This is a genomic window from Ructibacterium gallinarum, assembly GCF_014982785.1.
GTDB lineage: Bacteria > Bacillota > Clostridia > Monoglobales > Monoglobaceae > Ructibacterium > Ructibacterium gallinarum.
This window is the reverse complement of sequence record NZ_JADCKB010000026.1, coordinates 1-40,810: the sequence shown is the minus strand read 5'-3', so window position 1 is coordinate 40,810 and position 40,810 is coordinate 1. Positions and strand designations below refer to the sequence as shown.

Sequence of the window (40,810 nt, the reverse complement as noted above, 5' to 3'; positions counted from 1 at the left end):
TAATCATTATATCAACTGGTATAACACAAAACGAATCAAACAGTCATTGGGATATATGAGTCCGGTAGAGTACAGACATAGTCTTGGATTAGCTATATAAACAGTCCAAGATTATGTCCGCATACCCATTTGTTTTGAAAAATCTGTATTAAGAAATGCTACAAGAAACTCCGGCAAGACTCTATCTGTTACGCGAACCCGGATAACAAATCCGGCAAGAACCATCATTTCGTCGCGATTGTATACACAACTTTTTCCAACCAATTCTTTGCTGTTTGTTCGGTTAAAAAGCACATCTCCACGACGCACAGTGCATTTGTCCAATTCATTATCTGGAATATCTATACGCTTGATATCAGACAAATCAAGTTCGCCGTCATAAGTAATATTGTTCATGCGTAAGTATGGATATTTTCCGTTGTCTACAGCTGGGCGGCTGGAGCCATATCGAACATCGGCAACTATATCTCTTATTATACCTGTTTCCCAACATTTTGAATTTTCAGGATATATGCCAAACATTTCCACAAACCTTGCTTGTACAAGCTCGTCCAGTTTTTCAAGTTGCTTTTTGTGTTTGTCGATTAAAGCGGTTACTTTGTCTAAAGTATCGGCTATTTTTAATTGTTCAGCAATATTGGGAACTAAAATGTCAATTTTTTCAATTCTTGTTTTTCTAACAGACGGAACTGTTGTTGATTCGCTATATTTTTGTAAGTCCAAATTACACATCCAATAATAAAAATAGCCTATGTTCAAGTAATTTGTTTTAGGTTTTATTCCCATTACATTATTATCAATGAGGCAATCACATATAGTTATTCCTCTTCTATTAAGGCGCAAAGCTTCACCTATTTTTGCAAATACTACTGTATCCGAAGGAACTATGACTCCCTTAATCTTTTCAGCTACAATTAAATCAATATAATTATCACAAAAAGTCAAAAATTTATATCCTAACATTACATTCTTAGATATATCTCCAACCTTATAAAACGGAAATTTACCTTTAATTTTTCCTTGATATTCACTCGGGAATCCCGTACCTGAGTAGAAAACACAAACATCACCTAATTTCATATATTCACTCACCAAGCATTCCCTCCAATTCTAAAAGGTCTTTTGCAATTTCTGCTTGTAGGTCTTTTATTTCCGCCAAAATCTCACTTGTTGGGGGATATTCCACAGGCACATATTCAATCTTTTTATATTTATTGATGGAAAGGTCATAGTCATTGTCTGCAATTTCCTGTTTTGGCACAAAGAAAGATTTTTCCGTTCTTTCTCTATCTGTTTCTTTATGGAGGTTATGAAAACGCTCTATAATATCGGGAATATCATTTTCGGCAATGGGACTTCTTTTGTCGTCAAGAGAAAAACCGTCGGCTTTCATATCATAAAACCAAACGGTATCCGTTCCACCGTGGCCTGTTTTTGTAAAAATCAAAACCGCGGTGGATACGCCTGCGTATGGCTTAAACACACCTGACGGCATGGAAATCACCGCCTCAAGTCTGTTGTTTTCTATGATTTCTTTTCTTATATCCTTATGCGCCTTTGACGAGCCGAAAAGCACGCCGTCAGGGACAATGCAGGCACATCTTCCGCCAATTTTCAGCATACGAAGAAACAGGGCAAGAAACAAAAGCTCTGTTTTCTTTGTTTTACACATTTTCAGCAAATCCGCTGAAACGATATCATAATCCAAACTGCCTTTAAACGGTGGATTTGCAAGTATAAGAGAATACTTATCTCTGTCTGCATTCTGGTCTGATAAACTGTCACGGTATTCAATAAAAGGGCTGTCAATGCCATGTGTCATCATATTCATAGCACCGATACGGAACATGGTTCTGTCCATATCATAGCCGTAAAACATGGAATTCATATAGTGATCTTTTTTCTCTTTATTAAAAAATATTTCTTCCTTATAGTTTTCTTTCAGGTATTCTCCCGCCGCAACCAAAAATCCGCTCGTTCCGCAGGCGGGGTCACAGATTACATCATCAGGTTTAGGGGCTAATATTTCCACCATCATTTTTATAATATGCCTTGGTGTTCTGAACTGGCCGTTTAAACCGGATGACGCAATTTTGTTCAAAAGGTATTCATATACATCGCCCCGGACATCTATGCCGTTTGTATTTTTCATCATGTCATAAATTCCATCAAGGCTTGTCACTACCTTATCAAGAACCAAAGGAGTGGGTATTTTAAAAATGGCATCGTCCATATATTTTGTATAGGCGCTGTCTTTATCAGCATGCAAGTTCTTGATAAACGGAAACACCCATTCTTGTATCGTAGAATACATTTTCCCTGCGGGAAAATCACGAAATACCGACCATTTCAGCTGATTGCCGTCAACAGTACGGCCGCCTATTGTAACCGCATCTGCAAAAATGCTTTGGTGCGGAATCCCCAGCATTGCGCTTTCCTTTGCACGGATATTATCTGTGTCATCAAGATCATGGATAAACATGAGATATGTAATCTGCTCAATGACATCAAGAGGATTTACCAAGCCCCCGGATGCAAATATATCCCATAAACTATCTATTTTGTTTTTTAGTTCCCCTGTAACCATAATTGATTCGTCCTCCCTGTTCCAAAGATAAGATGTATATCTTCTGTCGCTGATTTTGATGACACGATGTTGCTTTCATACGTCTGCCAAAGTCCATTGCGCTGTTGCGGGTTTTTCCATATTTTCAGGCGCTTATCCCGCAGAAAGAAAATAAGCGGCCGCAAAGGAAGTGTTTTTCAAAATCTGTGGCTGTGGCAACCTTTCTTTTTTATACTGACCGCCCCAATTGACCGCACTGTATTTATACAAATCTTTACAAAATTACACTGTATTATACCATATTTTTCTAATTTCGTCAAGGCGACCTTGAGGTTTACGAATTTTAAATTAATTTAAAAATTTTGTACCCGTTATATTAAATAAATATTTACGTAGATGTTATGGTAAAAAAATAAAATGTTATAATAGTATCGCTTTTATTGAAATGTTCTTTTTTTGTTGTATAATATTTTTTTATTTCATTTTCTCTCTTGACACGTGTAAAATATATCAGTATTATATTTTGAAAATTGATATTTTACAAGGGAGGAAACATAATGAATTTTAAAAGAAAAGGAATTATGATTGATTGTTCAAGAAATGCTGTGCGCAGTGTCAATGCAATAAAAAAATTTATTGACCTTATGAAGCAACTCGAGTTTAATACACTGATGCTATATACTGAGGATACATATGAAATTGACACACAACCGTATTTTGGATATTTGCGGGGACGTTATAGTAAAGCTGAGTTAAAAGAAATTGATACATATTGCATTTTGAACGGTATTGAGCTTATCCCGTGTATACAAACACTTGCACATCTTAACGGAATTGTAAATTGGAAAATATATGAGGAAATTACCGATTGTAATGATATTTTACTTGTTGATGATGACAGAACATACAGCTTGATTGATGATATGTTACGTAATATTTCAGAAACTTTCTCTTCAAAAAATATACATATAGGTATGGATGAGGCGTGGATGCTTGGGCTTGGCAAATATCTCAAACGGAATGGTTATACAAAACCTACAGTTATCATGCAAAAGCATCTTGAGAGAGTTGCATTCATTGCAAAAAAATACGGTTTTAAACCTATGATGTGGAGTGATATGTTTTTCAGAATTGTTTCTGATGGATACCGAGTTCAAAGCCCTGATGAAATAGATGAAAATATATGTAATATACTCCCTAAAAATGTGACTCCTGTTTTTTGGAACTATTATTCATTAGAAAAGTCTTTTTATGATGTTATGATGCAGGCACATAAAAATTTTAAAAAAAATTTTTGGTTTGCCGGAGGACTTTGGACGTGGACGGGGTTTGTACCGCATAATTTGTATTCCATAGAAACAAGTAAAGTGGCTATTGAAAGTTGTATAGATCATGAAGTGGAAAATATTTTTTTTACAATGTGGGGAGATAATGGCGTCGAGTCCTCTCTCTTTTCTATTCTTCCATCGATGTATTATGTATCGCAGCTATTAAAAGGCATAAGTGATGATAAAAAAATTAAGCAAGGATTTCGTTCGTTTTGTGGTATTGAATACGACGATTTCATTCAAATTGATATTCCTGAAATTAATTATATATTGGAAAATAAAATAAAAAATGTTAATCCCGAAAAATATATGTTGTACACAGATTATTTTCTTGGTATTTTTGATAGTATTACTGATAGCAGCCGTAACCAAATATATAAAGAAACAGCGAAAAAAATTGAAAAATTGACGAGTGATAAAAATTACGGCTATATGTTCAAAAATATTCAGGCATTATTAAAAGTACTTGCTATTAAAAATGATTTAGGTATACGAACTCGTTGTGCTTATCAGGCAAAGGACAAAATCGAATTAAAAAGTCTTATCATGGATTATGAGAATATTGAAGCAGAACTTCATAATTTTTATGAGGCCTTTAAAACATTGTGGTATAAAGAAAATAAGCCATACGGGTTTGAAATTCATGAAAATCGAATAGGCGGGCTGATGTTGCGCACAAAATCTTGCCGAAAGCGTCTGGAAGATTATGTAAACGGTGTCATAGTTAAAATAGATGAGCTTGAAGAAATTATACTTGATCCAGAATGTGACCCAGATGGTCAAAAACGTGAAATAAGTCGAAATGAATGGAATAAATATTTTGTAAATATTATGTAGGAGTGAGGAAAAGTGTATAATAAATTTGATGAACTTTGGAAATTCGTATGGGAGAATTTTTTTTATGAAAAAACAAACTTAATATATGATTTTAGAATACACACAGGTAAAAATGGATGCATTGATGATTTACCAACACCGTATGAGATTAGAAAATCATTTCCAAATCCATCAGGGCTTGGTACTGGAATGGAAGATTCAGTGCTAAACGGCGGTTCCTTGTTGGAAGCTGTAATAGCACGTTACAATGTTACGGGAGAAGCCCATCTACGAAATAAATTTGAAGCTCTTGTAAAAGGCCTTTTGCTGTGTGCTTCTGTCTCAAATGAATCAGGATACGTAGCGCGTAGCGTTTCTCCGGTTGATTGCAAAAGTTATTATATTAACTCCTCCCGTGATCAATATACACACTGGATATATGGTTTATACAAAGCTTATTTTTCAAAGCTATGTAGTAATAATTTGAAAGTGTGTATAAAAAAGAAAATAGTTGAAGTTGTAACAAAGTTTGAGCGGGATGTGATACCGGAAAACCATTACAGTATTGTCAGAGCTGATGGCACTATTGCAGAAACTACTCAAATGTGGGGTGAAGAAATACTTCCACACGAAGCCTTGCGATTGCCGATGTTTTATTTGGCGGCATATGCGATAACCAATGAATCTAAATGGTATGCTCTCTATAAACGATATATTTATAACGGAATAAAAATATCGAATAGAATTCAAGCGGGAGCTTGCGCCACATACGCCTACTTACAAATGCAGTATTCTCTCAGGTTGATTTACGAAGTGGAAAAAGATGAAAAAATAAAAAATGATATACAACAGTTGATGTATAAAACTGTAGATTGCATAAAAGAGGTTGCTCCCAGATATGCGAAAAATTTATTAAGCGAGGAATACCAGAGACAATTATCTACACAATATACACCTTGGCGTAAAAGAAGATTTGTATATATGTTCGGAGAAGAAAAAAATGGATATTATTGGTTTAATCCAGTAGATGATGAATGCAATAAAAACGCTTTTTATCCAGTTCGCGAGATAGGAGAATGTTTAATTGTGATGGCATTGTGCCCGGATAAAGACCCTGACCACATTCAAATTTCTGCTCTTCAGCAAATAGCTAAGGTATTGGATTGCAAAAATCACTATACAAGTGCACCTTTGCTTATTGTTGATGCTTACTGGTCATTGCGAGATAGTGGAATAAAATTATGAATTTTTGGCTTAGACTGTATAATTAATTCTTGAAAAAAGAAGGCATTACTGCAAATTATACAGTCTAAGCTATTCTAAGATTCATTAGAAAAATTTGTGTCAATGATAGGAAATTCAATATATACCGCTGTCTCTTTTTTATTGGATATGATATTTGTAATCCCATAATCGTTCCCAAAAAATATTTTTATTCGATTGTTTATATTGGCCAAACCAATGTGGTTTTGTGAAATGATATCATCATCTGAAAGCCGTTTTCTTAATGTTTCTAACTCTGAAGGTGTCATCGGTTGAAAGTTGTTTGATACACAGATTTGTATTTTTTTATTTACATTATGAGCGGAAATCGTTATTTTACCATCACCGTTATCGATAGGAGCTTTGCCGTGCTTAAATACATTTTCAATTATAGGCTGCAGAATAAACTTTAGTGTTGGATAGTGACTGATATTTTTGTCAATATTATATATAATAGTTGTATTCAAATTCTTACTGATCTTAATTATTTCAATATAGGTTTTTGTGTATTCAATTTCTTGCGATATAGAAACAAGATAGTTTTTTGTATCAAAAACGGATGCAAGAATCGTACATAGCTTAGAAATTATTTCAGCAGGACGCTCGTCTTCACATTCATTGATTAGCAGCAAAGTGATTGTGTTTAATGTGTTAAAAATAAAATGTGGGTTAATTTGGCATTGTAGCATCAAAGTTTGATACAATTTTAATGATGAAATTTTATCTATCAATTCCTTTTCAATGTTTTCATTTCGACTTCTGACTTTAGATATGTATTGTGATATGTATCGCAGTTCATCGCTTTGAGAAGTACAATCTGAAAACGTGGCTTGGAATTCTGCAACTATATTTGATATTGCTGCATAGTAGTGCATTGATATGTAATAAGATAAAAGCATTGCTATTGCTGCTGATGAGATAATGCATATTATCATAAGCCAAACAGGAAATGAAGCGGCCGGTGTTTTGGCTGTATAATTGATCATAAGTATGATATTGGGCAGCAGAGTATTTTTACATTGAAACCATAGATTTTTATCTTTATAAACATTGCCAACGGAGGCAGTGGCCTTCGTAAACATTTGCATCAGAGTATCATTTGCACCGGCAAGAAATGTTTCGGTTTCTTTATTATAAAGGCCGAGAGAAACATCTGACGAAAATTTATTTATATAATTGATTAATTCGTCTCCGTTAAATTCAACGCATAAGGTTCCAATATTTGTTTTTCCGGAAAATATATTATAACAAATGACAAAGCCCTGTTTTGTTACGTGATAGTTAAATCGTTTCGATAGGTTTTCGGCATTTATCCATTTATTTTCTTCTGTGTATTTTAAAAAGTTTGAACCAGTGTCAGAATAGACATAGTTTATTTTGTTATTATACAGCGAAACCCGATGGATATATGATTTACTGAATGATAATTGCAGCAGTGATTTTATATTTGAAAAATATAAATTATATTCATTAAGCTGTTCGTTTGAATTTATATTTAAATAATAAAGAACATTTTCATCAACACAAAAATATAAAAATTTATCATAAATATCTTCTAAAATATTATCAAGTGACAGAGAACTGCTGTTTAATTCTTTGTTGTAATTTTCTTCAATAATATAATCCGTGTGATTTGACATAAAAAAATAAATACACATATTAAGAATAACAAAAGGAATCAAAACAATAATGAATGTTCGAATCCAGTATTTATAAAAAATACTTTTTCTTCCAAACTCATTCAAAATTTTATAGGCAAATTTTTTTGAATATTTCACTAACTATTCACCTCATTATGTGTTGATTGCGATATTCAGCAGGTGTTATTCCATATTTTTCGGTAAATAATTTATAATAATACCGATTACTGCTAAAACCAACGAATTCATATATACTTGAGATTTTGTTTTTACAGTCTAGAAGATAAGGAATGCTGTGTTCCAATCTAATATTATTTAGCATATGAGTAAATGTAATTCCTGTTTCAATTTTAAATATTTTGCAGAAGTAGGACTTGCTTACAAAAGTTTTTTTTAGAACATAGTCAAGATCAAAATCGGGATTTGCATATTCTTGATCTATCATAGCAAGTGTTTTATTAATAAGTTGTTTGCGTCTTTCATCAGCAGTAACCGGAAAATAGGATTTTATTATTTCTTCAAATTGCATTACTTTGTTTTTTTCAATATATTCAATTTCTAATTTGAGTATGGAAAAACATAAGTTCTTAATTTCATCAAGATAAGTATCCATTTTAACAGAGTTGCTGATCAAAACACATTCTATGGTTTCTTGCTGCATACTTACGATGATTATATAAATATCTGTTGAGATTTTAGTCATAATATTAGAAATAGCACTATAAAGACGTGAATTTCCATATTTCCATATATGTTCCATATATGCTGAGTAGTTATTTATATGAATTTTAAAACTCATAGAAAAGCTTTTCAAAAGATCGCTGCTTAGTTCACTTGATTCTATGATTTTATCAACATCATTGAGGGACATAATCATTCCGTTGCGAATATCAGATATAAGTTTTTGCAGAAAAAAATGTTTTTTTGTATAATCAATAAAATTCCTATCATAACTTTCTAACGTTTGTGTACTTTTATTATCGTGCTTTGATATAATTCCCTTAATACATTCTTCAAGCTTGGTGCGGGTTATAGGTTTTGTAATATAGTCTGTCACTCCGTATTTTATCGCTTGCTGTGCATAGTGGAAATCCGTATATGCACTCATGAGGACAAATGTGGTATGCGGATAATTTTCATAACAGTATTTAGCAAAATCAATGCCTGACATTTTTTCCATTTGTATATCGCAGAAAATAATATCTGGTTTCATCTTATCAATCACAGTCATGGCTTCTTCGGCACTTTTAAAGCAAGCGGTTATTTCAATGCCATATTGATCCCAAAGCTTAATCTTTTTTAATAAATCTAAAGCAAATATTTCATCGTCTATAAGGATGGCTTTGTAGATTTTATCCATTATTTAAACACTCCAAGTATCTTTTTTCTGGCTATATTATAGCATATAGATCCAAAAAAATCAAATTCCGGTAAAATTTTATTTTTACTAACAAAGCAAGTAAAATCAAGGGAAAACGGACATATCAAGGTTTATTAGACAATTTATGAATAATATATTTCCATACAAAAGTAAAATCTGACATTGAAAATCTTTTCTTTAGGTATTACAATTTTAATGCAAAAACATATGAATGGGAGAGAAGGAAATGAAAACACAAAAAAAATTTACGGCTGATGATATCAGGCTTACATCGATGTGTGCAGTGCCGATACTGATAGTTTTCGTGTTTTGTTATTTGCCAATGATTGGAATTATTATGGCGTTTAAAAATTTTAAGTATAACAAGGGTATTTTTGGAAGCGATTGGGTTGGATTGGATAATTTTAAAACGTTTATTTTATCAAATGATTTTATGGTGCTATTAAAAAATACTCTTGTCAACAATGCTTTGATGATTGCTTTTTCTACGGCTGCTGCGGTTGCCTTAGCAGTATTGTTGTTTAATTTAAAGAGCAGAAGCAAAACCAAGTTCTTTCAAACAGTGTTTATTACGCCGCATTTTATTTCGTGGGTTGTTGTGGGGTACATAGTATATAGTTTTTTGAATCCTTCATATGGTATTGTGAATTCATTGCTCAAAATGATGGAATTGCCTGAGGTTGAGTGGTATAGTATTCCTTGGCTGTGGATTCCAATTTTAGTGATTACTGAGACATGGAAGACAATAGGAATGAACAGTGTGATTTATTATGCTACGCTTATGAGTATTGATGAATCACTTTTTGAAGCCGCAAGGATGGATGGTGCTGGAAAATGGATGATTACAAAAAAAATTATTCTTCCGGAACTTGCTTCTATAGTTACTATCATGACAATTATGGCAATCGGTAAAATTTTTAGAGCAGATTTTGGATTGTTTTATTTTGTTCCGAGAAATGTTGGTGCTCTATATCCTGTGACGGATGTCTTTGATACATATATATTTAGACAGATGCGAATAGATAATAATTTAAATATTTCCGCTGCTGCAGGGTTGCTGCAGTCGGTGGTCGGATTTATATGCGTAATGGTTACTAACCATGTTGTAAACAGGGTTGACAGTGATAAAGCTCTATTTTAGGAGGGAATGACAGTGCAAAATATACGGCCAGGATCAAAAAGAACAAAGCGCCAAATGGGGTTGACAATTTTTTTGGGAATCCTTTGTATTTTCTTCTTATTACCATTTATTATTTTGCTAAGTGTATCTTTTTCAAGTGAAAAAGATATATTATTGCACGGATATAGTGTTTTGCCACAGCATTTTTCAACAGAGTCATATGAGTATCTATTTAAAAATGCCACTGGAATTATACAGGCATATAAAGTTACCATAATCACTTCATTTGTAACCATGATTGGTGCGGTACTGCTTGATGCGCTTATTGCGTATCCATTATCCTTAAAAAGAATGACAGGAAAAAAATGGATATCGTTGTATTTATATTTTACAATGCTTTTTTCTGGTGGATTAGTACCTACTTACATTTTAATTGCAAAATATTTGAATTTATGCGATACATATTTAGTCTATATTTTACCTGCCTTAATCAGTCCGTGGTATATTTTTATGATGCGAACATCATTCGCTGCTATACCGGATGGACTTTTGGAGGCAGCTAAAATTGATGGGGCAAATGAGTATACGGTATTTTTCAGAATTGTTTTGCCGTTATCGAAACCAGTTCTTGCTACGGTTGCCTTATTTACTTTTCTTACAAAATGGAATGATTGGAACACCTCTATGCTTTACATCAATGATGAAAACATGATTAGTCTACAGTATCTTTTGCAAAGAATAATGGAAAATATTACAATGCTTCAGAATTCAGAGAGAGATCTCTCTGGTTATATGTCTGTTTCAGACATTCCAAGCGAAACAGTAAGAATGGCAATGGCGGTTGTTGTAGCCGGCCCTGCGTTGCTGGTGTTTCCTTTCTTTCAGAAATATTTTGTAAAGGGATTAACAGTAGGTTCTGTAAAAGGTTAATGCAAAGCTGATAAATAAAAAACAAAATTTATATAAAGAGAGGGAGAAAAATGAAAAGAATTTTATTGGTTTTATGTTCAATAGCTATGTGTTTTTCGGTTGCCTCGTGCGCTAGGAATGCTGAACAAACACAAGGTAACGGAGAGATGCCAACCATTGTTTGGTATGTACCGGGTGATTCACAGCCAAATGCAGATAAGGTTATGGAGAAGGTTAGTGAGATAACCGAAAAAGAAATTGGTGCAAGATTAAACCTCAGGTTTATTGATCAGGCATCATTTAATCAGAAACTGAACATGCTTATGGCCTCCGGAAGCGATGAATATGATTTATGCTTTACGGGATATACAAATGTTTACAGTAAAGCAGCTGAAGGTGGCGGCCTGTTAGAGCTTGACGAAATGCTTGATAACACTCCAGAGTTAAAAAATAGCATATTGGAGGGTGTTTGGAATGATGCAAGATATAATGGCCATATATATGCAGTTCCTAATACGCAGATATTTGCTCTTTCAACATCAATAGAATTGGATAAAGAGTTGGTTGACAAATATAATTTTGATATCAGCACAGTAAAAGAACTTAAAGATATAGAACCTTTCTTAGAAATGGTAAAACAAAACGAACCCGAAATCTTTCCATTTAGAACAGCAAACAGTGAACAGTGGGGTCTGGAACAAAAAAATCAGTATAATAAGTTAAGCGGAAGACTGTATATTAAGCAGGATACAGGTGAAATTTATAGAAATCTTGATTTGCCGGAGTATAAAGAATTGATGAGATTGCTAAATTCGTGGTATAACAAAGGTTATATTCGTAAAGATGTTAAAACGATGAATGATGATACTGCCGATTATAATGCAGGTAGATATGCGGCATATATGATAAACTGGAAACCGGGTATGGCGGAAAGCTCTAAACAAAGACTTGGTAGGGAAAAATATTATGTTAAACTTTCGGAGCCATATCGTCAGCAAGGAATCTGTCAGGAAACAATGACAGGGATTAATGCGAATTGTAAAAATCCTGATCTTGCTCTTAAAATGATTGAACTTGTTAATACAAATACGGATGTTTATCGTCTCATTTGTCATGGTATTGAGGGGGAAAACTATGAAAAGATTGACGAAAATACAATTAGATATATTGAAAATTCCGGTTATAATCCTAATGCGGATTGGAAATTTGGAAATCAATTCAATGCATATGTACTTGAAGGACAACCGAGCGATATCTGGGAACAAATGAAGCATATCAATGCTACTGCAAAAGAATCACCGCTTACGGGTTTTACTTTGAATATGGGGAAAATATCCGGTTTGCAGAATCAAACTACAACTGCTGTGGCCCAGCTTAAGAGCCTTATGGTATGCAGTCCGGATGAATTTGATGATTTATATGAAAAGACAAATGAAGTAGAGTATGAATCCGGTGGAAAAGAAATCTTAGATGATGCAAAGGCGCAAGTTGAAAAATTTTTGGAAACGAAAAATCAATAAAAGATCAACTTCCCTTTGTGTATTAAATAGATCTGCATTCTATCTTTTTATACTTAAAATAAATTTAAAATTACATCTGCTAGTTGTCAACGTATGGTCGCATATACGATATATAGCAGAATGGAGGTTAATATGAAAAAATCAAGAAAAGTAATTTACTTATTTTTAAGTGCTATTATGGCTATAATTTTTCTTATCACTCCTGCTGTAGCTCAGAACTCTGACCCAACCATTGTGGATATATATGCAAATGTATCGGGTGTTACGTTGTATTTATCAGATGATTCACCGCTCACAGACGTTACGGATTTAACCGGTATTGTACTTTCTGATATTTCTGCAAATACGATTGCATATAATGCCAAATATCTTGATTCCCCTAAAGTAATTTCGCTGGAGGCAAATCTTGAAATAGGTAAAATATATAAAATCTTTATTCCTCAAAACATAGCTGGACAGGAATATATGAAATATTTTAGGTTGACCGAAGCACAAAACGGGTTTAGTGATTCTACAGGTATCAATGCAGGCAATAGTGTTTATAAATATTATTCTGATATCAATAATGGTGCAATCATTTTTGCAAGTACAAGCGCAAATCTTAATAATGCAATTAATATATCGGATGAAATGAAATTAAATGGTGGTTATACCATAGCCTTTGATTATGATACCTATAAAGCTGCTGCGGAGGGTGAGTGGATTTTTTCAGGTATAAACCGGGTTCCCTATGCAGAGGAGCCTTCGATAGCACAAAACATGTTTGCAATTACCTATAAAAGCGAAAATCAATATTATGGTTGGAATACGGTCTGGGATGGGAGTAAATTTGGACGCAATTATGCTGGAAATACTTGGAACAGCAATACAGGGAATACGTTGCCTTGGGAAGATGGAACGTTAGCTACTGCACGGAATGTTTCAGCATTAAATTATGATACCAATGAAACAATTAAATGGAAGTACAACACTTCTGATAATGAGCTGACTTATATATATGAGGACAAACCGAAACAGAGAATACAACTTTCGATAGGTCCCACCTACATGAAAGGCGGGAGTGCATATAATTATGTGGAGTTTTTTGTACGGTATACTAAGAATGACATAAATGGGTTATACAAGTTGGACGGCATGGAAATTCCTAATAATGCAGTATTTTCTATAACAGGAGGCAATTTTGATAAAAAGGCGGGAAATTCCACATCTTCATTACAATATATGCAATTATATAATTTTAATGAGGCATCTAATCTTTTGGTTACTGCGTTTGAAGAAATAACAGAAGTTATAGACGAGAACCTCGTTGTACATTCAGCATACGGAAATGAGAGCAGAATGATTGTTGAATTCAGTGAAGATATTGCTGGGAGTGAAAATGCTGCCATTAAAATTGAGAAAAATGGAGAGGAAATAACCGAAGATTGTAATCTATTTATATATGACAGTCATTTATATATTACGCCGAAAACAAATCAGTTTGAGATTGGTGCGGTATATTCCATAACACTACCGAATGGTTATGGCTCCAATGGTAAGTTCCTTTCAGATGAAGTGACTAAGATGATAAAAATTATTTCCATTCAGGATGGATTAAAAGCAGATGGTGCAGAAAAATTGTATGAAAATGTCTCCAAGGCTGATGATAATGCCGCAAAATATGATGATGACAAAAAAACTGTAATTTTTGGCGGATCATCTGCTGAACTTGATAGTATGAGAGAATCAATTACAGATGAAATGCTTAATAACGGTTATACAGTGAGTTTTGATTATGATACATACAGAGTTAAAGTCGGAACTGAGATCAAATCATCAAACGATTATTCTGTTTTGTTAAATTGGCAATATAAAGAAAGCAGTTCTTCGACAAATTCTATCTATGGCTGGTGGAAACAAAATGACAAAATGTGGAGATTAATTGATGGTACAGATGGCTGGTGGAAGTCTGAGAACCCACATATATGGGCAGACGGCACATTAGCAGGGACCTATTTGTTAAAGACCAATGAAGCAGAAAACGCTCCTGTAGAATTAGAGGAAAAAACCAATAACAGATATGATGTTAAAAGTTATACTCCATCAAACATGGTCAAGAAACATATTGAGGTATATGTTGGACCTAAATATATAAACAGTCTATCCGAAGTTGTCCATAATGTAGACCTTTTTATTGATGACATTTTGGTTGACACACTGGAATTACCCACTGAAGCTGCGAAAGATATTCATTTTGCCGGAAGTCCGCTAGTTATAAATGGACAATTTTACAATATGACAGAAATAAGCAATTTTAAAATTACAAGCACTAATACTATTCATGATGCGTGTGTGACCATAAAGGATAAAGGTTTTGAAACAGATGGATATCAAACAGAGTTTTTTGCATATGCTTCGCCCGAAAAAGATCTTTGGGTTTGTATTGCGGCGTTTGGATTAAATAATGAGCTTGTTGATATAGCGTACACAGATAATGCATCAACAACAGAATTGAAATTGACCAATGCCAATGAAAACAACACGAGAATGGTACGTATGTTCGTGTGGGACAATACATTAAGTATGGTTCCATATCAAGAGGCAGAAGATTTATATATTAAAGCCGACTAATCATGTTTTGTGAAGAGGGGAGTCCGTGAAATATGGGATTCCCCTTTGGAGCTTGAATGATAATTGTGTATGATTATTGTGTTATGGAAGGGGAACTGTATAATGAAAATCATCGTAAAGGATATGATAGCATTTTTTTTATATGTTGCACTGCTGGTAGGAATGATTCCTACATATGCGGCAAACGAAAATACTGTTTTTGCTATATCTGCTGATGAAACGTATATTACCGTTTTGTTTTCAAATGAAGTGACATCAGCAGAAATCGGTGGTATTGAACTATATAATAATTACAGAGAAATTTGCAATATACAATCAGTAGAAGTGTCTGAGCAGGGCAATACAGTTAAAATTATTCCTGAAAATACTCTAGATTTAAATATGGATTATAGAATTACTTTGAAGGCAGGCTTTTTTGGTTTAACTCAAAATTACACGGAGGCTTTTCGGCTCAGTGTGGAACAAGAAAGTTTTAACCCATATCTTGCATCGCTGCTATATGGCGTTGCACAAAATACGGATGTGGGAGCCATCGGAATGTTTAATGCTAATACAAGTGATGCCAGTAAATGGGGAATTATAGGGAATAGCGTTGCGAACTTGGATAGCTATAGTTTATCATTTAATCTTGATTTCTATTATGTTGATCAATATACCAACGATGGCATTTCATACAGCGACCCTGGTTGGACAAATCCATATTTTAGTATAACATATTTGTCTGATAACGTTCATCACGGGTGGGGAGTTGATGGAACGGCATTAACTCGTATCAGTACAAAGACAGGATACGGCGCGTATGATGGTGTTATAAAAAGCGGCGCATTTCATGTTATGGATTCAAATAATAAAGCCACACTAAGCACTTTTTGGCCGTATCATATGCGTATTAATCCGTCAAAGGAATATCCTATTACGGACAACACAAATGAAATTAATCCCAATGAACAAAGCAGTAGTAAAATGCGCATAACCATACGAAAAGTTAAGGGAGATGCGGTCTTATATTTAAATGATGAATATATGGATAGATTTTCGTTAAGTGGAAAAAATCTTCCTGACGGTTGTATTCCAATTCTTTATTCAGCATTTAATCGGCCAATATCTGTGTGTTCAAATTTAAGAGTAATAAAGTACGAAAAATTAGATTGTTTTGAAATTACTCCGGTAGAGTTTTCGGCGCAACAAAGTTATATCAGTTTAGGATTTGATAGAGATATATCAGATATTAAAAATTTTGATAATGTAGTGTTATTGGAGGATGATAAAGAAGTACCGTCAAATATATCAATTGATGGGAAATGGTTGAATATATCAAAAAAGAACGGCAAACTATTAAAGGAGCACAAATATACTGTCAAAATTTCGGCTTATTTTGGAAATGCAACTATTTATACAATATATGATTTTGAAAAAGAATTTGAACTTCAAGATATCTATATTAAACCAGAAAATATTTCGGCCCAAAGTATCAAAAAAATAAAAATTGATTTTGATAATCCGTTATTTGGAACTACTGATTTTTCAAAAATATCCCTTTGGGAAAATGAAAAAAAGCTTAATGTTGCGGCAAGTATTTCTGGGAAAAGCCTTATACTTACAACAGAAACAGTGCTTAAAAGAGGTGTTACATATATTGTAAAAATTGAAAAAAGCTTTGGAACTGAAACTGCATATACAAATGAAGAATTTAATTTACCACTGATTCTTACACCAGAGCCGGAGACAATACTTGAGCTAAATTCCGTGTATGCTGATTTGTATGGAATTTATCTTGATTTTAATAATGATATTACAGAGGTAGATGAGTTTTCGTATATATCTTTAATGGAAGAAGGAAAAGAAATTGACTGTGTTTTTCATGTAAACGGAACCATACTTGAAATTATGCCAAAAAACAATGAACTTAGGCCAAATTCTTTTTATACAGTAAATATTGCGAGCGGGTTTGGAACATACAATATATTTACAACCACAGAATATATAAGAAAAATTAAGATATCTATAGTGCAGGATGAAATACATGTTCCAAGTGCAAATTCTGCAACAATTAATTATAGAAATGGGCGACTTTTACTTTATAATTCTTCAACGAAACTCACGAATGGAGACGCATTTAAAAATGATGTTATTGCAAACGAATCATATTATACAGTCAGCTTTAATATCAAATTTTATCCGATGAGGGAAACCTTAGATGGGGTATTGGTGGATAGCGGAGATTACACAAATAATGGGTCTAATGCACGTATCATGTTCATCAATAATAAAGAGGGGTGGAATATATCTGATAAAAATAGAAGCCTATATAGATTTACTGGTGGTATAAAAGATCAAAAAGTAGCAAGTGACTTGTTTGATATACCTCTTGACACAGCTGAATATGCTCGCGTTACGGGGAGTAGTACAAGATTGTTATCATCTGAAGCAGATGTGGCAAATGGTGTAACTAAAATAACTGTGCGTAGAATGGGTGACAAAATTCAGCTATATGTGGAAGATGTTCTTGTTGATGCATATCATTTATCTGCGGAAGCAAATATATTAGGAGACTTTGCAATCTCTTGCGCAGCGACGAAGGTTGATGCGATTGGCTTGACAAATTTGATTATTACGAAGTGCGAAGCAACACAAAGCATTACTCCCGATGAAGCATACGACAATGTTGGGGTGAAAGATAGTATTGTTTTTAATATGGGCACTGTTGTATTGAATTCAGAGCCTCTTGATATTGTTAAAGTACAGGATATGACGACTGGAAAGGAAGAAAATAATTTAAATTTATCTTTTAATGCTGACAGAACGAAATTACAAATTACAAACGAAAATCAATGGATGTATACACATAAATATAAAGTATTAATTCAAACTAATCAAATTATGACAGAGGATAGGGATTGGATTCATTATCAAAATAATCCGTATGAATATGTATTCAATATAGAAAATTCGCCAACATATGTTACCGGGAGTACCAGTTTGGATGCAGAAGAATTTAAAACAGCTGTTCAAATACCGGTGAGTGTTTTTGTAAATAGTATTGACATAAAAAGTGGTTATGTGCTGGCGTGTACGTATAATGAATATATGGGAATGCTTGGATATACTATAAAAAAATTTGATGTAAAAGAAAATGGTAGTACAGACGTTGATTTAAACATTGATTCCAAAATTGGAGCAGAATATTTAAAGGTATTTTTGATAGATGATCCATACAGTGTTAATCCACTCTGTGAAGGGATCAAAATAGTACCTTGATAAAAACGAGAAAAAGTGGACGACTGACAGTATCTCCAGACGGTATGGCCTGCAGTTTTTGGAGAAGGAATATAAACACTACTATTTTATGATATGAGGAGATATTTATGAATATCAAGAAAATTATATGCTGCTTGTTTGTTTTTATGCCTATACTAATGCTTTGCGTTTCAGCAGAAGAAATTCGGGATATTTCTGTATGCGTATCTCAGATGGAGAATAATGTTATAAAAGTTAGCGGAAATCTGGGAGCAGGAGAAAATAACAGATATGTTGTTTTCTATGTCACAAATTTCGAAAACGGATATATCTTATCTGAGAGCAACCAAGCATTACATTTTGATGAGGGTGTTGTTCAGCCCGATGGAAAATTTGAGTTTGATTTTCAAATTATTGGTTTGGAAAAGCAATATCTTATTAATGTTAAATATGGAAATTCGATAATAAGCAAGCCTTTTCAATATAAGTCATTTGAATCCGTAAAAGCTATGATTAATGAGGTTATAGATAAAACGACTGACATAGATTCCTTTATTGCAGAGATACCAGCATATACTGATGTGCTTGGTATTAACGACGATATCTATTTGTCATCCAGAGCTTTGGGCCGTTTATATACGAATATAGTGGAAAACAGAGATAAAATAAGCAATGAATTTCTTGCAGGTAAGGCGGATAAACTTGAAAGTACTATTATAAATTTTAAGTACGAAACACAGACCTTGAATGAAATAAAAAATGCGGTAACTACAGCGGATGTTGATTCTGCGCTTAATTTTGGGGCACAAAATCTGAAATTTAATCTTGATGCGTATAATCAATTATCTTTTGAGCAAAAGGCAGAAGTGTGCTCTGCAATTGCACAAAAAGAATATGGCGACATCAATGCGTTGTTGGATGCATTGGAGAGAGAAATTAAAAAGGTTTCAATGTCTACCGTAAGTGGTAGTAATGGTAACAATGGCGGTGGAAGACCTTCTGGAGGCGGTATTGCTGGGGGGGCTTCCGGCAGCAACTCTGGAGGAATTTATGGGAACACAACAGAGTATGTGCCAACGGTGGAAGAAATAAAGGATCCTTTTGTCGATTTAGAAGAATACGCATGGGCCAAGGAGGCTATTGTAGGTTTATATAAGCTGGGCATTGTATCCGGAGTGGGGGATGGATATTTTGAGCCGCAAAACATGGTTAAGCGAGAAGAAGTGGCAAAAATGATTGCCAAAACATTTTTGTTTTCGGAGAATATTGAAGATTCTCTAGGTGTGTTTCACGATGTAGAAAATGCCTCGTGGTATGAGAATTATGTCTACTTATGTTACAAAAGCGGAATTGTAAATGGGGTTACGCAAAATATGTTTGGAACAGGTGAAAACATTACAAGACAAGATTTTACAACTATGTTGTTTCGAGCCGCTTTCCAAGACGGTTATTCGTTTACCAATCAAAGAACAGATTTTATAGATTATGATCAATGTGATGATTATGCTAAAGATGCAATTGCTTATATGGCGGGTATGGGCATTATCAATGGGTATGTTGATAAAAGCTTTGCTCCCAATGCTCTTATAACACGTGCAGAGGCTGCTAAAATGTTGTATACCTTATTGGAGGTGGAAAAATGAGAAAAAGATGTATATGCTTATGTATTATATTCTGCATGATGATTCTGTATCCTTTTTCCTTTGCTGCCTCGCAGAGTATTTATCTCAGTGAAAAAGAAGAGGCGTTATTGGCGTTTTTCAATGTAATTAATGAAGATACAGATTATGCTGAAACTTTAACAAGAGGGCAGTTTGCTCAAATGCTTTCCAATGTGATAAGTGTAGCTCCTATCGAAACCCTTGCTGATAGCAGTATAGTAATTAATGATATAGAGCCATCAAGCAGTATATATTTGCCTGTTACGGTTTTATATGCTTTTAAAATCGCATTTGGCGATGAAAATGGCAATTTCAATCCTAATGAACCCATATCATATGAGCATGCCGCAATCATGATTGTGCGTACATTAGGAATTAATGAGAATTTGGTTGAACCATTGCAGTTTTTGCGTCACCTAAATATTCATATAAGTATTGCAAATGTAAATTCTCTTACAATTGGTGAGGGGGCGAGTCTGATTTACAATATGTTGAATGCAAAAATTGATTTTAGCAATAGATTTGATGGGGATGTTTCTGTATTTGGCAGCGGTGATTATCTTGAGCGTAGACTTGGAATGAAACGTGTTTCCGGAGTGGTAAATTATGCAGCGGGTAACCATTTGTACGCTGATGAGAATGGGTATAATGACAAAATAAAAATTAATGATAAAATATATGATTCAGAAATAAATGAAATAGATTTGATTGGTAGATACGTAGAGGGATATTACAAAACGGAAAAGGACAAAGATACATTGCTATATCTTTATGTTGACCGTACGGACGAGATAAAAATTAACGCGAAATATCTTTTGGAAGTGAAGAACAATAGCTTGAGTTATTTATTGGATTTGCATGAACAAAAAGAAAGAAAAGTTAATTTAAAAAATGGTTTTATTGCTGTGTATAATGGTATGCCCGTAAAATCGTCGGATCTTTTTGGGGAAAATCTTCTTTTGCCGGATACAGGCAGTATTACGTTGGTTGATAATAATCATGATTCAGTTTATGATGTTGTCCTTGTGGATAGCTATACAGATGGTATAGTTGGGGCTATTGATACAGCAGGGAATAGTATATTTATTGATGGATTGGAATATAAGCTAAATGACTATGATAATGTCGTGATAAAAAATAGTGCTGACGAAGTAATTGACCTTAATTCAATCAAGCAAGACAGTGTTGCCAGCGTGGGCGAGAGTTTGGACGGTAAATTATTGACTATTATTGTTTCAGATTCGGTTGTTTCGGGCATGATAACAGAAATATCAGAAGAAGGCGTTTGTATTGATAATACACTGTATCATATTAAAGATAATATTAAAGATGAATTAAAAATTGGTAAATTAGGAAAATTTTATCTCAATTATGATAATGTAATAATAAAAGCAAGGTTTACCGGTGAAGAATATGTGATTAAAGCGTTTTTGATTGATGCCGAAGTTTTTTCTGAGGGATTTTCAGAAAAATTAAAGATTAAGGCATATATGGAAACAGATAAAATCGAAATTTTAGACGTATCTGAAAATGTCATCATCGATGGAATTTCGTATAAAGAGAAAAGTCCGGCGGAGATGCGTAATGCACTCTTAAGCGATGATGGTAGTTTCCGGCAAATTATTCTTTTGACTTTTGCAAGTGATATGACAATAAGAGATATAGATACGCCTAAAACTACTGATAGTGAGGATAGTGTTTATCATTTGTATAAGTTTCCTAGAAGCGATCAAGCTGCATATACTTATTCTGGTAAATCATTAAATGGTGTGTGTACGATAGATGAAAACACAACAATATTTTTTATACCATATGACCAAGATGAAAGTAACATGTGCATAATTCCTGTTAATAAAATGTCTTCAGATCAATATGGATATCGACAAATGAAAGGTGCATATGCAGTAAGCAAGGAATCTTTAGTTGCGGATGCTGTTGTTTTAACCGGGGAATTTGCGTACCCATTTCTCACATCAAAATGTTATGCTTGTATTGTTGAAAATACATATACCACCTTGGATGATAGTGGTGAAACAGTATTAGGATTAGAATTGTCGAATTATAATAGAAAACATTTCACTATGCTTGCGGATAGCGAGAGGGTTTATGGACGAACACAAGATGGTAGTTTTAAAGAAGTTGAGATTGGTGATGTTATTGTGTATGGAGACAATAACGCTGTAATCAAAAATAGAAATCTTGATATTTTGTATGATTGTAGTGAGGGTACATTCATGGATGAATATTCGTCAATGACTTTAGGCGGCATGCTTAAAATGGAGGCAGGATATGTATATTCCATGAAAGATAATGCACTGCAGCTTGCAAGTAAAAATCCTCTAGAGGGTTTGACAAAGGAAGATATGGAAGCACTGACAATTTATTTTGCAGAAAACGCAAATGTATTTGTGTATGATGAAAAAACAAAGGGAATTTCAAAAATAAGGGAAAGCAATATTGATGAAATCAGAACATATATTCAAAGCGGAATAGGAGATAAAGTGGTTTGCTATTTCAGCGGAGGAGCAATAAAGGCAATTTTTGTCTATAGACTGAACATATAAAAGGTGGAAATAAAAATGAAAAAGTTCTTTTTGATTTTAACATCAATTTGTATAGTATTTTGCAATGTTGTTTCTATGAATATGACTTTTGCAAGGGATACCCTGCCAATGTATATGATCGATTCTAATTCAGATTCTTTAGTCCATTTGATTGATTCAGAAGGCGAACTTGTTTATTCTGAAAAATTTGATAATGCAAACTTGTGGAATCTTAATGAAAAAAACGCATTTATAAATGATTCGGAGAAGCAATTCGTTCGTTTTCGATCGACTAAGAAAAATATACCGGTTATTGCAATCAATGAAGGTTCATTTGAAAACTACGATATTATTACGCGCGTTTCATTTAATGAACTTGATTTATTTGGTATTTATTTTGATTATGCCGATGAAGATAATAATTATTTATTCAAAATTTATGGCAGAGACAAAGTAATTCGGTTACTGAAAAAAAACAGCAATGGGCAATATGATAATTTAAAAAGCGGAAGTTATTATTTTAAGACAGGTGTAGAATACCAATTAAAAATTACATGTGTAAATGGTAATGTTAAGATTTATATTAATGATGATATGGTGATTTCTGAAACGGTCAATCAAATTGCCAGAAATAAAATTGGATTTTATTGTTTAAATTCTGATGTCAATATTTTATCTTTTGATGTCTATAAACATAAAGAAGCAAAACTGGAGGCGGGTAATCAAAAAATAGAAATATATGTATCTCCTGATGGTTCAGATAGTAATAATGGGAGTAAGGAATATCCTCTTCAAACAATTGATGCTGCTAAGGAAAAAGCCGAAATACCAATACTTTCCGGAAATCCGGTGGATATTATCTTTGAAGAGGGGACGTATTTTGTAAATGAAACAATATCTTTTACGGCTAATGATTCAGGCACCCCAAATGCCCCGGTGACTTATCGTGCTGAAGAGGGGAAAAATGTGGTTTTTACTGGTGGCAAAATAATAGACAAAAAGTATATATCGCCTATCACCAATGCTGAAATTTCAAATAGGGTTACTGATTCCGCATTAAAACATGGTGTCCAGATTGATCTTTCAAAGCTTGAGATTGATGACGCAATGTGGCATATAGATGGGAATCTTACAGCGGAACAAAATGATGGTGCGGCCATTCCTGTTGGGATATATCTCAATGATTCAAAACAATCTGTTTCAAAGTGGCCTAATGAAGGATTTAATCTTATTGAAAGTGTTGAAAGCACTGGGGGTACACTCCTTTCTGTATGGAATGGCAGTGCAGTATTTAATGATATAAAAGATGTTGGTGGTATTTTCAAATATTCGGAAGAGGAACCTAGCAAATGGGGAGAACTTAAAGAGGCTTTCCTTGTGGGATATACAGGAAATGATTATTTCGGCCAATATGCAAAAATAAAAAGCGTGGATTCTGCAAAACAAACAATTCAACTGGACGGATACACAAATTATGGTTTGGTCGAAGGCCATAGATGGTCAGTATACAACGTCCCTGAAGAGATGGATTTGCCAGGTGAATATTACATCGATCCTTATGATGAGATTTTATATTTATATCCGGAAAAAGATATAACAGATGAAGATGAACTTATGGTTATGGGTATGAATGCTCCCATCGTAAGTATTAATGGTGCGAGTTATATTGATTTTTCAGGAATAACATTTGAAAAAACGAGAGGCATAGGTCTTAATGTGGAAAATTCTTCGAACATTAATATAAACAGATGTACTATAAAACATATTGGTTCATCGGCAGTCTATATTAGCAAGTGCAGTGATGTTACAGTCGACAGTTGTATCATAAAAGATAATGATTATTCTCCAGTTACTATAAGAAAATGCGGTGATTTGAAAACACTTACAGACGCAAATATTTTAATTTGCAATAATCTTATTTATAACTCGTCTCAAGAGGCAAGAAACAGTACTATTCAGGATGATGCAAGCAGCTGCGGAATATCCTATATACGAAATACCTATTCTGGTTCCAAATGTATGCCACTGATTAGTATGAGTGTTGATTCGTATATAGGATATAATGAAATGTATAACCATATTAGAGAGGCGTACGATTCCGGGGTTATATACCAGGGCAGAGATTTGCATATGTATGATGGGAAAATTGAATATAATTATGTGCATGATTATGGCTATGTCGGAGATTATGCTTCATCGTATCCTGCAAACGGAATATTTATGGATGATTTACAATCCGGTATAACTATTCAGCATAATATAATTGTTCCGAATAATACAAACAATACTGCCGCAATAAAAATTGGCGGAGGGACAGATAATGATGTGCGATTTAATACAATAGCCAATGCGAGCAATGCGGTTATTTTAGAGCACAGAATTTCTGATACAATAGATAATGCGATATTTGGGTACAATGCATGGACTGATTTAACGGGGCAATTGGAAAAAGAGCAAATAGATGTATATTCTTCACAATGGCAAAGCAAGCATCCACGTTTATCTGCTTTTATTGACAAAGTCAATGAACAGAAAAAATATGTTCCTGACGGAAATGTTCTTGTGGACAATATACGAAGTAATTGTACTCAAGAGGACAGCTTGTCCTCGGTGCAGAAGAAATATTCAAAATCTATAGAGCAGTCAATTGATGTTACGCAATATAATGATGTTTTTGTTGATCCCGAGAAACAGGACTATCGCGTGACAACAGAGGCAAAAGAAAAATATAATTTACCCGATGTTTTGGATGAAAGCTTTGATATTGACCAAATCGGTAGTGATATAGTCGTTCAAACGGGGACGCCATTTGCGATGAATTATCCTGAGAACGGCGCAGAGGATATCTCTATTCATGATTGTTGGATTTCATGGCAAAAAGCTGATTATGCAGATGAATATTTTTATGAAGTTGCATCGGATAAAGACTTTTCTAATATTGTTGATTCTGGCAGAGCGGTAGAAAACAGAGCAAAAGTAAATAATCTGGAAAACGGGAAAGATTATTATTGGAGAGTTTCAGCAAAGAGGCTGGCAAGACGGGATATGGCACATTGGCAAAGTATATCGGGTGTTTTTACATTTAAAACTATCGATGTTGAACCTGTCAAGTTGACAAATCTCAGAAATGCAATTTTGGATTTGGAAAATACTACTGAGAAAATAAATGAAGGTGATGAGGTTGGGCAACAGCCTGAAGGCACCAAGAGAGATGCAGAGGAACTTATTCAGAAAAGTCAAGCATTACTTGCAGCTACGAATGTAAAGCAGGAAGATATTGATGCCGCCAGAAATGCAATATTCGAATTTACTGAAAGTTTACAAAAAAGCATGAATACCGGATATATTGGCATAGATTTTTCGGATAAAAATACGTGGAGAATACAGGGAAATACCCCTATAACCGCTTCTGATCCTAATATGAATATTTCTTTTGAAAATGGACAGTTGGATGTTCGAAAAGCAGAAAATAGTAATGAGTCAAAAATATTGTATGAAAATAAGATCTATCCTACTTCGGCTGCACTTTGTTTTGATCTCTGCATTGATAATTATGCCGATACTTGGTGTGGAATTACAATTAAGCAGACGAATACGGATTTTATAGGATATGCGGTTAAAAGGACAAGTGCATATATGCTTGTTATTAAAAAAGATGTTCTGGAATTGCAAAGATATAATCAAACGCAGCAAATGGGGGGAATTGTTGCTACTGCAGCAAATGATGTTCTTGACGAAGGAAAATATCATTCAGTTCAGTTTGGTGCAATTCCAACAGATGATGGCATTCAGGTTATTTTAAATGTGGATGGTAAAAATATTATTAATTATATCGATTCGGAGTATCCATATTATGATAATGGTTATTTTACAGTTGTCCCGATGGGAGAAATGCAAATTCATCTCAAGCCTTCCCAAAATATTCCTGAAGGGAAAGTAGAATTACCAGAAGTAGATACGTCAACTTTGGAATTCCTTGTAAATGACGATTCCATATGTCAAAAAGGAGAGCAATGGAATAAACAGCTGGGAGGCGGTTATAATAATCTGGATTATTATTATACAACATCCCAAGAATCTATACCATGGAGTCTGGTTACCAAAGGTTATGATACAAAATATAAGTTATATTTTTATAATGTAAAAGGAAATACGGATGCCAATGTAAAAGTGGATATATCAACGCTTAGAAATGAAGAGCATCTGGCAATTGATACAACTGGTCTGCCGCAGGGCGAATGGTGTTATCTTGCGGATCTTGATGTAGCCACAGCTACGATTGGAGTTGGCGGAGCGGACATTGTATTTACCCCAAGCGGAAGTGGTAAGTTTGCGATGTCGGCACTGAAACTTGAAAAGATTTCAGAATAAAAATATGTATCCTCGAACTGTATACATCAATACAGTTCGAGGATACGCATGAAGGAGTAACCCATGAAAAGAATAACTGTACTAATAATGATTTTATGTATGATTTTTACATCAGGCGTATACGCAAATGAATTTAATGCAAGTGTAGAAATTTATAATCATAAAGATAAATCGGTTTGGTATCTATGTGGTATTGATGACCAAATGAGCGCAGGCAAAAGTGCTTCTTTGTTGGTGTATGATTCTGAAGATAAAATAGTATATGTCGCACAAACAGTAGTGGATGGTAATGGCAGATATGAATTTAAAATAGTTATTAATAATAAAGTATTGGAAGAAGAAATTTATAATTATGACATACGTTTGTCAATAGATGGGGTAGATAAGAGTGATTCAGTTACATATTCTGTCGTTAATAATAACAATGTTTACACGATTAGAGCGTGTTCTAGCTCCATAAGTCAAGCACTTAAGACTGGTGATTATATTAAAATTATTATAGATATTGCAAAAAAATATGCGCTTCCATATGAATCAATGACCCCCATCGTTGCGGGGTATAACGAAAATGAAGAATTGATTTTTAATTATATAATGCCTTCGATAGAAGTAAGCGGTTCGGAATCTACAATTGAATTGGAAACAGGTCAAAAAGTAGGAGATGACGTAAAATACGTAAAGGTTTTCTTAATTGACAATTTAGAACAAATGACGTCATTGGCAGAAAGTTATGCAACCCAAGTTGGCAATTTTATAAACATTTATGTTTCTCCGGACGGTTCAGATGAAAATGAAGGCAATATTGAATATCCGGTGGCGACATTAGAAAAGGCATCAGGTCTTGCGGCTGCATATGTAAAAGCGTATCAAATGCCTGTGAATATTATCTTTGATGAAGGTACATATTTTTTTGATAGTACTGTAATTCTTGGAGATGAGTTTTCTGGGACAGAAACTTGTCCTATTACATACTGTGCTAAAGAGGGAGCAGAAGTAATTTTCAGTGCAGGGAAAACAGTAGACCATATGTTTATAAGCTCTGGTTTTGAAAATTCTTTAAAACAGCGTTTTCCTGAAAACGCTCGCGACAAAATTGTAGAAATTGATTTGTCAGAAGTGATTTTAAATGAAAACATGTGGAAAGTAGATGAGAGCCAATCTGATAATACGTATAATAGAATGTTGCCGACACAAATATATATCAATAATTCTAGACAACGGGTATGTAGATGGCCGAATACGGGATATAACCTAATTGGTAATGTCATTGATGTAGGTGGGAAAAAGCAAAATGTTTGGAGCGGAATATCGGATCAATTAAGTGAGGAGTATAAAGGTGGAACATTTGTTTTTTCACAGCAGGAACCATTAAACTGGGAAAATGTAAAAGATGGTTTCCTAATTGGTTATACCGGAAATGATTATTATGGACAGTGGGTCGGATTATCTAGTATTGATAAATCACAAAACAGATTAACGCTTTCAAAATGGACAGATTACGGATTAACAGAAGGAAAAAGATGGGCGGTATGTAATATTCCGGAGGAGGTAGATTTACCCGGGGAGTGGTATTTAGATTTTGATAGTAAAAAAGCATATCTATATCCGGAAAAAGAAATTTGTTCATCCGATGTAATCTCGGTAATGGGTAGTGCAGATGATTTAATCAGGCTTACAAATGTATCGCATATAAATTTCAGAAACATAATTTTTGAGAAAACAAACGGAAATGCAATGTATATATCAAATTCTTCAAATATTGAAATTACTGGTTGTGAATTTCGTCATATTGGAAGAACTGGCGTGTACATTCGAAGCAGTGAGGATATACTTCTTAAAAAATGTTATATACACACAAATGAATATATGCCGTTTGCAGCCATAAATTGTGGCGACTCAAGAACGCTTAAAAATGCAAATATTGAAGTCACAGATAATTTAATTAGAAATTCATCTCTTGGATATTTAACGGTTTCTGAAACAACGACCGATTCCTCTTGCGGGTTTAAATTTACTAATAATACGTTCAGCGGCTCAACAACAACTGCGCTTATTTTGAATGCTACTGAAACATATGCCAATTACAATGAGGTGTATAACATGCTGCGTGAGGGTTATGATGCTGGTGCTATCTATATGGGTAGATTGTTTAACAAATTTGATTCAGAAATATGCTATAACTATATTCATGATTATGGCCATTTAGATGACGATTTTGAGGCGAATTTTAGCGCAAATGGTATATTTCTTGATGATCTTGAATCAGGGATAAAAGTCATCGGAAATATCATTGTAGCAAACAATAACAATAATACCATTGGTGTTAAAATTGGCGGTGGAGCATACAATGCGGTAAAGTATAATATTTTTGCAAATATGTATCGACCAATTTTGCTTGAAGCAAGACAGGCAATTATGGAAGACAATAATATTTTGACGGATGTGACATGGAAAGATATGTTGTTTAATTTTCCGGATACTTTTGGTTCAAATACTGCCAATTTGGTTTTGAATACAACTACATGGAATGATTTTGATCAACTTGATATAAGTGTGGATCACGGAGTTTTTGCAAAGCAGCCATGGATAAATGAGCATGCCGGGGTATATAAATTGCTTTCGGAAATAATCAGTGATAGACGTTATAATGCAAGAGGAAATGATATTGATGGTAATATAAAATATTTGGTAGCAGAAGCCGATTCGCTTTCATCAAGGATGACACAGTATGCTAAAAACGCAAATATAAGTTATGATGTGTCTGAAGAAGATGTCTTTGTGAATGAGGAGGAACAGGATTACAGAATTTCTAATGAGGCAAAAAGTAAATACAATTTTTTCGGTGTTCCGGATGAAACTTTTGACATCAATAATATAGGCAGTAATTTAGTCAACGACACAGAAGACGATTTTTATATGAACTATCCTGAAAATGATGCAGAAGTTATCAAGGATAATTGTTATTTGTCTTGTAGTAATTCTGATTTTGCTGATTTATATGTGTTTGAAGTTGCTGAGGATGATAATTTTAATAATGTAATTTTTAACAAAGAATCGATAAATAACTGCATTCAAGTTAACGGCCTCGAAGATGGAAAAACATACTATTGGCGTGTAAGTGCAAAAAATTTATCAAGACGAGTGAATAAAAGTTATTTTTCAAACTCTGGCGTATATAGTTTTACTGTTCAATAAATAATATATGGAGGTGTAAGGAATGCCGATCAGATTTGACAGTGATAAAAACGTATTTTATCTTCATACACCCAAAACCAGTTATATTATTGCGGTATTGGAAAACAAGTATCCGATTAATTTATATTACGGAAAAAGAATTGAGGGTTTACCTGATGATATAGAAAATATTATTCCCACGAGGAGAGACGGTGGAGGTTCTGCTCAAGATATGGAAGGCACTAATCTCAGCACTGATTTATTGCCGATGGAGTATCCGACATATGGCTCGAGTGACTTAAGAACCCCAGCGTTTCACGCTCGTTATTCTGATGGAACAAGTGTAACCGCACTGCTATACTCGGAGTATAGAATTATGAAGGGAAAAAAGCTACTTGTCGAGTTACCATGCACATATATTGAGGATAATGCAGAAGCAGAAAGTTTGGAAATATATCTTAGGGATGCGCTTAAGGGTTTGGAAGTTGTTTTATGTTATACTGTTTATGAAAAGTACGATGCACTGATAAAAAGTGTTCGAGTGCATAATGATGGAAATGAAAATATAAGAATTGAGAGTGTTTTGAGTAGCACAATTCATCTTTATGGTTCTGAATACCAAGCAATACATCTTGCAGGTGCGTGGGCTAGAGAACAAAATTTATTAATAACGGATTTTATCGGCGGAAAGTTTTCAGTTGACAGTAAAAGAGGAGCTAGTAGTCATAATCATAGCCCTTTCCTTGCCCTTGCAGAAAAGGGGACTAATGAGAATTATGGCGAGGTTTATGCAATGAGTTTTGTTTACAGCGGAAATTTTATTGCAGAGGCTGATGAAGACTGTTACAATACCATTCGAATGCAGATGGGAATTAATCCGTTTAATTTTGAATGGGTTTTGGAGCCGGGACAAAGTTTTCAGGCCCCCGAAGTTGTTAATGTTTTTTCGCAAGATGGTTTCGGCGGAATGTCAAGGACTTTTCATGACTTATACAGGAGTAGGCTTGTGCGAGGAAAGTATAGAGATACAGTACGCCCTATACTTATCAATAGTTGGGAAGCAATAGGATGTAATTTTGATGAAAATAAAATATTAAGTATTGCGAAAAAAGCAAAAATTCTTGGTATTGAAATGGTTGTTTTGGACGATGGTTGGTTTGGACATCGTGATGCCCCAACCTCATCACTGGGGGATTGGTACCCCAATAAAAAGAAATTACCGGATGGCATCAAAGGACTGTCGAAAAAAATAGTCCAAATGGGACTTAAATTCGGATTATGGGTTGAACCTGAAATGATATCGGAGGATAGTGAATTATATAGAAAGCATCCCGATTGGTGTATTCATATCAAGGGCAGACGGAGAAACCTTGCTAGAAATCAGCTTGTTCTAGATTTATCAAGACCAGATGTGTGTGATTATATCATAAATTTTATGACTGAAATTCTGTCAGACAGAAATGTATCATACATCAAATGGGATATGAACCGCTATATGTCTGATATAGGGTCGGCAAGTTTGCCTCCTGAAAAGCAGCGGGAAATACCGCACAGATATATGCTTGGTTTATATAAAGTTTTAGAAAATCTGATTTCAAATTTTCCTGATGTACTTTTTGAAGGTTGTGCAAGTGGCGGAGGAAGATTTGATGCCGGAATGCTTTATTATTTTCCACAGTATTGGACAAGTGATTGCACAGATGCTGTTGAACGAATGTCGATTCAATACGGAACAAGTTATGTCATGCCAATAGCTGCAATAGGGGCCCATATTTCTGCAGTTCCCAACAAAGTTACAAGACGCAGCTGTTCTTTGGAAACCAGAGGTAATGTTGCTATATGTGGTCAGTTGGGTTTTGAACTCGATCCAAATGTACTTAATGATTATGATGTGAAAATGATTAAGCAGATTATAGAGAAATATAAACAAATGCGAGAAACAATTCATAACGGAGATTTATATAGATTAAAATCTCCCTTTTACGATGGAATGAGCGCTTGTAATATTGTCAGTAAGGATAAAGAAAATGTTATTTTTTTTCTGGGTACGTTTACTAGTAAGCCTTTTTCAGGAAAAATACGAATAAAACTAAAAGGACTTGATAAAAATGCTTCTTACAGCGATAAAGAAGGCAAAGTGTACAGCGGGGAATTTTTGGAAAATTATGGATTCCTTTTTGAAAATGTTATAGATTATACTTCATATATTATCTTATTAAAAAAACAAAATAATGGAGGGTAAAATGTTAAGAAAGATTAGTATTATATTGTCAGTATTTATGGCTATGGTTATCTCTGTTTCTGGGAATGCTTCAAGTAATGTGGGGTACTGTAATACAACTCAGAATGTATATATAGAAGGGATTACTGAAAACGCAGGTACTAAAGTGACTTTGATGGCACAAAGTAAACAAGACGGAAAAATAGCTTATATTAATGAATTTGTTTCAGACACCGCTTGCAAGTATAGTGCGAAATTTAAATTTCCTAATAATATCAATGATTATAATTTTCGTATCCGGGAAGGCAGTGCGGATGTTACAGACAATATTACTGTGTTAAAGTCGGAAATTACGGCTTCTTTTAATGTATCAATAACCAATGATCGTTATCATTCTTCGTTAAACTCAGGCGATATATCAAAGGCTGTTGTTAAAGTTAAAAATCAATATGGGGATGGTGGTCAATATAATGTAATTGTCGCTTTTTATGATGATAATGATATAATGATAGGAGCTAATTTGATGAATGGTAATTATTCTTTTGATGACATAAATACTACATACGAATATGATACAGGAATTGTCGTTCCGGATAATGCGAAATATGCCAAAGGGTTTATTTTCGCTGATATAGACAGTGTGAACCCTTTGTCTAAAAATTATCAAAAGAATATAGGAGATACAGCGTTTGGCTCTGATAATACTGATGTTAAAATAGCCTTTATCGGTGATAGTATTACACATAATGCATATCATCTTTCTGTCATAGAACATTATTATCAGACAAGATATCCCAAAAGAAATATTGAAATTGTTAATAAAGGAATTGGCGGAGATACCATTAATGGAGTTTACAATAGATTGGATTATGATATATTTCATGATAAGTTTTCAGGTGACATAGATGAATGCGTTCTGATGATTGGGACAAATGATGCAAGCCGAACATTCAACCCTGATGATGTTAACGATGTTAATGCGCTTGAACGTACTTTAACAAAATATGAGGATATTATAAAGAAAATTATAGAATGTAAAAAAGGACTGACCCTAATGACATCGTGCGTTCAGGATTCAACGGATTTTGAAGGGGCAACAACCGATTCATATCCACAGAAAAACATTGCAATTGGAAAAATAGCAGAAGGAGTACAGGCGCTGGCACAAAAATATAATCTTCCTTGCATTGACGAATGGACAACAACCACTGAATTTACTAATGAGAGGAGAGGATTGGGTGATACCCAGCCGATTATTACTGGAACAGATCGAACGCATCCTGGAGATAATGGTGGATTTTATATGGCATATCAATTTATTAAGCAGCAAGGTACATCGGATGTTGTTGCAAATGTTGCAATAGATGTCGATACTGGAAAAGTGACCAGCGAAAATGCAGATGTTGTGCTTAAGGAGTGTGAGCCTGACAGCTTGAGATATACATATATACCTTATTCAATTCCTATGGCTTATACAGATGCTTATAAAAATGCTGAGGAAAATTGGAGATTAAATATATCAGATGAAATTAATAGAGAGATAATAAAAATTACCAATCTTGATGCAGGAACATACAATGTGTCGATGGATGATATAAGCATGGGAGAATATACTTCTGCACAGCTTGCAGAAGGCGTCAACATTGCAGTCAATAAAAATAATCCTGGCCAGGTACAAGCTATGCAGGCGTATGAACTTTGCAACAAAAAGACGAGAGCGGAATCGCAATACAGGACTATTGCCCTTACTGAACAACAAATGCAAATACATCATATATATACCTACAATGAGTTAAAAGATAAGGTGCCTGATTTAATTGGATATTTTAATAGATATTTTCAATTAATTGATACGGATTATGAAAAATATGGATATAAAGAAACTCAGTCCGCATCCTGGAATGAAATAAAAAATTTTGAAACGCAAGCCAAGGAGGCCGCCATTCCCAAAACACATACGGTTACTATAATAAAAAAATAATATAATATTTAGTTCCCCATTGTTTGACATATACAGCGGGGAACTAAAAAATGTTTTGGAAAAAGTAATGAATATTAAAAACTTGCAAATTAAAACATATAGGGCAGACTGTTTTGTGAAATTGGTGAATCGGGAATAATCAAATTTGATAGGCATGATGGTATTTGATTTTAAATATAATGCTTTTGGCAGGAAATATCTATGCTTGAGAGACGGATGATTTGAATGATGGAAGGTATAAGATTAATTGTGCAAACAGCAAATATATATTTTAACTTTTAAAGTAAAATAGGAGAAGGAATTGTGGATTTTTCAAGATTAAAAATTTTTATGAATGAAATGGCCAAAAGCCGAACCCCAGGTAATGCTATAGAAATATATAAGGATGGACAGAAAATTTTTGAATATGCAAGCGGTTATTCTGATTTAGAAAATAATGTGCATCTCAACGGTGATGAATTATATTTTATTTATTCCTGTTCAAAAATTGCAACAGCCGTTGCTGGTATGCAGCTTATAGAAAATGGGAAAATTCTTGTTTCTGATCCGCTGTATGATTATATACCTGAATTCCGCCATATGATGGTGCAATGCAGTGATAACACTTTAAAAAAAGCTGAAAAACCCATTACAATAGGTGATTTATTTTCAATGACATCAGGTTTTAGCTATGATTGTAAAGAAGCCGTGGATAAAGCAAAAAAAATCAATAATGATATTGCGGATACACATAATGTAATTAGATGTCTTGCTGAAACACCTTTGAATTTTGAACCCGGTACACGCTGGATGTATGGTTTGTCACATGATATATTGGCTGAGGTGATAGCGGTGGTAAGTGGAAAGAAATTCAGTGAATATATGCAGAAAAATATCTTTATTCCGCTTGAAATGAAAGATACGACATATCATTGTGATAAAAGTGTGGCCGAAAGAATGGCGGAGCAATACGTATTTGAAACAAATAGTGCAAATACATTTGATATTGTGAAAGCACAACAATATGGTAATTCGATGGTAGGCAAATTTATAAAAAAAGAAAAAACAAATTCTTTAGTATATTCTGAAGAATATGACAGTGGTGGAGCGGGAATTATCACCAATGTATCTGATTACGCAAAGCTTGCTGCCGCCTTAGCAAATTCTGGAGTAGGAATAAATGGTGAAAGAATACTTCAAGAGAAAACCGTTGATCTTATGAAAACAAATCGTTTGAATCGTAAACAAATGAAAGATTTTAATTGGAAACAGCTTAAAGGATATGGTTATGGGTTTGGCGTAAGAACAATGATGGATCGTGCTGCCGGTGGTTCTCTTAGTTCCATCGGTGAATTTGGCTGGGGCGGAGCGGCTGGAGCATCAGTGTGGGTAGATACTACACTGAATTTAGGCATTTTTTACGTTCAGCATTGTTTAAATCCAAGAGAAGAATATTATCAACCGCGGTTAAGAAATATTATATATTCTTGCATATAGGAAGTAGTTGGAGGATGAATGATAATGAATGATATATTTTATGTTAAAGCAAGTACATCAAAAAAATATATTGATTTACGTCCAATTATAGATGATAAAACAGTTTTGAAAAATCCTCATAAGGGGTGGTATTATCACTATATAGATAATGGAAAATCTAGCCCTTTGTATCGAGATAAATTGGATGCAAGTGATCATTTTGAAAAGTTCCCTGGGATGAATCACTTATATTTACGTGTCGATTGGTGTGATATTGAACCGCAGGAAGGGATCTTTGAGTGGGAGTGGATTGATGAAATAATTAATGTATGGGCTATATATGGATACAAATTTTCCTTTAGGGTTTGTTGTTATGAACCATATTTAACATATGCAACGCCTGAGTGGGTTCGTCTTGCGGGAGCAAGGGGAGAGTACTTTCCAAGTTTGAAGGATGATGTATGGGATAATCCCAATGAAAAATTGTGGGAACCTGATTACGGAGATCCTATCTTTTTAAACAAGCTTGAGAATATGCTTTCAGAATTTGGAAAAAAGTATAACGGACACCCGCTTGTGGAATTTGTTGACATAGGTACATATGGAACATGGGGAGAAGGGCACCGTTATGCGGGAGGATGTGCGTTTGACGCTATAGATGTTCTGCGAAAACATGTCGATCTTCATCTTAAATATTTTTCTGATACGACGTTGATTTTGAACGATGATATGATTGACACTGCATGCCGTGCAGAGGGTGAAGAAGCAGCGAAAACATTTATGTATTATTGCATAGGCAAGGGAATTGGAGCAAGAGATGACTCTATATGTGTTAAATACTATTCGGATACCTTTGGATATGATACGTTGAGTTTGCAATGTTTTTTCGAGGAGGCATATAAAAATGCCCCTGTTGATCTGGAGTTTGCACATTATCGTGTTGTTGATAGTGCAATCTTTAAGGAGGGCTTGGCATTTGTAGAAGCTTTAAAAAATGCACATGCATCCTATGCTGGTTTTCACGGATACCTTCATCCATGGATTGATGAAAGACATGCTCTCACAGAGTATATTGCAAACAGACTTGGATATTGGTATTTTATTACGGGAATAGACTTACCAGAATGTGTATGCGGAACAAAAACTGTTATGAAATTATATGTTGAAAACCATGGGTGGGCCAAAGCTTATAATAGTTATACGCTAAAAATTTGTGCTATTAATGAAAATGCAAAATATGAGTTGTTTTCTTGTGAAGGTATAAACCTGCATTGGGAAAATAAACATACTGAAACAATAATTCTTAATTTTAAAAATGTTCCGAAAGGAAAATATAAACTCGCTTTGGGACTTTACGAGGGCGAAATACCTATAAAATTAGCTATTAAAAATGAAAATTGGAATTGCGGAATGTATGAGCTTTGTGATTTTAGTGTTGGAGAATTGCTTTAGATAGAGATGAAGGAAACGAAATAACAATATTAGATAATTTCAAAGCAAAATATTATTGCAACCTGAGAAGGAAACTATAAAAAAGGGATTCTTATACATAGGTAAAAGTATAGACGTCGGTAATTGTGGAGCTATACCATTTCATTAAGAGATGTTTTTTATAAATTTATAAAACCAGCTAAACTAAAATGGCTTTTCAAGCTTTGTCCGTAAGTAATTAGTTATAGGAGAGGGAGAGGTAAATAAAGTATGTATATAATTGAACCTGAAAGACAATTGCCAGTATACGATGAGTATGATGTTTTAGTATGTGGTGGAGGCATTGCAGGAATATCAGCAGCACTTGCTGCTTCAAGACATGGAGCTAAAGTGCTTTTAGTGGAACGTGAATATTTGCTGGGCGGGCTTGCTACACTTGGGTTGGTAACGACATATCTTCCGTTATGTGATGGAAAAGGGCATCAAGTTATTTTTGGAATTCCAGAAGAACTTTTGCGTCTTTCTATTCGAAATGGCATTGAAGACATGTATTGTCCGGAATGGTTAGAGGGAGGGACGGTGAAAGAACGTAGCGAAAGACGATTTGAAATTCGTTATAACCCTCAAATATTTGCCATTGAAATTGAGCAGTTATTGCAAAATCAAGGAATTAAAATATTGTTTGGAACAAATGTATGTGCGGTTAGAAAACAGGAAAATAGAATTACCCATGTAATAATTGAAAATAAAAGTGGACGTTCGGCGATTTCCGTGAATAGTGTTATTGATACAACTGGCGATGCTGATGTATGTTATTTTGCCGAAGAATCAACTGTGACGTTTCAGCGAGGAAATATACCGGCCGCGTGGTATTATTATATAGAAAATAATTCATATTGCTTAAAAGAACTTGGATTCAGTGAAAAACTCGAGACGGAAAAGCTAAAAGAAAGAATAGCCCAAAAACGTATTTTGGGAATTGATGCATATGAATTAACGCAATATGTGATGTATTCGCGTAAAATGGTGTTAAATGATTTTCTTGAAAAGGAGAAGAATTCCCCCAAACATGCCCTCTCGACACTTGCCACAATTCCACAGGTTAGAATGACTCGGCGTCTACAAGGAGTGTATACACAAGACGAAAATACAAAACATCGTAAATTGGATGATAGTGTGGGATTATTTGGGAATTGGCGTAAGCGAGGTCCTGTTTATGAATTATCATTTCGAGCTCTTTACGGTAAAAACGTCAAAAATTTAATTACAGCCGGTCGGTGCATTTCAGTGACAGACATTATGTGGGATATTACGCGCGTTATTCCGGTGTGTTCAGTTTCGGGTCAAGCTGCCGGTACAGCAGCTTCGTTTTGTAGCAATTTCGAGAAAATTGATATGAATTATTTACAGCAGTTACTAAAAAATGATGGTGTCATTTTACATGAAAAACTGTAAGTTTGAGCATATATCTTAAATAGTTTATGTAAGTGATATATATATTTGTGTTTGAAATTTATTGATATACATGCATGGTATGGAGACAAATGGGTGTTGATGTGTATGCAACCAGTTTGCATAATTATCAAAAATAAAAGGCTGAGATATAAGTGTATGGAATTATGCTATGTGAGTTTATAGAGATCAAAGGTGAGAGATATGGAAAAGAGAGGGTTTTGGAAAACAATTTATGAATATTCAAAAAAGTATCAAAGGAATTTAGTGACAGCTGTACTTTTTTCTTTGCTTACGGGGATTGCAGTTGCGGTTCAGCCGTTGATTATCAAATATATCGTAGATGATGGCATTCAAAATACAGCGGTTGAGCCTGATATGAGAATAAAAATAGCGGTGTTTTATTGTTTGATTTATGTAGGTGTTTGTATTTTTCGCATGAGTATGTGGGCCATTGGGTACAGGAATATGCTTCAGGGATTGGAGGGCTTTTTGTTTCGCATTCGGTCTGAATTCTTTGACCATATTCAAACGCTGTGTATGCGGTTTTACGATCATACCTCATCTGGAGAACTGTTTAATTATATCATGGGTTCGCCCACAGCAAATTTAAAAAATTTTCTACAGCAGTTTTCTATGAATGTCCCCTATCAAACTGTGGCATTGGTGATATCTCTTAGTGCAATGTTGTCCTATGATTGGCTGCTCACCATTGTTATGCTTTTGATAGTCATCGTATCGATATTGCTGAACCATCACTCGCGGAAAAAAATTAAAAAGCTGTCTGGGGATTTGCTTCAAAGTGAATCAGAAGCAAGTAAATATATTGGCGATGTTCTTCATGGAAGCAGAGCAATCAAGATGTATGCCATAGAGGACGATATTTATACAAATTTTGAGAAGTATATGAGCACGTTGAAAAATAAAGGGGTTAGTTTGTCGTTTACGCAGTGGGTGGAAAATGCAAAACCTGAATTCACTCAAAACTTTGGCACTGCATTGATTTATTTTGTAGGGGCATTTTCCTGTATTTATCGAGGATTGACGGTGGGAGAGCTTGTGGCGTTTGTCAGCAGTATGGGAATTATTTTAAATTCTCTAAACTTATGGTTCAACGTGAACCTAATCCGTTCCAATGCAGAAGCAGGACTTGAAAGAATTACAACTGTGTTAAATATCCAAACAACCACCCCGGAAAAGACAGAACATTTACGTGATATTGAGATAGAAAAGGAAAAAGCCAAAAGAAATCAAACTCCGTGTATTGCATTTCATGATGTTTCCTTTGGTTATGATAATCGAAAAATCTTGGAACATTTTAACTGTAAAATGGAGTATAACCATAGCTATGGATTGGTTGGTGCAAGCGGTAGCGGTAAAAGTACCATTACCAAATTGATTATGCGATTATATGAGGTAGAGAGCGGAGAAATAAAAATACATAATCGGAATATCAAAGATTTTAGTTTGCATGATTTGAGAAAGAGCATAGGAATCGTTCCTCAGGATCCATTTATGTTTCAGGGGAGCATTATTGAAAACATAAGAATTGCCTGCCCGCAAGCCGGCATGTTGGAAATTATGAAAGCAATGGAAACCGCAAGAGTACATGAATTTGTAAACGAGCTGCCAAATGGCTGGAATACTATAGTAGGAGAGGATGGATATGGTATTTCGGGAGGGCAAAAGCAACGGATTGCCATTGCCAGAGCTATTTTAGGAAAGCCGGATATTTTGATTTTTGATGAGGCCACATCCGCGCTGGATAATGTATCCGAGAAATATATTCAAAGCGCCATGGAAGAATTAATGAAAACGCATACGGTTATTATGATAGCCCATCGGCTGACGACAGTGAAGAATGTGGATGAGATTTTTGTATTTGATCAGGGAAAAATTGTACAGAGAGGAAATTTCAATGAGCTAAGCCAAAGAGAAGGTTTATTTCAAGATATGTTGAACATGAATGCAGAAGATGAATAGGGAGCGAGCGTGTGAGAAAAATGGACCATAATCAAAAAAGTAGACAGAGGAATGAGGAAAATAGGATAGCGGCAGTTTAGGGCTGCTTCCAGTATAACAGTTCAGCCTGATTGGGAGTAAGCATGCCAAGAGAGCCATGAGGGCGTCT

General features: G+C 34.4%; 22 protein-coding genes. 18 read left to right on the top strand and 4 right to left on the bottom strand.

Annotated features, from left to right (window positions below):
• On the top strand, positions 1–100 hold a 100-nt coding region (locus INF28_RS10725), incomplete at its 5' end, for an IS3 family transposase (protein WP_226393249.1).
• A gap of 11 nt (positions 101–111) precedes the next feature.
• Here the strand turns inward: INF28_RS10725 and INF28_RS10720 are convergent.
• Both INF28_RS10720 and INF28_RS10715 read right to left on the bottom strand, forming a co-directional pair.
• Positions 112–1,092 carry a restriction endonuclease subunit S gene (locus INF28_RS10720; protein WP_226393458.1) on the bottom strand — a complete coding sequence of 327 codons (981 nt, stop codon included), beginning with the start codon at positions 1,090–1,092 and terminating at the stop codon, positions 112–114.
• Positions 1,085–2,587 carry a class I SAM-dependent DNA methyltransferase gene (locus INF28_RS10715; protein ID WP_226393457.1) on the bottom strand — a complete coding sequence of 501 codons (1,503 nt, stop codon included), beginning with the start codon at positions 2,585–2,587 and terminating at the stop codon, positions 1,085–1,087. Before INF28_RS10715 ends, INF28_RS10720 begins: the two co-directional genes overlap by 8 nt.
• A 536-nt stretch (positions 2,588–3,123) precedes the next feature.
• On the opposite strand from INF28_RS10715, the gene INF28_RS10710 reads away from it, so the two are divergent.
• Complete coding sequence (locus tag INF28_RS10710; protein ID WP_226393456.1) at positions 3,124–4,731, top strand: beta-N-acetylhexosaminidase; 1,608 nt, start codon at positions 3,124–3,126, stop codon at positions 4,729–4,731.
• A 12-nt stretch (positions 4,732–4,743) separates the two neighbouring features.
• Positions 4,744–5,955: a hypothetical protein gene (locus tag INF28_RS10705; RefSeq protein WP_226393455.1), complete on the top strand. Its 1,212-nt coding sequence runs from the start codon at positions 4,744–4,746 to the stop codon at positions 5,953–5,955.
• Positions 5,956–6,029: 74 nt separating this feature from the next.
• Here the strand turns inward: INF28_RS10705 and INF28_RS13025 are convergent, their stop codons facing one another.
• Together INF28_RS13025 and INF28_RS10695 are read right to left on the bottom strand one after the other, a co-directional pair.
• Complete coding sequence (locus tag INF28_RS13025) at positions 6,030–7,751, bottom strand: sensor histidine kinase (protein WP_226393454.1); 1,722 nt, start codon at positions 7,749–7,751, stop codon at positions 6,030–6,032.
• A gap of 7 nt (positions 7,752–7,758) precedes the next feature.
• Positions 7,759–8,973 (bottom strand): response regulator transcription factor, encoded by a 1,215-nt coding sequence (locus INF28_RS10695; protein ID WP_226393453.1) that lies wholly within the window; start codon positions 8,971–8,973, stop codon positions 7,759–7,761.
• A gap of 247 nt (positions 8,974–9,220) precedes the next feature.
• Here INF28_RS10695 and INF28_RS10690 point away from each other — a divergent pair, with 247 nt between their 5' ends.
• The 15 genes from INF28_RS10690 (at position 9,221) to INF28_RS10620 (ending at position 40,662) form a co-directional block, all read left to right on the top strand.
• Complete coding sequence (locus INF28_RS10690) at positions 9,221–10,135, top strand: ABC transporter permease subunit (protein WP_226393452.1); 915 nt, start codon at positions 9,221–9,223, stop codon at positions 10,133–10,135.
• Positions 10,136–10,147: 12 nt separating this feature from the next.
• Positions 10,148–11,044 (top strand): carbohydrate ABC transporter permease, encoded by an 897-nt coding sequence (locus INF28_RS10685; protein WP_226393451.1) that lies wholly within the window; start codon positions 10,148–10,150, stop codon positions 11,042–11,044.
• Positions 11,045–11,094: 50 nt separating this feature from the next.
• On the top strand, positions 11,095–12,543 hold the full coding sequence (locus INF28_RS10680) for an ABC transporter substrate-binding protein (protein ID WP_226393450.1): 1,449 nt from the start codon (positions 11,095–11,097) through the stop codon (positions 12,541–12,543).
• Between the two features lie 132 nt (positions 12,544–12,675).
• Complete coding sequence (locus INF28_RS10675) at positions 12,676–15,153, top strand: hypothetical protein (protein WP_226393449.1); 2,478 nt, start codon at positions 12,676–12,678, stop codon at positions 15,151–15,153.
• Between the two features lie 102 nt (positions 15,154–15,255).
• The gene (locus tag INF28_RS10670; RefSeq protein WP_226393448.1) at positions 15,256–18,411 is read left to right on the top strand and encodes an Ig-like domain-containing protein; all 3,156 of its coding nucleotides are present in this window, start codon (positions 15,256–15,258) and stop codon (positions 18,409–18,411) included.
• 212 nt (positions 18,412–18,623) lie between these two features.
• Positions 18,624–20,033 (top strand): S-layer homology domain-containing protein, encoded by a 1,410-nt coding sequence (locus INF28_RS10665; protein ID WP_226393447.1) that lies wholly within the window; start codon positions 18,624–18,626, stop codon positions 20,031–20,033.
• The gene (locus tag INF28_RS10660; protein WP_226393446.1) at positions 20,030–22,615 is read left to right on the top strand and encodes an S-layer homology domain-containing protein; all 2,586 of its coding nucleotides are present in this window, start codon (positions 20,030–20,032) and stop codon (positions 22,613–22,615) included. The genes INF28_RS10665 and INF28_RS10660 overlap by 4 nt, the downstream gene beginning before the upstream one ends.
• Positions 22,616–22,630: 15 nt before the next feature.
• A complete protein-coding gene (locus tag INF28_RS10655) occupies positions 22,631–26,965 on the top strand; it encodes a right-handed parallel beta-helix repeat-containing protein (RefSeq protein ID WP_226393445.1) in 4,335 nt (1,444 codons plus the stop codon).
• A gap of 63 nt (positions 26,966–27,028) precedes the next feature.
• On the top strand, positions 27,029–30,160 hold the full coding sequence (locus INF28_RS10650; RefSeq protein ID WP_226393444.1) for a right-handed parallel beta-helix repeat-containing protein: 3,132 nt from the start codon (positions 27,029–27,031) through the stop codon (positions 30,158–30,160).
• Between the two features lie 22 nt (positions 30,161–30,182).
• On the top strand, positions 30,183–32,381 hold the full coding sequence (locus INF28_RS10645; RefSeq protein WP_226393443.1) for an alpha-galactosidase: 2,199 nt from the start codon (positions 30,183–30,185) through the stop codon (positions 32,379–32,381).
• Position 32,382: 1 nt separating this feature from the next.
• Positions 32,383–34,341 carry a GDSL-type esterase/lipase family protein gene (locus INF28_RS10640; protein ID WP_226393442.1) on the top strand — a complete coding sequence of 653 codons (1,959 nt, stop codon included), beginning with the start codon at positions 32,383–32,385 and terminating at the stop codon, positions 34,339–34,341.
• A gap of 303 nt (positions 34,342–34,644) precedes the next feature.
• A complete protein-coding gene (locus INF28_RS10635) occupies positions 34,645–35,817 on the top strand; it encodes a serine hydrolase domain-containing protein (protein ID WP_226393441.1) in 1,173 nt (390 codons plus the stop codon).
• A 24-nt stretch (positions 35,818–35,841) separates the two neighbouring features.
• The gene (locus INF28_RS10630; protein ID WP_226393440.1) at positions 35,842–37,248 is read left to right on the top strand and encodes a DUF4832 domain-containing protein; all 1,407 of its coding nucleotides are present in this window, start codon (positions 35,842–35,844) and stop codon (positions 37,246–37,248) included.
• A 249-nt stretch (positions 37,249–37,497) separates the two neighbouring features.
• Positions 37,498–38,682: an FAD-dependent oxidoreductase gene (locus INF28_RS10625; protein ID WP_226393439.1), complete on the top strand. Its 1,185-nt coding sequence runs from the start codon at positions 37,498–37,500 to the stop codon at positions 38,680–38,682.
• A 201-nt stretch (positions 38,683–38,883) separates the two neighbouring features.
• Positions 38,884–40,662 (top strand): ABC transporter ATP-binding protein, encoded by a 1,779-nt coding sequence (locus INF28_RS10620; RefSeq protein WP_226393438.1) that lies wholly within the window; start codon positions 38,884–38,886, stop codon positions 40,660–40,662.
• The last annotated feature ends 148 nt before the right edge of the window (positions 40,663–40,810 follow it).

Excerpts from the sequence above, each read along its gene's own strand:
- INF28_RS10715 (WP_226393457.1), bottom strand. The coding sequence starts at position 2,587 with ATGGTTACAGGGGAACTAAAAAACAAAATAGATAGTTTATGGGATATA.
- INF28_RS10710 (WP_226393456.1), top strand. The coding sequence starts at position 3,124 with ATGAATTTTAAAAGAAAAGGAATTATGATTGATTGTTCAAGAAATGCT.
- INF28_RS10695 (WP_226393453.1), bottom strand. The coding sequence starts at position 8,973 with ATGGATAAAATCTACAAAGCCATCCTTATAGACGATGAAATATTTGCT.
- INF28_RS10690 (WP_226393452.1), top strand. The coding sequence starts at position 9,221 with ATGAAAACACAAAAAAAATTTACGGCTGATGATATCAGGCTTACATCG.
- INF28_RS10680 (WP_226393450.1), top strand. The coding sequence starts at position 11,095 with ATGAAAAGAATTTTATTGGTTTTATGTTCAATAGCTATGTGTTTTTCG.
- INF28_RS10675 (WP_226393449.1), top strand. The coding sequence starts at position 12,676 with ATGAAAAAATCAAGAAAAGTAATTTACTTATTTTTAAGTGCTATTATG.
- INF28_RS10670 (WP_226393448.1), top strand. The coding sequence starts at position 15,256 with ATGAAAATCATCGTAAAGGATATGATAGCATTTTTTTTATATGTTGCA.
- INF28_RS10665 (WP_226393447.1), top strand. The coding sequence starts at position 18,624 with ATGGAGAATAATGTTATAAAAGTTAGCGGAAATCTGGGAGCAGGAGAA.
- INF28_RS10660 (WP_226393446.1), top strand. The coding sequence starts at position 20,030 with ATGAGAAAAAGATGTATATGCTTATGTATTATATTCTGCATGATGATT.
- INF28_RS10655 (WP_226393445.1), top strand. The coding sequence starts at position 22,631 with ATGAAAAAGTTCTTTTTGATTTTAACATCAATTTGTATAGTATTTTGC.
- INF28_RS10650 (WP_226393444.1), top strand. The coding sequence starts at position 27,029 with ATGAAAAGAATAACTGTACTAATAATGATTTTATGTATGATTTTTACA.
- INF28_RS10645 (WP_226393443.1), top strand. The coding sequence starts at position 30,183 with ATGCCGATCAGATTTGACAGTGATAAAAACGTATTTTATCTTCATACA.
- INF28_RS10640 (WP_226393442.1), top strand. The coding sequence starts at position 32,383 with ATGTTAAGAAAGATTAGTATTATATTGTCAGTATTTATGGCTATGGTT.
- INF28_RS10630 (WP_226393440.1), top strand. The coding sequence starts at position 35,842 with ATGAATGATATATTTTATGTTAAAGCAAGTACATCAAAAAAATATATT.
- INF28_RS10625 (WP_226393439.1), top strand. The coding sequence starts at position 37,498 with ATGTATATAATTGAACCTGAAAGACAATTGCCAGTATACGATGAGTAT.
- INF28_RS10620 (WP_226393438.1), top strand. The coding sequence starts at position 38,884 with ATGGAAAAGAGAGGGTTTTGGAAAACAATTTATGAATATTCAAAAAAG.